The organism is Neorhizobium sp. JUb45 (genome assembly GCF_004343585.1).
Taxonomy (GTDB): Bacteria; Pseudomonadota; Alphaproteobacteria; order Rhizobiales; family Rhizobiaceae; genus Neorhizobium.
In genome coordinates this window covers 1-57,120 of record NZ_SLYW01000014.1, presented here as the reverse complement: position 1 = coordinate 57,120, position 57,120 = coordinate 1, and the positions used below count along the sequence as shown (strand labels likewise).

The following is a 57,120-nucleotide window of genomic DNA, read 5'->3' as shown; positions in this document are numbered from 1 at the left end:
GGGCCCGCCAATCTCAAAGGAACTGTCATGACCAATACCACAGACATCATCGCACGCCTCGAAGCCGAAAGCGCCATCACGCGGTTGCTCGCGACCTACACCCACCTTCTGGACGACGGAAAGTTCGATCAGGTCGGCGAACTTCTCCAGCATGCCACCATGGATATCCTCGGGGAAACGGCAAGCACCCGCGACGGCATTGAAAAGTACCTAGCAGCCGGTGTCCAGCGACATGGTGATGGTACCCCGCGGACGTGGCACCAGGTTTCCAACATCATCATCGACGTCGATGCCTCGGGAGAGAAGGCAAATTCCGTCTGCTACTTCACTGTCCATCAGGAACTCGAAGGTTTCCCGCTGCAGCCGATCTGCACGGGCCGCTATGTCGATACGTTCGAAAAGCACGATGGCGAATGGCGTTTCGTCTACCGCCTTTTGAAGCCACGCCACTTTGGTGACCTCCATCATCACGTCGGCCAGCCGATCGACAAGTCGAAGGCATGATGGATCAGTCATGACCAATCAACCGACAGCGCTGATCACCGGCGCAAACAAGGGTATCGGACTGTCGATCGCCAGGGGACTCGGTGCCCTCGGATATCAGGTCTGGGTCGGATCCCGTGATGCCGCGCGCGGACGCGCAGCCGTTGTCGGACTCGAGGGGGCGGGCGTCGACGCCCGTCACCTCCTGATCGATGTGGCGGATCCCGGCAGTGTCGAAGCAGCCGCTATCTTCCTGAACAGGCAGTTGGGATCCCTCGATGTGCTGGTCAACAATGCCGGGATCGCCTTGGGTTTCTCAAATCCGCCGAGCGAGCAGTCCATGGACGAGTTGAAAGCCGTCTATGAGGTCAACGTCTTCGGGCCGATCCGCGTGACACAGGCGTTTCTACCGCTTCTAAAGAAGGCCGCCGGCGCTCGCGTCGTAATGATGAGCAGCGGCCTTGGGTCCCTCGGTCTCGTCACCGATCCAACGTCGATCTATTCCACGGCGAACCTGCTCGCCTACAACTCTTCGAAGACGGCGTTGAATGCGGTGAGTGTTGCCTTTGCCAAGGAGCTCGCGCCGTTCGGCATCAAGGTCAACGCCGTCGAGCCGGGCAGCGTAGCCACCGACCTCAACGGCAACAACGGTGCACTGACACCGGATGAGGGTGCCGCAAGCGCGATCCGACTTGCGACGATTGGCGCCGACGGCCCGACGGGCGGCTTCTTCGGACACGACGGCACGCAGCCCTGGTAGCCGTCGCTTCCGCTATCAGACGACAAGGGCAGTCAAACGGCTCCAAAAATTGAGGTTTGAAATTGAGCACTGAGAAGAAACATGCGCTGATAACCGGCGCGAATAAGGGCATTGGCTTTGCCATTGCCAAAGGGTTGGCCGAGCAAGGCATGACGGTCTGGATCGGTGCCCGAGATCGCGAGCGGGGAGAGGCGGCGGTTGCAGAGCTCATGACGGACGGCCTGGATGCGAGGTTCCTTGCAATCGATGTCGCCGACGACGCCAGCGTTCGTGAGGCCGCTAAACGGCTCTCCGACGAAACCGACGCGCTCCAGGTTCTTGTCAACAATGCCGGGATCTTGGTCGATGTCACTACGCCACCAAGCCAGATTCCGATGGAGGACATCAAGTTGACCTTCGAGGTGAACTTGTTCGGACCCATCCGGGTGACCCAAGCCTTTGTTCCTCTGCTGAAGGCGGCACGCGACGCGCGTGTCGTCATGATGGGCAGCGGCGTCGGATCGCTCGCTCTTATCACCGATCCGACCTCACTCTACTCGAGCGTCAATCTGCTCGATTACACCGCTTCCAAGGTCGCCCTCAACGCCGTGACGGTTTCCTTCGCGAAGGAGCTCGCGCCGTTCGGCATCAAGGTGAATGTCGTCGAGCCCGGTCATGTCCGCACGGATCTCAACAAGAATACGGGCTTTATCTCGCCGGAGGAGGGGGCGCTGACAGCAATCAAGATGGCATTGATCGGTAGCGACGGCCCCACAGGAGGATTTTTCGGAAGCCATGGTCGCCAGCCCTGGTGATCGTACGTCGGCTAACTGCAAGTTGGAATTTTGAAATGCGGGCGCCAGTTTAGGAGTGGCGCTCGAATAGGCTGAACCCGTTGAGCCAAATGACTCCAGACTTGGTTGCTTCCAACTGCGGGGTCGCTGGTTCCGATCCTTTCGAGGCGGGCGAGTCTGGCCAAGATTGGTTTTAACGAGATAAGTCTCGCTCAATGACTTCACGAGAGCCTTCGGCGGGATCCTGCTCCGGACGAATGTCCGCACCGTCGGATTTATCAGCCCTCATCGCCTTTTCGATGCCCTTTTTAGCCTGCTTCTTCAGGTCTTCTCGCGCCTGATCGGCTGTTTCCGGGTCACTTCTTGATGCATCGCTTCCTTGATCTTTTCGTTCGTCAACCATGATATTCTCCGGTCTGGGGTTAGCGTTCGCTAATCGACGGTAGGTGGAGAGCGACCTCTCGACGCCCTTTTTCATCCAAGGGCTCTACGTTGGCCTGCCAGTAGGCTTTGGCCTCCGGCGGCTCGCCGTCCCATGTTCTAGTGCTAACGATATCATCATCGACCTTCGCAAGCCGCTGGCCGCCGAGGCGAAGATATTCCATCGCGGTTCTGTGGGATGACGTGTCTGTTTCGCCGGCGCGCAATTGCTGCTCAATTTCGTTCTGGGTCTGCCCAAGCACCTGGAGGAGTGCCGCGTGTTCGGGCTTGCCGGCTCGCTCCTCGAGGAATGTCGCGAGGGCGGTGAGGGTTTGATGCCCACCCGACGGCTCATTGGCCGTGTGTCTAACGACCGTTTCCCCATCGCTGGTCTCCAACGACCAGCGGTTGCCATTGGTGCTGACAGAAAACTCCTTGGTTTCGCTCATGTCGTTATCCTTACCTTGGAAGCGCTGCAATTGCTCACAACGGGTCTGACGCACGAACGTTGCTGCCGGCGGCCGACATCGTTCCAAAACCTCAGGACGGGAACATGCCGGTGGCAGCTGAGACCTCGGTTCGCATTGCATCGAGTGACCCGCGCAGGACCCTAATATCAGCGCTCAGGGCGGGAGCCGCATCCTGCTCTTCCCAGTAGAGAAGGGTATTGTGCCAACCAGTCGTAGTTTCGATCAAACCGCGGACGCGCTGCATTGTCCGCTCGTCCACCTGGATTGCCGCCCGCTCGGCGTTCTGAGCGAGCTCGACGAGATCGTTCGCCTCCACGCCCCAGATCGGCAGCGCCGTCCGAAGCTTGAGGATCTGGGCATTGATGTCGTCAATCTGAGTTTTTTCCATCACCATGATATGGACTGAAAACCGGTTCCTTCAATGAGCAGGTAAAACTAAAGGTTGACTTATAGGTGTGCTGCTTCTATTTTTGGTTTTATCGATATTTTGCTTGCTGAGCTTTGGTTACCGCGTGATTAGCACCGCGCCTTGAGCGAACCTTCCTTTCAAAAACATCGCTGTCACCATCCGCGTCGCCTCCGTTGCGCGGTCGATCAATCATGCTTTGAAAGGGATCATCATCATGACCACAGGCACAGTAAAATGGTTTAACTCCACCAAGGGCTTTGGCTTCATCGAGCCTGACAACGGCGGCGCTGACGCGTTCGTCCATATCTCGGCTGTTGAACGCGCCGGAATGCGCGAAATCGTCGAGGGCCAGAAGCTTGGTTACGAACTTGAGCGCGACGTGAAGTCGGGCAAGATGTCGGCCTGCAACCTCCAGGCAGCCTAACCCCAACCCGGTTCCGTTCTTGACCACGGATGTACTAGCACTGACGAAACCGCGTATCTGCGAGGCCGGGCGAATAGCCTGGCCTTTTTTGTGCTCGCCCTGAGCGGGCTTTTCCAATTGGAACTGTTCATGACACAGACACACTCGAAATCCAGGCAGCAGGCCGAGATTGCCTTTGGCCATACCCAGTCGCAGTTCTTCGCCAGCAATCATGCGATCGAAGAGTTGGACTCTGTCGTCCAGGCGCGCGAAGCGAAGACCCAAAGACTGCGCGAGGCACGCCTTGCGAAGGAAGCCGAGGACATCGCGAAGGCCTCTGCCGTCCTCATCGCAAAACGCACACGCAAGGGTTAACCTCCGAGAGGTAACACCGTGATCGATCTTGAAGAGAATATGGAATGGACGTCCGGTCAGCTACGACGCGCTATCAAGGCCGCAGGCGTCGCTCTGTGGACATGGAACGTCGACACGGACGCGTTCATCATGGATCTCCGGGGATACGAGCTCTGGGATCTTGGCGCCAATGGTATCCTTTCCTTCGAAGATCTTTCGGCCAAGATCCATCCGGCCGATCGAGACCGTGTAAGGGCCGCTTTCGTCGCCACGCGCGCGCTCGTCGGGCCCTATGAAATTGACTTTCGGATATTGAGCGGTCTTGACGTCCGCTGGATTTCGGCGCGGGGGCAGGGAAGTGACGACGATATCGTCGCTCGCGTGATGACAGGCATTTTTCTCGACGTGACCGGACGCAAGCAGGCCGAAGAGGGGCTATTAGTTTCACGATGTTTCTCCTCCATTTCTATGAATCCGCCAAGCGGGGTGACCGCTAGGAGGTTCCGGCGATCCCTCTATCCGCCGGTTTTATTCAGCGGCCGATAGCGCTCATGAATCGCCCGGTTTCTGGACCTGGAATGGGCCCAGGTCCAACGCATCTGCCTTAAATCTCGACCAATATCTTGCCGACGACCGATCCCGAATTTTGGGCAGCATGCGCCTCCGCAATATTGTCCAGCGGCACCTTCAGTCCGATGGCGGGTTTGTAGGCTCCTACATCCACACAAGCCGACACGTCTTTAACGGCCAGGCGGAACGCTTCTTCCGGAATCGAATAGAAGAAGACAAAGCGGAAAGCATAGCCGCCGAACATCGTTTTCAGAAACGGCATGGAAAGACGGACCTGCGGATCCTCCGTCGCGTAGGCCGTGACAACCCCGCTCGGGGCGAGGCACGCAATGTCTGTATCGATATTTGCTGCCATATCGACGTCAACGATACGATCAACGCCGCGTCCCTCCGTCCAGGTCTTGATAGCCCCTGGAATGTCGTCGGTCTTGCGGTTGATGATGAGGTCGGCGCCTGCTGCTCGCGCGACTTTCGCCTGCTCGTCGCGGCTCACTGTTGCGGCGACTTCCGCACCGGCCCATTTGGCAAGAAGGATGGCTGCCGTTCCGACTGCGCCAGCACCACCCTGCACGAGAACGCGGCGACCTCTGATATCGCCATCGGCAAAAAGGCAACGATGTGCCGTGATGGCGGCAATACCAAGCGATGCACCGACTTCGAAGGACGCATTGTCACCCAAGCGAACGGCGTGTTTAGACGGGAGGGTGATATATTCCGCAGCGGTGCCGAACGGCTGCCCTGTCTGCGCCTTATACATCCACACACGTTCGCCGATACGGTTTGGGGAGATGCCCGGACCAACCTTGTCGATGGTGCCAGCGCCATCCTGATGGGGAACAATTTTCGGGAAGGGCATCGGAGCACCGGCAAATCCGCCTCGTGTCTTCAGGTCCGTCGGATTGAGGCCCGACACCGCGACCTTGACGCGAACCTGTCCATGGCCGGGTTCCGCATCGGGAAGCTCTCCGATGGTCAAAACCTCAGGGCCGCCCTGTCTGTCATAGAATGCTGCCTTCATCGAAATTCTCCTTTGCGTGTCTCGATCACTACCTTCTCGAACTTCAATATTGCAACTAGGCAACATTTCTGAGCATAGGGGTAAAAAGTACACTATTGGGATTGTCGATGGCGAAGGAAATGTACAACTGCCCCGTGGAGGCGACGGTCGATGTGGCTGGCGGCAAGTGGAAGCCCGTCATCATTTATCACCTGTTGGACGGCCCCAAGCGCTTCGGGGAGCTGCGCCGTATGACAGGCGACCCAAGCCAGCGCTCGATCACGATGCAACTCCGGCAGCTTGAGGACGACGGGATCGTCAATCGGGAGGTTTTTGCCGAGGTTCCACCCCGTGTGGAATACTCTCTGACGGAGTTTGGCAAAACGCTGTGGCCGGTCCTGCGTGCCATGAAGGAGTGGGGCGATTCCTTCATGGCACGATCCGGATCGCACCTGCCTCGTGCGACGCGATCCGAAATCCTAGTTCCGAGCGACGCAGTCGTTCTCGGTGACGTCGTCGCCGCGGATGATACGGGCGTATAAGTCGGCGCTCAGCTTCGGCGTGCGCTTTTGGGTTTCCCAGTCGACATAAATCATGCCGAAACGGCTTGCATAGCCGCTGAGCCACTCAAGATTGTCGTGACTGGACCAGACGTGATAGCCCCTGACATCGGCGCCGTCTGTCATCGCTGACTTCATCGCGGCAATGTGGATGACAAGGTAACGGCATCGCTGGATGTCGTCGACCTTACCGTCCTTCATCACGTCTTCGCCGGCAAAGCCGGCGCCATTCTCGGTGATATAGACAGGCGGGTTACCGTATTCGCTCTTCATGCGACCCAGCAGGGCCTTGAATTGGTCCGGACGAACAGCGCCGTTGAATGCCGAGTACACCGTCTTGGGCAGATACTGCTCGGCGGCAAATCTATCAGTCGGATTAGCGCCGTTGCGGACGTACATCGGCGAATAGAAGTTGATGCCCAGATAGTCGAAATGGGCTTGCCCGATCGTCTTGGCATCATCCGGCTCGACGCCAGTATCAAGGCCCCGCGCTGATACCATGTCCAGCACATCCTGGGGATAGCTACCTTTGTACATGGCGTCGAGGAACCAGCGGTTCAGCACGCCGTCGGCCAGTACAGCCGATTTCTTGTCGGCATCGCCTGCACCATCTTCCGTGATCGTCGGGAAAAGCGGTACGGCGAGACCAAGCTGGCCCTTGTAGCCATGCGCGTCGAAGCTCTTCTTTGCTGCCGCTGCAGCAAGAAGAATGTGATTGTAGGTCTTGAGCGAAACAGCCATGTGGTCCGCATCGGGCAGGATCTTGAAATCGCCCTTGCCATGGTCGCGAATGTTCTCGGCAAGCGTCTTCGTCGCTCTTTCGACCGAAGGTTCGTTGATCAGAACGAAGAGATCGACCTGATCGTGGAAGTTGGCGAAGACCGCATCCGCGTAACGCTGAAACCACTTCACCGAGTCACGATTTTCCCAGCCACCCGCTGCGGCGAGAGAAGAGGGCATGTCCCAATGGTAGAGCGTCAGCATCGGCGTGATGCCTGCGTCCTTCAAATCCTTGATGAACTGGCGATAGTGGGCGACCGCGGCAGGATTGACGGGACCAAGGCCGTCCGGAATAATCCGCGGCCACGATATCGAAAACCGGTAACTCGTCAGCCCAAGCTCTTTGAAAATGGCGATATCCCTCAGATATTGGTCGCGATTGTAGAAGTCGATGGCGACGGCTCCGGAAACGCCTGGGCCAGCAAGATGAAGGCGATCGAGATAGTCGTCCCAGACCGAGGGGCCCTTTCCATCCGCAGTCGAGGATCCCTCGACCTGGTAGGCGGCCGAAGCCGCCCCCCATAGAAATTTGTCGGCGGCTGCCGAGGACGAGGGGGCCATCGCCGATGCGGCGGCGATGACAGCACTCATCGCCGTGATCCTTGTTGTCATGCCCATTGAGTTATCCCTCGCCGAACTGTGCGAACAGAGCGGGAAGAATACCAGCCAGGTGATTGAACTCGATCATGTCATGAACGGCGAGCTCGTAGGCGGTCATTTCAGCGAGCTGGTCGTTCCAACCGACATGCGCCATCATCGCCGCGGCCTTCTCGGCGCCGGCAAAACGGCGCATCTCCGGGTGCGAGCCGATCCAGTACCGGCTGACCAGTTCCATGCCACCTTCCACATCTCTGGCGATGTGGATCATCATCGAATTGATGACGTCGGGTGCCTGCGCCGGACCGACAATGCCGCTCGCATTTGCGGTAAACCCGGCGCGCTTGAAGGCTGCAGCGTCAAAGCCGAGCTTTGCAGGGTCGGTAAAGCGGATCAACAGCTCCATGGCCTGGGGGCCGACAAGCTCCTTGACGTAGTTCGGATTGTCGTAAAGCCGATCCTCGTAGCTCAGGCTCTTGTTGGCAAGGCGAGCCGGGTCTTTCACGGTATTTTCGATATGGGCATGCGGGAACCAGAGCATGTAACGCTCTTTCTCGATCGGATGCCAGGTGAACCACCACCGGAACATCTCGGCGGTGGCGCGCGGGAAGAACAGGCTATTCTGAACATAGACGGTCGAGCCATCGAGAACGGCATAGCCCTGCTTCGGCGTCTTGTAAGCCGGATCGATCAGCCGGTTCAGATCGGCAACGCTCGGCGTCAGGCAGTCCGGCTTGTCCAAAGGGCCAATCTGCAGAGCGCGAGCATCATTTGTTGGCACGACGAGATGCGGGTTGAAGAATGTTTCGTAGGACTTACCCTTGAGCAACTGGGTGTTGGCGATGAGCTGCTTCTGGGCTGCGACCGGCAGATAGGTAACGGCGCTGTTATCGAGAGCGGACACTGCATCCGCTGCTTCAGTCGGAGATGCTTTGATCATGGTTGCTCCTGCTGCTCCAGCTGCCAGGGCCGGAATGCCCTTGAGAAGATTACGACGTCCGAATGAAGTCATCAGGTTCACTCCTGGATGAATTGCGATGATTGAAATTTACATGTTCATTCGATATCAGTCCAACAAATGACATCTATTTACCAAATCGATGGGACTAATGAGAGACATCGACCTCAACCTTCTGAATAGCCTTCAACGGCTGCTCGCAAACGGGAGCGTCACAAAAGCGGCCGAGGACCAGGGCATCAGCCAGTCAGCAATGAGCTACAATCTTGGGCGGCTGCGCAAAACGATGGGCGACGAACTCTTCACGCGCGATGCCGGTGGCTTGGTCATGACGCCCTATGCGCGCACGTTGATCGAGCCCCTTTCAAGGATCATGACGGAGATTGATCGCCTTGTCAGCCGCTCGGCTGCCTTTGATCCTCACTCGGCAGAGCGTACATTCACCATCGCATTGCCGGATGCTGCCGAAGTTCTCATCATCCCAGAGATTCTCCAACGCATCGGAGAGAGCGCGCCCGGTATCCGACTTGAGCTCAAAAACGTCGATGAAGTGGATGTTCTTCGAGAACTCGACGCGGGCACAATCGATATGGCGGTGGGGATTTTCTCAGAGGGGCAGGTCCATCATAAGAGGAAGCTGCTGCACACTGACGACTATCTCTGCATCTACAATGGCGAGCTGCTGGAGTTCTCCAATCCAATTGGGCTCGACGAATACCTGTCTGCCCGCCATCTGGTACTGTCGAGCAAAGCAGCTGGCCATGATGCTGTTGGTGAACAGCTCGCGATGAGGGAAGCAAAGCGGCGGATCACAATGACGACCAGGCATGTCCTGTCTATACCGTTCATTGTGCTCGCCACACCGGTTGTGGCCACGATCCATGGCGGACTTGCCAGATATTTCGTTCGTCAGCTTGGTCTCCGGGCCTCCCCGCCACCATTCGAAATGCCGTCAGTGCCGATTTCACTGTTATGGCACAGTTCCAACGACGCCGATCCTGCCCATGAGTGGATGCGGCATATGATCCAAACTTCGCTCACGGCTGCAAGAGATGCTGGCAACATGCCGAGAGATCACACGCCGTCGCTCTTATGACCCGGCACGTCCCTCGTCGACGCCAACGGGAGCAGCCCTTGTCCTGACTGCGAAGAGACAAAACGCCATGAACGCGACGAGCGCTGCGACAATAAAAAAGCCGGCCCGCGTAAGAGGAAGCATCTCGATGAAGGCAGACAGAAACTGACCCATGAAAATCGCTACCGACAGGTAGCCGAGAAGCCGGCCCCGCAGGGCAACGGGACTGCGCTCGATGGTCAAGTGGTTGACGAGCGGTATCGAGAAACCAAAGCCGCAACCCACGAGCATGCCGGCCACAACGATGAGTGGAAACGAGCCCGCCGCGAAAAAGATCACGTGTCCCAAGGCATAGGCCGAGAACGCGATCATTAAAGTCCTCATCGAGCCGAGTGCGTCCATAAAACGGGGCATAACGAAAGCCGCGCCGACGGCTACCAGGGAAATAAAGGAAAGAAAGTAACCAATCTTCACTTCGCCCATACCCATATCCGCCAGCTTCTGAGGCAACAGAATGACTGCCGCAAAAAATACGATCATCGAGCATGCTGCTGCAAGATAGACGTCCCACATGGCTGGGGCAGAGTCAGTCGCGCCTGGTTCGACTTTTCCGGATGACGGGGGGCTGTGCGGCACGAAAGTGACAACCATCGCCGCAAAGATCCAGGCGACCAAATACAGCAGGAAAGGATGCTGCCACCCGATCCCCGCAAGCATGCCACCGATGGCAAGAAAGACGACGCCGCCAAGCTCGATCGCCATACCCTGCCGTGAGATCATCTTGAGCCGCGCTTCTCCATCGAAAAATTCGGAAATCAATGTGGTGCCGGCCGACATCACTATCGCTGTCGCGCCGCCCAGCAAAAATCTATCGAGAAGCACCGCTGGATAACCGCGCAACCAGACGGCTGCGTAGCCAAGCAGGCCATAGAGAAGGAGGCCGATCACGAGGGCGCGGCGGCTGCCCAGCCTCTCGATTAGGCGCCCGACCGCCAGGCCGAAGACGGCGACCCCGAGCGACGGCAAAGTAACAAGCCAGCTCGACGCAGGGCCGACACCGAGGGCAGCGGCTATGCTCGGCAGTCCCGGGACAATGACACACCCAACCATGATGGTCAGGCATGCTACAGATAAAAGCGTGAAGGCGCCGATTGGCTTGAGTTGTGCCATGGTTTTCTCCATTGAAGTGAGACGGGCGCATCGTAAGGTTTATTACGAGACGTCAGTCTCAATATATACGAGACTTCGATCTCGCAATAGGAGTTGGGCATGGAAGATACCGTCAAGACGCAGAGCCGGCCGGCGGGGCGACCGCGAGATGAAGAGGCCACACCGGCATTACTCGATGTCACGCGGCGATTGGTTGGCGAGAAAGGGTTTGAGGATGTCACGATCGCTTCGATCGCAGCCGCAGCGGGGGTAGGGCGGCAAACGATTTACCGCCGATGGTCTAGCAAGGCTGAGCTTGTGCTGGACGCTTTTCTCGATAGTGCTTCGCACCAAGAGGTGGTGGCGGATGGCCCAGTTGCACAGGTCCTCGAACGTTTCCTGGTCAATCTGTTCGACAATATTCGCCGCGATGGTCCAGCGATCCGCAACTTAATCGCCTCCGCCCAGACCGACGACAGCTTCCTGCAGATCTTCCGAGAGCGCTTTGTGCTTCCACGGGCTCAGGTAGCGGTGGCCATCATCCAGCGCGGGATTGCGCGCGGTGAATTAAGCAGCGGCATCGATCTCGAAATGATGGTCGATGCTTTACATGGTGTGTTCTGGTACCGACTGCTGCAAGGTCGGCCCCTCGACGAAACAGTGGCTGCTCGGCTCTCGCTGTTCCTGACGGGAGCAAAAAACTGAAAACCGATCAACGAGCTGGTGACAACTTGGCAAGGGTACTGAGCCAGATCGAAGGTCATCGATTATTGCCGACCGTTTGCCGCGGGTGAAGACGCCACGCAATGTGACGTCTCTGCGCCATTCGGTGATTTCAGCTCATCCACTGACCGCCATCGACATTGTAGCACTGGGCAACAACGTAGTCTGAATCCGCCGAAGCGAGGAAAACTGCCATACCGGTCAGGTCCTCAGCTGTTCCCATGCGGCCGTACGGTACAGCTTCTCCGACTTCTTTCTTCTTCTGGCCAGGCGCTTTATTCTCATACTTGGCAAAGAAGGCATCGACGCCATCCCAATGCTCGCCGTCGACAACGCCGGGCGCGATCGCGTTGACGTTGATCTTGTGCTCGATCAGATTCAAAGCCGCAGACTGGGTAAGGCTAATTACCGCAGCCTTCGTCGCGCAATATACTGCGACCAGCGGCTCGCCGCGGCGGCCTGCCTGAGATGCCATATTGATGATCTTGCCGCCTTTGCCTTGCGCAATCATCTGAGCTGCAACGGCCTGCATCGTAAACAGCGGTCCGTAGACGTTGACGTCGAATACACGCCGGTAGTCAGCTTCCGTAATTTCGACAAGCGGAGCAGCGGTGAAAAGCGCCGCGTTGTTGATCAGGATATCGATGCTTCCGAACGCGTCGACGACCTGCCGGACGGCGGCGTCGATGCTCTCCTTCTTCGTCACATCGATCTTGACCGCAATTGCATTTTCACCAAGTTCCTTGGCCGATTGCTCCGCCCGTCCGATATCGATGTCGCAGATCGCGACCCGTGCGCCTTCCCCGATATAGGCCTTGGCGAATGCCAGCCCAATGCCGCGCGCGGCACCAGTGATCATGGCATGCTTTCCCTGCAGTCTTGAAGACATGGTTTCTCTCCCTTTGAAGCTTTTGTTGTTGAGTGGCTGCTAGTCAGAACATTTTTGGAAAATGCTGGACCAGATTTTTCTGCAAGAATCCGTGGATTCTACCGGTTGGTTGATTGCCGTCAAAAACGTCGAGTTCGATCGGGACGCCCATAGCCGTGATCTCACCGACAGCCAGCATGGTTTTGACCAATGCAGGATCTGTGACAGAAACGGACACCAAAATAGGCGGCCATTCAAAAGGGATCGAGCCGGATTTTTTCTGGAGACCGGCGAGCCCCACGAGCCGGTCCAGCAGAACGCCGTCCGCGCCTACGACCGCGATCGCGCCAGGCATCGCTGCGCCATGAAATCCTTCCGACAGAAGGTCTGCTACCGCCTCGCTTTGCTGGCCCGCGCGAAAGATCATTCCAACACAGCAGGAATTGACGCTGCTTTCGAGCTCGAACCAGCGCTGTCCTAGCCTCTTCCGGCCCGCCAACACCAGACAGCTTTCCAGATCAGCATTCGCTTTTTTTACAAAAAATTCGACGCGCTCGACGTCGCCGTGATCCGGTGAAGGATCGGAACCGCGAAGCATCGACGTCATAGCGACGGGCGGTTCAAGCGCGGACGAAGCGGCAAAATCTATTTCCATGGTTCCCTCCCACGAGACGGCAAACAAATACCTCGTTCGCGGATATGGAACTAGCGTTTTAGATAGCCAAAACTAATGATATCATGTCCATTCTGTCCTAAATTACCGCCATGATGACCAAATAGGGACATAAACTCGTCAGTCAAAGGCCTCGGCTTTTGCGGAAGCCTGTCGGCGTCATGCCTCGAGACTTTTTGAAACTCAGATTGAAATTCGAAAGATTGTCGTAACCTGCTTCCGCGGCGATCGTCGTTATCGGTAAGTCTGAGCGGAGCAGGAGCTCGCTTGCTTTTCCCATCCTAAGCTCGATCAGATAGTTGCTGAAGGTGGTTCCGGTATTGCGTTTGAAGAAGCGCGAGAAGGACGTCCCAGTCATCCCGATCAGCGCTGCCGGTTGCTCAATCCTGATATCATTCTGGTAGTTTGCCGAGATCCAAGCAAGCACTTCGCGAACGGTCTGGTTCGTCGATGGGTTCGTATGAAGCGAGAAGCCTTCCGAAGATAAAAGAGCCGTTTCGGCGCTTTTCGACAGGATGGCAAGCAAGGTAAGGAATAGTGACAAGCGCTCGATGCCATCCGCTTTTCCCATTGCCTCCATGATTTCGGCCCCTTGCGTCCTGGCCTCGCCATTGAAGGCAATCCCGCGTCTCGCGCGCAGGAAAAAGGATCGAAGGTCGGTGAGCTCTGGCATGAGATTCGCGGCGGCGAGAATTCTATCCTCGTCGAACTGTACGATGACGTCGCGGTTTTCGATGCGGTCGCGCGGTTTTAGAGGTGTCACCCAATTATGGGGCAACCCGCGGCCGACGATGAACAGATCGCCCGGGTCGAACCCGCCGATGAAATCGCCGATATGGCAGGTTCCGCCGGCGCTTTTGATCAGATGGATCTCGCATTCCGGATGTGCGTTCCACACGCTCCAGGATAATGGATAATCATCCGTTCGCCAGATGAAGCACTCCGTCGCCAGTGGGACGATGGGTTCGTAAACCGGCTGGTGTCGCAACCCATTATCGGACGGCATACGATCGGCGGCCATTGAATCCTAATTCACCTGTTGTCTGATCCGTAATCGAATAAATAAACTGCATTATCTCGAAGTGAAATCTCTGCCTTTAAATATGCTTACAAGGGCACGGGATCCCTGACGGCATATCCAAACGCACAAACGTCACGATGCTGTCGGGGTGTGTAGTAGCTGTCAAGGCACCTGGAAGCGTCCAAAGACCTGATCGAGCGAACTGCGGTCTTGCCCGCTGTCTTCGGTATTGAGCGAAAGGGTGCCCCTAAGAACCGCACTGGGCGCGAAACAGCGAGGCAAGCCCGTGCACCAGTGCTGCCGATACATCTTCAACGTCTTGTCAAACCAAAGAAATTTCTGCAAACTTGATAGGCAGCCGGTTCGGTTCCTTTCAAGGCGGCATGGGGTTTGAGGGGGCGAGTGGTTCGAAATCAAATCGTATCGGGGCAGATGACGGCGGTAAATTATTCCGGCATTATCCTTTCCCATGTTCCGCCCGTCCACGCTCTCCCGCTTTGTGTATTTGTCTCCGGCTCTTCATCAGGATGAACTGGCAGCTAGCCCACTTGCCACCAATGGCATGAAGCTTCTCCGCTATGTCAAGCAAAACGGCGGCATTCCGTTGACGCAATCCTTGGGCGCTTTTCAGAGGAAATGTGTCGAATGGGCCGCACATGAATTTCAGTGGCCCGGGTATGAACCGGAAATCCTCTATTCCGTGAACAAGGTTCTCAACGAACCGGATTTTCCTCCGCTCTCCATCCTGCATTGGGCGCTGCAGGACCTTCGTATTATCCGCCACTACAAGGGTAGGGCCGTGCTCACGAAGCGCGGCAGTTCGATCCTCGGCAATCACGGGGAGCTTCAGGCAGTTCTCGCGGAATGGATGCTGGCCGCTCCGCTGCAGGAGAGTCTATCCCCCGAAGCCGCCGCCCTGTTCTGGGATCTTAGGCATATGCTGGGCGTCGTCTCGACCCGGTTGGGCGACTGGGTGACGCTTGGCGACTTTACCGAATGGGCAGTCCCGGTGGAGCTTTTCCCGGCGAGGGGACCGCTCGGCCCCCGACACGAGGCAGGCTGGTTCATCGCCCATAATCTCGTTCGCCCGCTGACCTGGCTCGGCATACTGGAGAACTCGCCGCAGAACGTGCCAGCCATGTCGGTGATGGACAGGCAATTTCGCAAGACGGTATTGTTCGATAAATTCTTCAGGATTGGCCTTCCGATCGGAGTCGAGGCCGTTATCCTCCACTGATAAGGCCAAGTGCCTGTGGATGCTGCAAATCTGTTTCATCGCGCAGGGCTTGGGACCTCTTTGCCGCCAATTCTGATCATGGAGCTAATGCGGCGCTCTGGGATGTGAGTAGCGGCCCCGCGCGCCGGGGGCTGTCGATCCCGGATCCCGGCGTTGCCGTCGCTGTGCTGACCCTCCTGCGGCAACCCTTTAGACCGGTCTTACGGGAGGCGAACGGCTTTCGCGGTTCCCGCTACAGCTGGTATGCCCTTTCCTGTTTGGGGACGTTTCTGCGCAACGACCCAAGAGCTGTCACTGCGTGAAACTGCGCGACCGTAAACCTTGCTCGACAGATTGGCTGAAATCGCACCTCCGCCAACAAGGTTGATCTGCCGATTGTGCCGTGTTTTGAAGTAAGAGAATTGGCGGTGAGGCTTTGACAACAGGAATGGCGCAACAGTTTGACATGTTTCCGGAGCAGGGTCCGCGCGACGATTTGGTCACGCGTGCCGCCTCCAGATTAGCCAAGCCCGAACAGCCTGCCGTCCCCATGAGTGAAGAGGACATGGTCCGGCATCTCGCTGAGACGGGCCGCTACCGCATCCTTACGAAAATGGTGCCGCCAGCAGTCGCGCCGAACCCGCGTCCGGAGTATCCCCTCAAAGGTATTGTGCTCGACACCGAGACCACCGGCCTCAATGCGCGCAAGGATGAGATCATCGAGATTGGCGTGGTCGCTTTCAGCTTCGATGCGACAGGACGTATCGGTGACGTGACCGGCATCTATGGTGGACTTCAGCAGCCCAGCATTTCCATTCCTTCCGAAATTACCAGGCTCACCGGCATAACCGGCGACATGGTGGTCGGGCAGTCGATCGATACGGCTGCGTTGCAGGCACTGATCGAACCTGCCGATCTGCTGATTGCCCACAATGCGGGTTTCGACCGGCCATTCTGTGAGGCATTTTCTCATCTGTTTTCTGGCAAGGCCTGGGCTTGCTCTAACTCTGAGATCGACTGGTCGTCGCGGGGATATGAGGGCACGAAGCTCGGATACCTGATCGGGCAGGCGGGCTACTTCCATGATGGTCATCGCGCTGTCGATGATTGTTTCGCACTTCTGGAGGTCCTGGCTCGTAAGGTGGACGGCTCTGCTTCCACAGCTTTCGCCGAACTCTATGAAGCAAGCCAGAGATCGCGTGTCCGAATCTTTGCGGAAAACAGTCCCTTCGACATGAAGGATCATCTGAAGGCGCGAGGCTATCGCTGGTCCGACGGAAGCGACGGCCGACCCAAGTCTTGGTGGATCGAGGTTGGTGAAGAAGCGCTCGAGGATGAGCTCCGCTATCTCAGGGCCGAAATCTACCGCTATCCAGACGCCGATCCACCGACTAAACGCCTCACCGCCTTCGACCGGTTCCGGGCCTGATAGCCTCTTTAGCTTAGATCTGATTGAACCTATGCTTTGAGCGCATGGCCGGCCTGAGACCTTGTGCCTTATCGACGGGTGGGCAAGGGTCTATATTCCAGTCATCGAAACGACGTTGGAACCGAAGCAAGGTTGCTGGCGTCAAGAGACCTCACGGAAGGGGATCATCATGAACGTAGCACGCTCTTTCAATAACTGGCGCAAGTATCGTCAGACCGTTACCGAACTCGGCCGGATGAGCTCGCGCGAACTGCAGGACCTCGGTATCAATCGTGCCGACATCCACAGTGTTGCTCGCCAGTCGGTCGCTCGCTAAGCGGCCTGCTCCCAAGCCAACCTGAATGACAATACGCCCGCTGATGATGCGGGCGTTTGCGTTTCTAGCCTGCCGCGAGGCGCTAAGCTGGACATTCTTGAGATCAGTTTGAGGTCGTGCATTTGTGCATGGCTGCGCTGCATCAAAGTCTATTTAATGTGCGGAGGAAATGAGTATCTTGGTTTCATTGAAGCGATGCACCTCCTCCCGCAGAGCTTCGATTTCAGACGACCCACTCCTCCTCCCAAGGGGCGTCTGACGGGACAGCGGCACCCTCCTCCCAGCCGTTTGTTCAACTCTTTCGAAAAGCCTGCCGCACCTCCTCCCGCGGCAGGCTTTTTCGTTTCTGGGGACGAAATCAGGCGGCTTCCACCTCGGGTGCTAGAGCAAACTGCCCTGCGCGAGGGGGTCGCCCTCCTTCGTGACGATCGAGGAACCATAGGGCTCCCGCGACGCGATGATCAGCGCATCATCCGGCAAGGGTCGGGCCAAATCCTTGGCCTCATCCCACGGCGCCTCCATCCAAACCTTTGTCTCCTCTTGGGTCAGCAGCAGGACCGGCATCGCCTTCTCGTGGATCGGGGCAACCAGACCGTTTGGATCGGTGGTCAGGAAGCCATAGAGGTCGTCCGTGGTCAGGCCGTCCTTCACCTTCCGGACGCTCTTCCATTGCGGCACGTGAATGCCGGCAAAGAATATCAGAGATTTCGCCTCGTCGCGTGCGAACCAGGCATTCGGAACCTTGCCGCCCGGCGCCTGGCTTACGGGATCCGGTTCGGCAAAACTTGTGACCGGCACGATGCAGCGATGTTCGACACCAAACCAGCGTTTCCAGTGAGGCAGGGTGAGCTTGCGGACATTGGTGACGCCGCGATCCGGTTCAATCCTGATCAGTTCATCCATATCGACTGGCTTGCCCTTCGCTTTGAGCTTTGCCGCGCGGGCCTCGGCCGCCTTCTTCTGGACGAAGATTGGCGAGGGCAGGCCCCAGCGCGCATGGACGAGCTGCTTGCGTCCGTCATTCGTGTTGCGAACGATCGGCCCCATCTGATCGGGATTCATCTGATAGGCGGGCATGAGGTTGATCAAGCTCTCGGCGTCCTGAGCCCATCTCGAGACCCAGTCCTTGTCTTCCATCCGATAAAGGTTGCACATTCCAGGCTAATCCTCCGCTCGACCATGGAGGGCAGTTTAGCGCATCGATGGCGCTCCGCTAGTCGAGCTGAAACACGTCGGCATTGTCCTGCCGTTCACGCAACCCCTTGTAGGCCGCGTGGCGAAGCTTGCCGTCGGCCGTCCAGGCACGGAACTCGATCTCGGCGATCAGCGTCGGATGCACCCAGACGACGTCGGCTTTTTCGGTATCGGGCACTGGCGGCTGCTTCTGCTTCCACCGTAGCTTTTCGAGCATCTTGCGGAGCTTGATGGCCTCGGCTTCCCTAAAGCCAGTCCCAACGCTGCCGACATCGACGATCTCACCATCGCGGTAGGCGCCCAGAACCAGCGAACCGAAGCCGGCCGGCGACGCTGCCGACGGCTCATAGCCGACGATGAAGAAGGCTTCGCTCTCGACGCACTTCACCTTTACCCAATCGCCGGTGCGGCCTGACCGGTATGGCTGGTCACGATGCTTGCCGACGATGCCTTCCAGTCCTAGGCGGCAGGCATGTTCCAGTAGGACGGCTGGATCAGCATCGAGTGTTTCGGAAAGCCGGATGGCGCCGTCCTGATCCTTCACCGTGTCTTCGAGCAAATGCCGGCGCGATCGATATTCGACTCCGCGCAAATCATGGCCATCGAGATAAAGCAGGTCAAAGGCATAGAGGATGGCATCGGAGGCCTGGTTGCCAGCCCTCTTTCCCGATGCTCCGAGCGATTGCTGCAGCAGCCCGAAATCCGATCGGCCCTCTGCGTCCAGAACTACAGCCTCTCCGTCGATGATCATGGTCGCCGGCCCGAGCGCCCGGGCCGCCTGCTCGATCGCTGGAAAGCGATCGGTCCAGTCATGGCCGCCACGGGTGAGGATCCGCACGCCTTGCGGCTCGATATGCACGGCAAGCCGGTATCCATCCCATTTCACCTCCCAGGACCATTCGGATCCTTGTGGCGGCTTTGCTTTGAGCTGCGCCAATGCCGGCTCGACGCGGTCGGGGATGGGATCGAATGGAAGCTGTGGCTCTGACGGATTGCGCTTCTTGCGCGGCCGCGAGCGGAGCGGGGCCTCGGTATCACGAAGGAGCGGCTTTGATCTCGGGGTCTTCGTCATTCCGACAGTTCAACAAAAAAACCTTAAGGAGATTGTGACGATCCAGGACTTGTCCCCGCTATTCACGCCGCTCGACCAAACGGGCAGAGCAAAAAAAAAATTTTGCAGCGCTACCTCCCTGAATCCACGGGATTTCTAATGTTCAGGATAATATTCCCAACCTTCTGGTTGCTTGACTCTTTGTTTCAGTCGGAACAGAAACAGAACATCCGCATTTTGTCCAGCATGATGCTGGCCCGAAACTCTGCCAACACGTTCCTGAAGGGAGCCGTGAACGATGACTGCTGCCCGCGCCCCAAGGACGTCAGAGGGTGTTTCAGATGTGATCTCTGATCTGCGCGAGCGGATCGCTTCGCTCGAAACCAGCACGGTGAAGAAGGCCGGCTGCCTGGCCTTCGGCGTGCCGGAGATGGATGCAGCTCTACCCGGCGGTGGGCTCAGCTATGGCGCCCTGCACGAGTTTGCCGGTGGCGGAGCAGGCACGGTCGATGGTGCCGCTGCGGCCCTCTTTGCAGCTGGCATCGCAGCCAGAACCAAGGGACCGATCGTCTGGTGCCTGACGCGGCCGGATCTGTTTTTCCCGGCACTGGCGCAGGTCGGTCTCAATTCCGATCGGGTGATTTTTGTGGAATCCGACAAGGACGAGGATGTGCTCGCCAACATGGAGGAGGGGCTGTCCTTCGGCGGTCTTGGTGCGGTCGTCGGCGAGCTTGTCCGCCTGCCGATGGTCGGTTCGCGCCGGCTTCAGCTGGCCGCCGAGCGCACCGGGACGATGGCATTGGCCGTGCGCCGCTGGAGGCGGCAAACGGAAGCCAATGACTTCGGACAGCCGACGGCCTCGACCACACGGTGGCGGGTGAGCGTCATGCCGTCGGAGGATTTGCCGGTTCCGGGGGTGGGGCGGCCAAGATGGTTTGTGGAGTTGATGCGCGTGAAAGCGGGTGGGTGTGCTGAGTTTCTCGTGAGGGCGTGTGATGACAAGGGTCGTCTCGATTTATCTGCCGGATCTGCCGACCGATCGCATTCGCCGGGACGATCCGTCCATTCCGCCTGAACAGGCTATCGCCGTGATCGCCAAAAGCGGCTCGAAACGCTGGGTGTCGGCCGCCGATGCGGCTGCGAAGAAGGCTGGCGTGCGTGTCGGCATACCGGCTGCAAAGGCGCAGGCGCTGTTTCGCGGGCTGATGCTGGTGGACGCAGACCTCAAGACGGACGCCGCGGCACTGGAGCGGATCACGCTTTGGGCGCTGACGCTCTATTCCCCGATCGTTGCCGTCGACGGCGTAGACGGCATTGTCATGGATACCGAAGGCGCCGATCACCTTCAGGGTGGCGAACTGCCGATGGTGACCAAGATCGCCAACCAGTTCCTGGCAAGAAAGCTGACGGCCCGGGTCGCCGTCGCCGACACCTGGGGTGCGGCACACGCATGCGCCCGCGCCATCAGCCGTGAAACTGTCATCGTACCGATCGGTCAGACCGTCCGCGCTGTTGAAAAACTGCCGATCTCGTTGCTGCGACTTGCGCCCAAGATCGTCAGCGACCTCCACACGCTTGGTTTTCAATCCATCGGCCAGCTGGCGAATACCGCGCGCGCACCTTTAAACCTTCGCTTTGGTCCGGAAATCGGCCGCCGTCTCGACCAGATATTTGGACGTGTGTCCGAACCGATCGATCCGATCCGAACCGCCGAATTGATCGAGGTCGCCCGGTCCTTTGCCGAGCCCATCGGTGCTGCCGAAACCATCAACAAATATGTCGGCCGGTTGATCGTCCAACTGATCGAGGAGCTCCAGAAAAAAGGCCTGGGTGTGCGTCGTGCCGATCTGATCGTCGATAAGGTCGATGGCACACGGCAGGCGATCCGTGCCGGCACGGTCAAGCCGGCCCGTGATGTCGCCTGGTTGACCAAGCTGTTTCGTGATCGGACCGAAAAGATCGAGCCGGGCTTTGGCATCGAGAAACTGACCCTGGTTGCTGTGATCGCCGAGCCGCTTGAAGAGACGCAGAAATCGTCTTCGCTGGTGGAGGAGGAAGTCACTGACGTTTCGCCGCTGATCGATATCTATGGAAACCGCGGCCACAAGGTCTATCGCCTCGCGCCCATGGCGTCTGATGTGCCCGAGCGTTCCGTCCAGCGCATCAGTGCTGTTGCCGATCCGATCGCAGTCGCATGGGTCGGACACTGGCGCCGGCCTGTGCGGTTACTGCCGCGGCCGGAACTGATCACCGCCATCGCGCTGATGCCTGACTATCCGCCTGCCTCCATCACCTGGCGTGGCAAACGCCGCAAGGTGATACGCGCCGACGGCCCTGAACGGATTTTTGGCGAGTGGTGGCAGCGTGACAGCGAAATGGAGGCGGTGCGCGATTATTTCGTCATCGAGGACGAGAGCGGCGAACGCCTCTGGGTGTTCCGCTCCGGCGATGGCGTCGATCCCGAAACCGGCGATCATCGCTGGTTCTGCCATGGGATTTTCGCATGAGATATGCTGAACTTCAGTTGACGACGCATTTCTCCTTCCTGCGCGGGGCATCGTCGGCGCAGGAGCTGTTTGAGGCCGCCGCAGCGCTCGGCATCGATGCCGTCGGCGTCGTCGATCGAAATTCGCTCGCCGGTATCATTCGGGCGCTGGAAGCGTCCCGTGGCACGGGACTGCGTCTGGTCGTCGGCTGTCGTCTCGACCTTGCCGACGGCATGTCCATCCTCGTCTATCCGATCGACCGGGCCGCCTATTCCCGGCTGACCCGGCTGATCACGCTGGGAAAATCGCGTGGTGGCAAGAACAACTGCATCCTCCACTGGGATGATGTGGTTGCCTATTCGGAAGGAATGATCGGCATCCTCGTGCCCGACCTTGGCGACGATGTCTGTGCCGTGCGCTTAAGGAAGATGGCCGAGGTGTTTGCCGACCGCGCCTATGTGTCTTTGTGCCTGCGCCGACGGCCAAACGACCAGATGCGGCTCTATGAGATTTCCAATCTGGCGACGCGGTTCAAGGTAAAGACGGTCGTTACCAATGACGTGCTGTTTCATGAGTCGGGTCGGCGACAGCTGCAGGATATCGTCACCTGTATCCGCACCGGCAAAACCATTGACGATGTCGGTTTCGAGCGCGAGCGCCATGCCGACCGCTATCTGAAACCGCCGGAGGAGATGGAACGGCTTTTCCCGCGTTATCCGGAAGCCTTGGCGCGAACCATGGAGATCGTGCATCGGTGCAAGTTCTCGCTCGAGGAGCTGACCTATCAGTACCCGGAGGAAGCGATCGTGCCGGGCATGGATGCCCAGGCATCACTGGAACACTATGTGTGGGAATGCGTGCCGTCCCGTTATCCTGAAGGCCTGCCGCCCGGCGTGCTCAAGACCGTGCGCCACGAGCTCGATCTGATCCGCACGATGAAATACGCCCCCTATTTTTTGACGGTGTTTTCGATAGTGCGATACGCCCGAAGCCAGGGGATCCTGTGCCAGGGCCGCGGTTCGGCGGCCAACAGTGCGGTGTGTTATATTCTCGGCGTCACTTCGATTGATCCGATCAGCGGCAATCTCCTCTTCGAGCGCTTTGTCAGCCAGGAACGCGATGAGCCTCCTGACATCGACGTCGACTTCGAGCATGAACGGCGCGAAGAGGTGATCCAGTGGATTTATCGGACCTACGGCCGCGAGAAGGCAGCACTGTGCGCCACCGTCACCCGGTACCGCGCCAAGGGCGCCATCCGTGACGTCGGCAAGGCGCTTGGTCTGCCGGAGGACGTCATCAAGGCATTGTCATCAGGCATGTGGTCCTGGTCGGAGGAAGTGCCCGACCGCAATATCCGCGAGCTCAATCTCAATCCCGACGACCGTCGTCTCATTCTCACCCTGAAACTTGCCCAGCAATTGATGGGTGCGCCCCGCCATCTCGGCCAGCATCCGGGCGGCTTTGTGCTGACTCATGACCGGCTCGACGATCTGGTGCCGATCGAGCCGGCAAAGATGAAAGACCGGCAGATCATCGAATGGGATAAGGATGATGTCGAAGCCCTGAAGTTCATGAAGGTCGATATTCTGGCGCTCGGCATGCTGACCTGCATGGCAAAGGCTTTCGAACTCATCCGCGAGCACAAGGACCGCGATCTCGACCTTTCGAAGATCGAGCAGGAGGATCAGGCGACCTATGCCATGATCCGCAGGGCCGACACGCTCGGCACATTTCAGATCGAAAGCCGGGCGCAAATGGCCATGCTGCCGCGCCTGAAGCCGCGGACGTTTTACGACCTCGTCGTCCAGGTCGCGATCGTCCGACCGGGCCCGATTCAAGGAGATATGGTGCATCCCTATCTGCGCCGGCGCGAGGGCAAAGAGGATGTCGTCTATCCGACACCCGAGCTGGAGGCGGTTCTCGGCAAGACGCTCGGCGTGCCTTTGTTTCAGGAAAGCGCGATGCGGGTGGCGATGGTCTGTGCCGGCTTCACCGGCGGCGAGGCCGACCAATTGCGCAAGTCGATGGCGACCTTCAAGTTCACCGGCGGCGTCAGCAAGTTCAAGGACAAGCTGGTCTCCGGGATGGTCAGGAATGGCTATACGTCCGAATTCGCGGAGAAGACGTTTTCGCAGCTGGAAGGGTTTGGTTCCTACGGTTTTCCGGAAAGCCATGCGGCATCCTTTGCACTGATCGCCTATGCGTCGAACTTCATCAAATGCCACTATCCGGAAGCCTTTTGTGCGGCCCTGATCAACTCCCAGCCCATGGGCTTTTATGCGCCAGCCCAGATCGTCGGCGATGCCCGCGCCCATGGCGTCGAGGTCCGACCCGTCTGTATCAACCGATCCCGGTGGGATTGCACGCTTGAGCGCATCGGCAACACCGAGCGGTATGCCGTTCGCCTCGGTTTTCGGCGGGTGAAGGGGCTGGCGATCGCCGATGCGGCTCGCATCGCTGCGGCGCGCATGAACAGCGACTTTGTTTCCGTCGATGACATGTGGCGGCGCTCCAGCGTGCCGACCGAAGCGCTCGTCCAACTCGCAAAAGCGGACGCATACCGGCCGTCCCTGAAGCTCGAGCGTCGTGACGCCCTCTGGGCGATCAAGGCACTGCGTGATGAACCATTACCGCTGTTTGCCGCGGCGGCTGAGCGCGAGATGGCGACGATCGCCGAGCAGAATGAGCCCGAGGTTGCCCTTCGGCAGATGACCGAGGGCCACAATGTTATCGAGGATTATGGCTACACAGGTCTGACATTGCGGCAGCATCCGATCGCGTTTTTGCGCAAGGATCTCGCTTCTCGCAACATCATTACCTGCGCCGCAGCGATGAACGCCCGCGATGGCCGTTCGGTCTACACCGCCGGCCTCGTCCTGGTACGGCAGAAGCCAGGATCTGCCAAAGGCGTGATGTTCATCACCATCGAGGACGAGACCGGCCCCGCCAATATCGTCGTCTGGCCATCGCTGTTCGAGAAACGCCGTCGCATCGTGCTCGGCTCCAGCATGATGGCAATCAATGGCCGCATCCAACGCGAAGGCGAGGTCGTGCATCTGGTCGCCCAGCAGCTGTTCGACTTGACCTCTGACCTGTCAGGTTTGGCGGATCGGGACGCCGAGTTCAAGATGCCGGCCGGCAGGGGAGACGAGTTCGCCCATGGTGGTGGGCCGGATCCACGCGACAAGCCCAAGCCCGTTGTGACCCCGCGCGACATGTTCGTGCGCGATCTTCATATTGATACGTTGAAGGTGAAGGCACGGAATTTTCATTAGCGCGGGCACCTTCCTGTCCGCTCCGCCGTTCGAACATCTCAATCATGTCTTCCTTCACGGCATGCTCCAGGGATGTCTTTGCCCGAAAAGAGTGACGGCTTTCTGATCAGCTTCCGGAGGCTCGAATCCTGACAGTGTAATGCCCAGCATCTGAAATATGAGAAAGCCGTTTCGCTCCTTTGCGGCATTGTCACGCCTTCGCAGGGCGGCGACGACATCGGGCTCCTTCGAGGTCATCAGATCGAGACCGTCGAGAACCAGGCCGCCGGAGACCTCCGGGAGAAGATTGATCTCGATCAGGGCGTCGTCAACGAAGACCAGTGCGGGAAATATCTGTCCATATTCTAGTCGCAACCTGCCAGTCCGGGTGTTCTTGACCGATCGGGGCGCGCCCATCACGGCCTCGACGTCTTCTCGGCTCATGCCGAACTTCAGCTCGGAAAGCCCAACTCTGGGCGTAATCAGCCATGGCAATACGGGTTCTCCTTCACAGTGGATTCACTTCAGGCTTCCCGGTGAACGTCGGCGAGTTCACATCTCTCGACACCCGGTGGAATTCGAGCATACGCTAGATGACCGAGAAAATGCAGTTTTTCCTTCATTTTCAATGAAGAGCCGAATGAAGCGAAGGGTCGCGGGTTCGATATGTTTCAAGGCGCTGGGAGCTGTCTAGATATCCATAATTAAGCTCGGAGGCTGCACGAGGTAGTCGACCGTCAGTGAAGCTGCGGTTTCCAGTAGGTCCGTTGCAATATTGACAGCCAACACGCAAAAATATGAATATTTTGCTCATCATTCTTGATTGCCTGCGATCCTGTTTCTATAGGTGCCGCCGGCGGGCCGCGTCATCCAATGCTGTCCTTCGCAGCCCACGCATTTTCAGTTTGCCAACAAAGGATTAGGCAATGGCGTTCTTGTTCAGTCGGCATCCTTTTAGCCGAATACTCCAACTTTCCACTGCCGTGTTAGGCTCAGTGGTTGTATGCACGCCGAGCGCGGCTCTCGCGCAAGATGCGTCGGGGGCCACAACGCTTGATCCGATCGTCATTTCAGGCTCCGGTGCTCAATCGATCAGTGAGGATAACGATACGATCGTGCCGACGCGTGCGATCTCAGCCTTGAAGACTGATACGCCGCTGGTCGAGACGCCGCGATCCATCTCCGTCGTGACCCGCGAGGAAATCGAACAACGCGGTGCAACCGATCTGATCCAGGCAACGCGTTACAGCTCCGGCGTAAACACCGGCGGATTCGGTTTCGACCCGCGGTTCGATCAGATCTACATTCGCGGCATCGAGACGACGACGAGCGGCGATTTTCGCGACGGCCTGCGCCAGCCGGTGATGACCTACGGCACGTTCACGACCGAAATCTATACGCTCGACCGTGTCGAAGTGCTCAAGGGACCGGTATCGGTCATGTACGGGGCGGCGAGCGCTGCCGGCATCGTCAACAAGATCTCCAAGATGCCTCTGAATGAAACCCATCGCGAGGTCGAACTGCAGTACGGCACCGTCGGCCGCAAACAGGCCGCATTCGATTTCGGCGGCCCGGTCGGCCAGCGCGACGAGATGTACTACCGCGTCGTCGGCCTGGTTCGCGAGGGGGAAACCAATTACGACAACCAAGACGACCGCTACCTGCTGCAGCCCTCTTTCACCTGGGAGCCGACTGACAACACAAAGCTGACGGTCTACGGCCTGGCGCAGAAGAGCGAGGGCGAATCCAGCGCCTGGACCTTCGACAACGGCAGCGAGATCACCCGAGTCAGCGACCCGGACTACGACTACCAAAAGGTGCGCCAGTACCAGCTGGGCTACCAGCTCGAGCACGAGTTCGACAACGGCTTGACCTTCCGGCAAAACGCGCGCGTGAGCGACCTCGATCTCAAGTCGCGCTACGTCGACCGGACAACCCTCTATGCACCCGTACTGGGCGGGCCGGCCGATAGCTGGTCGACCGCCGCGGTGACCGACGACGTACGCGCCTTTCAGATCGACAACCAGCTCCAGGCGAAATTCGACACGGGCGCCGTCGCCCATACCGTTCTCGCCGGTCTGGATTATACCGGCGTCAACTCGGATTTCGCTGATGGGTATGGCTATACGCTACCTTCCGACATCGGTAGCGCACCGTCACCGGCGCTTACGGGCTTCACCGGCAACGATCTGCGCCAGACCGGACTGTATGCGCAGGAACAGGCAGAGATCGGCAACTGGCGCTTCGTCGGCGGCCTGCGTTACGACTGGCTGCACCAGGAAACGACCGACAAGGTTGCCGGGACCGGCGCCGAGAAGGACGACGGCGCACTGTCGGGCCAGGTCGGTCTCCTCTATCTCTTCGATAACGGCCTTGCCCCTTACGTAAGCTATGGGACGTCCTTCGTGCCGTCGACCGAGCGCTCGGCAGGCCTCGGCGTGCTCGATCCGACCGACGGCCGGCAGGTCGAAGCCGGCATCAAGTATCAGCCGGACGGCGAGAATTTCTCCCTGAGCACTGCGGTCTATCGGCTTGTCGAAACCGGCAAGCCGCAATATGCAGGCGCTTCCGGGCCGGTCTATATCTATGAGAACTCGGGCGAGAATACCTTCACCGGCTTCGAGGCCGAAGCCCGCAAGACCTTCGACAACGGCATCAGCCTGATCGCCGCCTACACCTATACCCACGGGGAGATCACCGGTAATCTCGACGGCTCGATCATCGGCAACACGCCGACCACGACGCCCCGCCATGTGGCGTCGCTGTGGCTGAACTACACGGCACCCGAAGAGACCGCCATCGGCGGCCTCAGCATCGGTGGCGGTGTGCGGGCGATGAGCAAGTCCTATACCGACGACTACAACACCGCCAAGAATGCCGGCGTTGCCTATCTCGACGCATCGCTCTCCTACGATTTCGGCGCAAAGTCGCAGGATCTGAAGGGGCTTTCGCTCGCCGTCAGCGCGACGAACCTTGCCAACCGCGAAGAGCAGGTCTGCAACGGCGGCTATTGCTACTTCGGCCAGGGCCGCACTGTGGTCGGTTCGCTGAAGTACAAATGGTGACAGGCTGCAGCCACGATGGTTCAACCCCTCCCGAGGTCAAAGGAGCCTCGGAAGTTTCCGGACTTCCGCGAGATGCGCATGACTGAACAGGCATATTTTCTGCCCGGCACCACTTATTTCGACCTGGCGCCGGCGGCAGGCGGCGAGCCCTATCGCATCTTTCTGTTCAGGCCGGCAGGAGAGGCGCCAGCCGGCGGATGGCCGCTGCTGGTGATGACCGATGGCAACGCGACCTTTCCCTTCGCCTTCGCAAGTCTGGTGACGCAGGCGCCTTACCCGACCGGAACTGGTGTTGAGTGGGGCGTCATCGCGGCGATCGGCTATCCGACAGACGAGCCCTATGACGCCATGCGCCGGGCGTGGGACCTGGGGCCGCCGCCGGTCAAATCCTATCCGCCCTATGTCGAGGGCGAGCCGCCCGTCAAGATCGGCGGGACGGGTGAGCTGCTCGACTTCATCGACAGGGAATTGCTGCCTCGGCTGGCCGACATGGCGCCGCTCGATGCGACGCGACGATCGCTCTTCGGCCATTCATTCGGCGGCCTGTTCGCGCTCTACGGGCTGTTCGAGCGGCCGGACCTCTTTGCCAACTGGATCGCGGCAAGCCCGACCATCTTCTGGGAAGGCAGCGAGATCCTCAACAACGAGGCGCGCCGGCAAACAGTAGCCGGCAACGAGGTTTTCCTGCATCTTTCGGCCGGGGAATACGAGGGGGAGGAACTAGCTCCTTTCCAGTCCGGCAACGAGGATGCCGCATCCAGGCTGGAGAACAAGAAAACCGAAAGGACCGTCGCGCTGGCTCAGGAAATGGCCGATCGGCTGGATGGCATGCAGGACGGCATTCGCACGCAGTTCGAGCTTTTTGCCGGGCAGACCCACATGTCCGTCCTTGGACCCGCCGTCAACCGCGCCGTAAGCATTGCGTTTCGGCGGCACATTTCGTGACAAGAGGAGCAGGCGACATGGCCATGGCAGAGCGCGCGCAGGACGCACCCGATACGACAAAAGCCTTTGCCGTCGACCGGATCGGTCTGGCGATCGAGGGAAACGCCATCCTGTCAGACGTCAGCCTCGATTTCCCGGCGGGCGAGGTGGTGGCCCTCGTCGGCCACAACGGTTCGGGCAAATCCAGCCTCCTGAAGATCCTGGCGCGGCAGCTGACGCCCACCACCGGATCTGCCGCCTACGGCGGCCGCGATCTCCGGCACTATCACGGCCGCGACTTCCCGCGGTCTGTCGCCTACCTGCCGCAGGATCTGGGCACCGGATCGGACATGACGATCCGCGAACTGGTCGCATGCGGACGCTACCCTTGGCACGGCGCGCTCGGACAATTCTCCGCCGTAGACCGCGAAAAGGTCGAGGCGGCGATCGCTGCCACGCATATCGAGGCATTTGCCGATCGCACGGTGGGCACGCTGTCCGGTGGCGAGCGGCAGCGGGCCTGGATCGCCATGCTGATCGCGCAGGACGCCCGCTGCCTGCTGCTCGACGAGCCGACAGCTGCGCTCGACATCGCGCATCAGGTCGACGTGCTGTCGCTGGTGCGCAAACTCGCGCATGAGGGCGGGCGCAGCGTTGTCATCGTGCTGCACGACATCAACATGGCTGCACGCTTCTGCGACCGCATCCATGCGCTCAAAGGCGGGCGGGTGGTCGCCAGCGGAACACCCGCTGAGATTCTGGTACCGGAAACGCTTCATGCCATCTACGGGATCGAGATGGAGGTCATCTCCGTTCCGAACCTGTCAAATCCGCTTGCCTATCCCTGCTAAGGTCCGCACCTAGATGAAGATTTCAAGGCGCTCGTTTACGCTCTTGGCCGCGGCGGCGGCCGGCACCGTGTCGATGCCGGGGCCACTGCTGGCCGAGGCTGCCGGCCAGAGGATCGTCAGCCTCGATTATGGGCTAGCGTCGACGCTGCTGTCGCTCGGGGTCCAGCCTGTCGGGATATCCGAGCTTGCCGACTGGAACAAATGGGTCGTTGAGCCTCATCTGCCGAGTTCGGTCGTCGATCTCGGCAGTTCCTATGAGGTCGACCTGGAAATCCTCATCCAGCTGAAGCCGGACATCATCCTGACGACGCCCTATCTCGACGAGCTTCTGCCGAGGCTTCGACCGATCGCAAAAGTCCTGCGGCTGGAAGTCTTCACGCCAGACGGCGGGCCCGTGCTCGAGGCCGCGACCGCGGCGACGCGCACGCTGGCAACTGGGATCGGCCGTGAACAGCAGGCCGATCAATTCCTGAGACGGTCCGACGTCTTCTTCGAGGGATGCCGCGAACGGCTGGCGGGCAAGGCCATTCCGCCGGTGGCGCTGGTGACCTTCATGGATGCCCGCCACGCCCGTATCTATTCCGCTCCCGGCCTGTTTCACAACGCGCTTGAGCGCATAGGTGTGCGCAACGCCTGGACGCGGCAATCGAATTTCTGGGGCTTCGAGACGATCGGGATCGAGGAGCTGTCGAGCATCGGCGATCCGGACGCGCGCCTGATCGCCTTCGATCCGGTGCCGCCCGGCGTGTTGTCGAAACTGGCGGAAAGTGCGCTGTGGCAAATGCTGCCGTTTTCCCGGCCCGGCCAGCTCTCGGTCGTTCCGCCGGCACTGATGTTCGGCATGGTCAACGAGGCGATGCGGTTTGCGGGCTTGGTGACCAACGTTCTGGACCAAGACGCATGATCGCTCTCCGTCATGATAATCTCGGACCTGGCCTCGTCGTCTTCCTGCTGCTGTGCGGCGGCTGCGTGGCATCATGGTTTCTTATTCAGCCGACACTCTGGGGAACAGTGGAGCCAGGCTACGACATCGAGCGGATGGTACTCTACTATTCGACCTTGCCGCGGCTGGCCACGGCGCTGCTCGCCGGCGCGGCGCTGGCCCTGTCGGGTGCGCTGTTCCAGCAGGTGCTGCGAAACCCGCTGGCCGACCCGACGACGCTCGGCGTGTCAGCGGGCGCCAATCTCGCGCTGGTCGTGGTCTCGCTCTTCATGCCGGGGCTCCTAGGTGCCGGCCGCGATCTGGTTGCGCTGCTGGGGAGTGCGGCGGCTGCCGCCATCGTCGTCGGCTTCGGCGCGCGGCGCGGATTCTCGCCCTATTCCCTCGTGCTGTCAGGCTTGGTGGTGAGCCTCTGGTGCGGCGGACTATCGGCCATCCTGACCTATCTCAACCAGCGGTACCTCGCGAGCCTGTTCATCTGGGGCGCAGGCTCGCTGGCGCAGCAGAGCTGGGTCATTCCGCTCTCGCTTGCCTGGAAGATCGCCGGCGTCGCCATCGTCTGCGCCCTTGTGATCAGGCCGCTGTCCCTGCTCGACCTTGGGGAAAGCAGTTCATCCTCGCTCGGGGTTAAGCTGGCGCGGCTTCGCATCCTCGTCGTCGGCTGTGCGGTGACGCTTGCCGCGTTCGTCACCAGCGCCGTCGGCGTCATAGGCTTCATCGGGCTGGTCGCGCCGACCCTGGCGCGGCTTTCCGGCGCACGCCGGCCGGTCCAGATGATCGTCTGGTCACCACTGATCGGTGCTGCACTTCTCTTCCTCACCGACTCCGTGCTGCAACTCCTGGCGGGCGGCCTTGGCGATTTCCTGCCGACCGGCGCCGTGACCGCCATCTTCGGATCGCCCCTGCTCCTGGCGCTGCTTCCGTGGCTGAAGGTGCGTCACCGAATCCAGCAGGCGGTGGTCAGGCAACGCCAGCGGCGCTGGAGCACGCGCGTTCCAGCAACGGTTGCCCTCGCGGGTATGTTGGTCATCGTGGCGCTCAGCCTTTTCGTCGGGCGTGGGCCCGGGGGAGGCTGGACCGTCCTGTCCGGCGAATTCCTCCACGACATCCTCGCGATCCGCGCACCGAAGGTATTTGCGGCGCTCGGGTCCGGGGCGATGCTGGGCGTTGCCGGGTCGATCCTGCAGAGATTGACAGGCAACGAGATGGCAAGCCCCGAGGTGCTGGGGATCAGCGCCGGCGCGACCTTCGGCGTTGCGATCGCGCTGTTTGCCGTCGCGCCGGGTTTTGCCGGACAGTTCGCCTTTGCCGTCACCGGCGCCATCATGGTCCTCGCCGTCATTCTCCTGAGTTCCAGGCGGTCCAACTTCGCCCCGGAACGGGTCCTGCTTGCCGGCATCGCGCTCAGTGCGATGGTCGATGCGGTGGTCGGCGTGCTGAGCTCAACCGGGGATCCGCGGGCGGTGCTTCTGATGCGCTGGATGAGCGGCTCCACCTACCTGGTGGACGGCACGACAGCGTCTGTTGAGGTGGCGATCGGAGCCGTGCTGATCGCGCTTGCCCTGGCTGCACGTCGTTGGCTGGACATCCTGCCGCTCGGGGCCGCGCCGTCATCGGCGGTGGGTATCCCGCTGGCGTGTTCGAGGCTGGCGCTCTTCGGCCTTGCCGGACTGATGACCGCAGCGGCGACTCTGACGGTCGGGCCGCTCTCCTTCGTCGGCCTTATGGGGCCGCATTTGGCACGGGAGGCGGGCCTGACGCGCGCCCTGCCGCAGATGGTGGGCGCCGCGCTGATCGGTGGCGGGCTGATGGTTCTTGCTGATCTGATCGGTCGCACGGCCGTAGCACCCTACCAAATCCCGGCTGGGCTCGTCTCAGCCCTCATAGGTGCTCCGTTCTTGATGATTTTGCTGAGTAGAAGACAGTAGATTTTCTCGTGGCGTGATGCGGGTCGTAGGTTCGAACCTGCTCAAGACCTGAATGGTCAGGAAAAGTTCTCCAGCACAGCCAAGAAGGTATGACGATCACCCTGGCCCTCGGTCAAGCGCACCCGACCTTCTATATCGGCGAGGTGGTGGTCCATTAACTGCTGTGCTTTTGCCAGATCTTGGGCCTTCAGCGCAGTCACGATCTGGCGGTGGTGGTCAGCGCCGCAATCGTCCTGTTTTTCTTCCTCATAAAGGGCCATGACCAGAGACAGGCGGGCGACGATTTTGGACAGCATCTCAGTCATGACGGCATTGCCACCGAGTTCCGCCAGCACGATATGGAACTTACCGGAGAGAACCGTCTTCGACTTTTCGTCGCCGTGATGGTGGATATGCTCTTCCTCGTCGGTCAGCTTTTCGAGTGCATCTAGTTGCTCGGTGGTGGCGCGGGCCATGACGAGATCTAGGATAGCGTGTTCGATCTTGCGGCGTGACTCGAATAGGGCCTTGGCTTCTTCGATGCCTGGTTCGGCGACGAAAGTACCGCGGTTGCGCTTGCGCTCCAGAAGATGGTCACTCTCCAAGACGCCGAGGGCGCCGCGAACGACGGTGCGGCTTACGCCAAAGTGGTCGGCGATCGCATCTTCGAGGATTTTCGTCCCCGGCTTCAGAGCGCCTTCGCCTATGGCATTGGCGAGCGTTGTGCGAATCCGCTCGGAGACGTCGTCATTGGCGCTTTCAGCCGCATCAGCCGAGGCGTTGGCCTTCGGCGCTGCCTTCGTCGTTTGACGGCGCGTCCTTTTCATGTGGTACTCCAGATGCATGGCGGCCCATGCCGCTCGATCTAATTATGTTCATAGAAATATTGTTGCGTATATCGCCGTCTGCCAGAAATCCGCCCGGTCAAGACGTTATCAGATGTCTATGGCGGCTAGTACCGCCACAGACTGGGTGAGTGCCGGTTTATGCAGCGTGGCGCTTGGCAGTCGACGGGGAAAGCGCGATGCCCTTCTCCGCGCATAGCCTCTCGATGTAACGAGCTGAGTTCTTGATGAAGGTCACTGTCTCACCATAGCCGTAGGATTGGCGCTCGTAGGTCGGATAGCCGTACTGGCTCGCCTCATACGCTTCCCAATCCGGGATCTCGCCGGATTTCACGCGCGCTTCGAAGGTGTCCACCGTAGCCATGTAGACCTCCAGTTCTTCGGCGTTCAGGTCCGGATGCGCGGCGCGCCAGATCGGGTCATCGATCTGGATGCATTGGCGCGGATTCGCCTTGCGCGGCTTGTCTTCGACAGAGGCTGCGACTTCCAGCGAAAGGTTTAGATCCGGATTTGCCTTGGCAAGGATGGGAAGGATCGTGGGAAAATCCACGATACCCTTGCCGACCGGGCGGGTCTGGAAATCGAGACCTCCGAATGCTCGGCCGACATAGGCGTCTTTGATATGCGTCTGGCGGACGTAAGGCGCGACGCGCTTTGCCGCAAACACCGGATGTTCCCCACGCTGCAGGCCGTTGGCCGTGTCGAACACGACGCCGATACAGTCATCGCCAACTTTCTCGATCAGCCGGAGGATTTCAAAAGAGGTGATTTCATCATGGGTTTCCATGTTGAGGTGGACGCCATTGGCGCGCGCGACGGGAGCAAGCTTCAACAAGATCTTCTCGATGGCCAGCAACTGCTCGTCCCAGGTGACATCCGTGCGAAAGCGGTCATTTGCCAACCTGCCACGGTATTCCGATTTGAAATTGCCCGGTGAGATCCACAGTTCGAGGCATCCGATCGCGGCGCTCGCCTCGATCATCCGGGTGAAGCCCAGAATGATGTCGCCGTCGCCGATCGCCCGGAATTCCGGAGCCTCGGCGCTGCAATAGGGATTGATCTTGCCGACACCGCTTTCGAGGTAAAGCCCAAGCTCGTCGGCTTTCGCCCGGATTTCGCGAAGCGCACCCTTGTCGAGCGTCGGGCTCATGTCGAGAACGGTCGGGAAGAACAGGCCACCAAGACCAAGCTCCTTGACATGGTCGAGGCTTGCCAGCGGCCCGCGCTTCAGGAACTCGGGAAGTTTTTGGCTATCGATACCCAGTCTCATGATGATCTCCTTAGTGTTTCCTGACGGGATGCGCTGCAATGGCGATCCCTGCTTGTTAGATTTTCTTGAAGCTGCGGCCGGCGCTTAGGCCTGCGGATGGTCACTTCTCATTGCTGTTCGAGCGGCCTTTCGGTGCCAGTTTCCGTTCCAGATAATGCTGGCCCACCGAGGCGACTGTGGTGATGCCGAGGTACCAGAGTGATGCGACGCAGAGGAGTTCAATGACCAGGAAGTTGCGGGCATAGATGGCCTGTGCCTGTGTCAGCAGATCCTGCATGCCGATAACCGACACGATGGCACTCGCCTTCAGCATGCCGATCGCCTGGTTGCCGGTCGGCGGGACGATGAGACGGATTGCCTGCGGGAGGACGACAGTCCGCAGGGTCTGGAGTGGTCTGAGGCCCAAAGAGGATGCGGCTTCGCGCTGTCCCCGATCCACGGCTGTCAGACCGCTACGGATGATCTCGCTCATATTAGCCGCCTCGTGCAGGCCGAGCGCCAGAAAGCCTGCAAGGGCGGGTGTCACAATGTCGTTTACCGAGACGGACCAAGAACCGAAGCCGATCTCAGGAATGAAGAGCGCGATGTTGAACCAGAAGAAGATCTGGACGATCAGCGGTACGCCGCGAAACCACCAGACGAAGGCGACGGCGATCGCCTTCAGGACAACGTTCTGGCTGGTCGCCATGATGGCGACGAGGCAACCGATAACGATGCCGGCGACCATGGCGCCGGCCGTTAGTTCGAGCGTGAGGACGACGCCGTCGAGAATGACGGGGTCGATCATGTAGCGCGGGATTTCACTCCATTGAACGCTTTGATTCCGCCCAATGACCAGAAGCATGAGAGCCAGCGCGATGATCGCGACGGCACCAGTCACGAGCTGCCCGAACCGAACTGTCTTGCCGATCGGAGGAGCCATTGGCATGCTGAGAGACTGTTGGGCGAAAGACATGGCTCAGTCCACCGGCATCGAGGCAGCGTCGTTGAACTTGACGGTCTTCACGGCGAGCGGGCCGAGGCTCCATTTTTCCATGATCGCCTGATAGGCGCCGCTATCGACCATATGTTGGAGTGAGGCGACCACCGTATCGCGCAGTTCCGGATTGTCTTTGGAGACCAACATGCCGAGATAACCGACGGCAAGTCGTACATCCGGTAGCGCCTGCAGGCCGACACCCTTGCCGGTTTGCTTTTCGGTCGTGTAGACGCTGGTTGCGTAGCCGTTGACGGTTGCATCGGCGCGACCCGTGCGCACCGCCTGCAGGACGTCCGGCATTTTCGGGATGGACATGATCTCGATCGGCGCCGTCGTGCATTTTGCCGATGCGGCGACGACCAGCCTGTTCTGAAAAGTGCCGACCGGCACGGCAACCTTCTTGCCGCAGAGGTCTTCCATGCTCTTGATTCCGAGGGGATTGCCCTTGGTCGTCATGATGGTCGTCGCATCATACATGTAGTCAATCACATCGACCTGCTTTTCCAGCTCCACGTCGTCATTGATGCCGGAGAGCGTCATGTCGAAACGCTTGGACAACACGGCCGGAACGATTGCCGCGCCCGCGCCGACATTGGTCATCTGCATATCGACGCCGAGAATGACGCCCAGCGCCGCGGCAAGGTCCGCATCGATGCCGACGAGCTTGCCGGCTTCATCCTGAAAACTGATCGGCGGCGTCAGGTCCGTCGCAACCTTGATGACCTTCTTGTCCTTGATGGCGGCAGGCAGGCTGTCGGCCAGTTTCTGATTGAAGGCGATGCCCGGAAGCTGGGCCACGTCCGCATCCGGCACCATCTTCACGGGCGCGCCTTCCGCGGCCTGTGCAGTCGATGCGAAGAGCGCGAACGCAATGCCGGCAAGACCGGCTGTGAGAGTTTTCTTGAAGCTATGCATGCGGACCCCTTTTCACATTTCTACGTCGTGAATTTTCAGGATAGTTCGATGCAATCACCATGCCACCTTGGATATAGCATCTGTATGCTGTTGTTTTTCATGTGATATTTTTTCATCTAAAATATTCAAGGGAATTCGAACCAATTTTCGCATATCCGTGCGAACATACTTTGATGAAAAAATGACCTTTAAGCTACCGCAGGGCCGACCGGACTCGGTTGGCGCTAGCTAATTTACTGATTTTACTCCTCATCCTTTGCATACCCGAGATCGATGGCACATCCGCGCAAGTGGCGCAAAGCGGTGAAACGGCACGATTTCTACGCTGACAAGCCGAAATCGGTGCACATCAAATCATCGTTCAGCCGCTAATGATGCACAATTTATAGATTGTTACGTTATGCCGCCGATTCGTAATTATGGATATACGAAACTAGATAAACCAAAAATTTAATATGTTAATCAATTGGTTGATCCATGTTCGACCGCGCTCATTGTAGAGTTGGCACGTTGCTTGCAAATCCTTTGCCATGACCCAGAGCGAACTCAAATTTGCCGATCGATCACATCTCCGCCTGATGCCGGCGAGCGCGATGCTCTCGTTAGGTCAGGCGCAACCCGAGGGGATATTCATGCCGCAGGCTTCGAATGCAGCAGAAGGCAGAGAGCTAAGCGTTCGTGGCCTGACCCATAGTTATGGCGGGCAGAATGCGATCAGCGACATTTCTTTCGAGATAAAGGCGGGCGAGATCGTTGCGCTTCTGGGGCCGAGCGGGTGCGGCAAGTCGACGGTGCTGCGCGCCATTGCCGGCCTAATCCAGCCGAAAAGCGGGTTGATCCAGCTTGGCGGCCAGGATCTTGCCAATGTCTCGGCCCGTGCGCGTGGTATCGGCATGGTGTTCCAGAACTACGCGCTGTTCCCACACCTGACGGTGGCCGAGAACATCGCCTATCCGCTCGCCTGCCAAAAGGTGGCGCGCACCGAGCGTCGTGAGCGGGTGGAAGAAATGCTCTCGCTTGTGCAGTTGAAGGGTTTTGGCAACCGGCTGCCGCGCGAGCTTTCCGGCGGCCAGCAGCAGCGCGTGGCGGTGGCCCGCGCGATCGCAGGCCGCCCTTCGCTTCTGCTTCTCGACGAGCCCTTCGGTGCCTTGGACCGGGCGCTGCGTTTCGACCTGCAGGTCGAACTGCTTCATCTGCAGAAGACGCTCGGCATTACCACGCTGATCGTTACCCATGACCAGGAAGAGGCGCAGAGCCTCGCCGGCCGTCTCGTGCTGATGAACAAAGGCAATGTCGAACAGATCGACACGCCGATGGCCGTATATGACCGGCCGAAAACGTTGTTCGTCAATACGTTCATCGGACAGGCCAATGTGCTGCATGGGAAAGTGGACCGCCTGGAGGCTGAGGCAACCACGATCGCGCTTACCAATGGCAAGGCTCTCGTTCTGCCGCGCCGCCTGAATTTTACCACGGGCTCCACGGTCACGATTACCTTCCGTCCGGAGGACGTTCGCCTGTCTGCGACGCCGAGCGCATCGGCGCTGCCGGCGAGGCTGACCGTGTCAGTGCCGCTTGGACCCACCCTTGTCCATGATCTCCTTCTCGAAGACGGGACCAACCTTCGTGCCTCGGAGGTCCGCGGACCTTCGACCTTCATTCCCGAGCCGGGAGCACAGCTCTTTGCCGAGATAGACACCATGAGGTGTCACGCCTTTCCGAGCGAACCGGAAGCATTCCGTGAATAACAACAACAGAGGTGAACAGATGCAAGACTTCAACATCACACGACGTCATTTCGGACTGCTTGCCGCCGGTGCGGCTGCAGCCGCGACCGTTCCTTTTGCTGCCCGCGCGGCCGGTGGCACTGCTGTTGCCGCGACCTTTCCGGGTAATTGGGAAGACGGTTATCGCAGCGTGCTGACGCCGCTCGTCAAGGCGGCCGGTTTCGATCTGACAGTTGCCCCGGCCATGGCGCAGGATCAGCTTGCCAAGGTCATGGCAAGCCCCGGCAACCCGCCTTACGACACGCTGCTGATGTCGCCCGGCCAGATGGCCGTCGCCGTCGAGAACGACCTTATCCAGAAGATCGACCCGTCGAAGCTGAAGAACTGGGGCATGCTCGATCCGGCATTCCAGGGCGAGTACGGCCCGACCGTGACGGTCGAAGTCAACGGCATTGCCTATAACCCCGATCTCGTTCCGGCACCCAAAGGTTATCGCGATCTCTTCGAAAACCCGGCCTACAAAGGCCTCGTTTCGTGGACCGGCTTTGCCTCCAATACCGGCGTGATGGCCTATACCGAGATCGCCAAGATTTTTGGCTCCGGCCCGACCGACATGGATGCCGTCTTCAAGCTGTTCAAAGACCATCCGGAACACATCAAGGGTGTCGTTGCCAGCACCAACCACCAGATGACACTGTTCCAGCAGGGCGAGATCGCCGTCTTCATGTGCTCGACGGGCAATGTCGCCAAGCTCAAGGCTCTTGGGCTCAAGGCGGAGTTCGTTCAGCCTGAAACCGGCTCGCCGGCAGCGCCCGTCAATATCCATCTGACCAAGGGCGCCAAGAATGTCGATGCAGCCTATGCCTATATGGATGCCGCGATCTCCAAGGCCGCGCAGGACCAGTTGAAGATGCCGCCACGCGAAATGTTCCCGACCAACAAGGACGTAGAACTGACGCCAGGCATCGAAGCCTATGTAAAGCGCGAACAGCTGGCCTCGCTCGTCTATCCGGACTGGGCCGCGATCAACAAGAACCGTGCGGAATGGATCCGCCAGTTCGACGCCCTCGTCGCCGGTTGAGGTAGCGCCATGAAAGCGAGCGGCTTCCCATACGTTATCCCGATGCTTCTGCTGTCGGTGGCGTTCTTTGCGACGCCGCTCGCCGTTCTCGTCGGGTTCAGCTTTATCGGCCCCGAGGGCCTGTCACTGCACAACTATGCGCGCTTTCTCGGCGATGCGTTCAACTACCGTGTCCTGATTAACACCGCCAAGCTTGGCCTGCAGACCATCGTCAGCACGACCCTGCTCGGCGTGCCGATCGCGCTTCTCTACTGGCATAGCGGCAAGACCGCCCGCCAGATCATCATTTTCCTGACGCTGATCCCGATGCTGACCAGCAATGTGGTGCGCACCTTTGCCTGGATCGTCATCCTCGGGCGGCAGGGACCGATCAGCGAGACATTCGTGGCGCTTGGACTTGCCGAGCGTCCGTTCTCGCTGATGTCCACCGAACTTGGCCTCGTCATGGCCATGTGTCAGATCGACCTGCCGCTGATCATCCTGCCGCTGGTCGCCATCTTGTCGCGCATCCCGGTCACCTATACCGAGGCCGCGCAGGTTTCGGGTGCCGGCCCCTGGCGCATTCTCGTCACGGTTCTGTTGCCGATGATGCTGCCCGGCCTTTTGGCGGGATGGATCCTTGTCTTCGCCAGCACCAGCGCGTCCTTCGTCACCCAGGCCGTCATCGGCGGTGCTCGCAATGTCTATGTACCGCAACTGATCTACCGCGAGGTAGGTACGCTGTTCGACTGGCCGATGGCCTCGGCGATCGCCGTGGTGCTCCTGTTGTCGACCGGCATCCTGCTTGTCGCCATGACCATGATTTCTCGTCACCGGAGGCTCGTCGGCCATGCGTAACCAATCCGAAAACCCGCTCCCCGCTTTTCTCTACAAGGCATTCGTCTTCGGCTTCGGCGGCCTGAGCCTGATCTATCTGGTGGCCCCGATCGTGATCGCCATCACCATGTCCTTCACAGCTGGACAGACGCTCAAATATCCACCGGAAGGGTTCTCGCTACGCTGGTACGAGGCGCTGCTCGACCCGCTCCGCTCCAGCACGGAACAAATCGCGGCCGGCAATTCGCTGAAGATCGCGGGCCTCGCAGTCCTCGGCTCGCTGCTCTTTGCCGTGCCCGCCACGATCGGCATGGCACGGATGCGTCGCCGTTCAGTCAACACGATCGAACCGCTGCTTCTCGCCCCGCTGGTGCTGCCGAGCCTCGTTTATGGTCTCGCAGCTCTGATCGTCGCCAATTTCGTCGGCTTTCAGCCGTCGCTCTGGCTCACCGTCGTTGGCCATGTCGTGGTGTTCGGGCCGCTGATGTATCGTGCCGCCTCTGTCGTTGCGCAGGGCATCAATCCCTCGCTGGCGGAAGCCTCGACGGTGATGGGGGCGACCTGGGTAACGACGCTCAGGCGCGTGATCCTGCCCTTGCTGACCCCCGGCATTCTCGCCGGCGCATTCCTCGTCTTCATTCAGTCGCTCGACAACGTCTCCGTCTCGCTCTTCCTCGCCGATGCGCAGACGACAGTCCTGCCACTCCGGATGTTCGCGCTGATCGAGGAATCTCTCGATGTGCGCGTCGCCGCCATGTCCGGCCTGCTGATCGGCCTGACCCTGGTGGTGATGCTGGTGGCAAGGCGGGTGCTGGCGCCCTCACGACAAGCCTGATGCAAAAATAATCCTGGAAGGAATACCCCCAATGAACATGAATGCCACCAAGGCAGGAGCCTACCGCGTCGGATCGCTGCTTGCCGATTTCCAGCCGGATTTCGATTTTGCCGCCCCGCTCCCCCTGCCGGTCGAGGAATTTGAGGATCGGCTGCGCCGTATCCGCCGTCAGGCGGTCGAGGCCGGACATGATGCGCTGATCGTCCATACCGGCGGTGTGGGCTGGTTCCACACGTCCAACCATTATCTGCGTTATATCTGCGACTGGATGCGCGAGGGCGTGTTGATCATCCCGACGGATGTCGACAAACCGATGGTCCTTCTGTCCTTCTTCACCCAGTCCGTGCTGTTGCCGCCGGGCGGCGAACCGGTTTTGGTGGAGGACATCTGGCAGATCGGACCAATCGGCCGGGAATATGCGGATCGTCCGGGCGACAGCGTCATCAAGACGGCGGAAAAATGCGCCGAACTGCTGGCGGGCATGGGGCTGTCGAAGGCGCAGATCGGCCGTATCGGCGACCGTACCTCGCTAACCTTCTGGGCAGGCCTCGATGAACTGATGCCGAAGGTGAAGTTCGTCGCAGACAACGCCATTCTCGACCGGATGCAGAAGGTGCGCTCGCCCCGCGAGATCGAGATGTTTCGTGCGGCAGCTCAATTGGTCAGCATTGCCACGCAGGCGGCCTATCACGTGGCAAAACCCGGCGTGACCGACCACGAGATCTTTGCCGCCTTCACCCAGGCGCAACTCTCCTTCGGCGGCGAGACCGGTGACGGTTACCAGATCGGCATCAACGAATTTGGAACCCATTGCGGCAAGCCATACGGCCATGTCGTGCGGCCGGGAGACCTGATCAATCTCTATGTCTCCAACATCACCTATCGCGGCTATACCGCACAAACCGCCCGCATGATTGCCGTTGGCGAGATCACGAAGCGGCAGGAAGAGGTGCTTGCCGCCTGCACCGAAGGCGTTAAGCGCGCAGAAAAGTTGATCCGGCCAGGCGCCCTGATGCGTGACGTCAACAACGCCGCCTTTGAGCCGATGATCGAGCGAGGCATGCTGACCTCGCCGGAAGCGCGCACCATGCCCTATAACTGGGCGCCGATGGACGATGGCAGCGCCCGCCTGATCCCGCGCCAGTATGTGAAGAACATCGACTGGGAAGCCCAGGGCCGCACCTTGATGCATGTCTATCCGGCGACCCATGGGCCGCATAACCCCAATCTCGGTCATTCCGTCGGCATGGCCGGCGGGCAAAACAGCTTCAACATCTCTTCCCACAACTATGACCGTATGGAGGAGGGCATGGTGTTCGTGCTGCACACGCAGTGGCTGGAACCGCTGTCGGCCGGCTGTAATGTCGGGGACATGTATGTCGTCACCAGAGACGGGTTCGAGAACCTGTCGCGCCACACCCCGCTTGAAACCCACCGTATCGCTGTTGAGGCCTGAAATGATCGACCATACCCATTTCGATTTCGCCAAGCTCACCGAGCGCGAACGCTATAAGATCCTGATCGGCACGGTCATTCCGCGCCCGATCGCATTGGTGACGACGGTCAGCAAGGACGGTCAACCGAATGCCGGGCCGTTCAGCTTCTTCAATGTCTTGACCCATGATCCAGCCATCGTTGCAATCGGCGTCGAGAACTATTCCGACATGCGCTTCAAGGACACGGCCCGCAATATCCGCGAGACGGGCGAGTTCACCGTCCATATCTGCGACAATGCCCTTGTCGATCAGATGGAGGTCTGCGCCATCAAGTTCGGCCCGGAGGTCGATGAGATGGAAGAGGCAGGACTTGCAACCGTGCCTGGCCGGATGGTGCGCAGCCCGCGCATCCTCGCAGCGCCCGCCGCTCTCGAATGCCGCCGCCATACGACGCTGCAGGTTGGCCCCGCCCGTGAGATCATCCTCGGCGAGGTCGTCGGCGTGTTCGTTCGCAGCGATGCGGTCAATGCGTCCAATCTGCATATCGACCAGCAGATGATGGACGCCGTCGGCCGCATGGGCGGCCACACCTACACCCGTACCCGCGACCAGTTCGACATCAAGACGCTGACGCCGCAGGAATGGGAAGCCCGCAAGTCTGGCGAACAGGCGGCCGCGGAGTAATCACCGTATGCGGCTGCATGTTGCATGGTGGTGCCAATGGCATTGCCACGCGCTGAAATGAATTTCTGCAAGGATCTATCATGACAATCCTGTCGCCCGACACACCGCGCGGTCTCGTTGGCTACGGCCGCAATGTTCCCGATCCGAAATGGCCGGGCGGCGCGAATATCGCCGTGCAGTTCGTCATCAATTACGAGGAGGGCGGCGAAAGCTCGATCATGGATGGCGATTCCGCGTCGGAAAACCTGCTCTCCGAGATCGTCGGCGCATCCGCGTGGCCCGGTCAGCGCAATCTCAACATGGAATCGATCTACGAATATGGTTCCCGCGCCGGCTTCTGGCGGCTGTTCCGGCTGTTTACCGAACTCAAGATGCAGTGCACCGTCTATGGCGTGACGCTCGCTATGGCGCGCAACCCGGAAGCAGTTGCCGCCATGAAGGAAGCCGGCTGGGAGATTGCCAGCCACGGCTATCGCTGGCTGGAATACAAGGATTTTCCGATCGAGAAGGAGCGTGAGCATATTCTCCAAGCCGTGCGCCTGCATACCGAACTTGTCGGCGAGCGTCCCTACGGCATTTACCAAGGCAAGCCTTCGGACAACACGCTGAAGCTGGTGATGGAGGAGGGCGGGTTCCTCTATTCGTCCGACAGCTATGCCGATGATTTGCCCTATTGGGTGCCGGGCATCGATGGAAAGCCGTTCCTGATCATTCCCTATACGCTGGAGACCAACGATATGCGGTTCGCTACGCCGCAGGGGTTCAACGCGGGCGACCAGTTCTTCACCTATCTCAAGGACGCGTTCGACACGCTGTACCGCGAGGGCGAGGAGGGGAGCCCGAAGATGATGTCGGTCGGCCTGCATTGCCGGCTTGTCGGACGTCCGGGCCGTATCGCGGCCCTTCGCCGCTTCATGGAATATGTCGCCTCGCACGACAAGGTCTGGGTGCCGCAGCGCATCGACATTGCACGGCACTGGCATGAACATCACAAGCCCGCTGATCCGTCTTCGATCCTCTGACTGAGCATTAAATCATGACAAAGAACCACTATTTCTCAAATGTCGGTGGCCTGCCTCCGCAGACACAGACGCTTTCCAGCAAGGCCGTGTTCACCACCGCCTATGCGGTAATCCCGAAGACCGTGATGAGCGACATCGTCACCAGCGTCCTGCCGCATTGGGAGAAGACGCGCGCTTGGATCATTTCGCGGCCCTTAAGCGGTTTTGCCGAAACCTTTGCGCAATACATCATGGAAGTGGCTCCGGGCGGCGGCAGCGTGAAGCCGGAGCCTGATGCCCGCGCTCAGGCCGCGATCTTCGTCGTCGAAGGCGAGGGCGCTATTAGCTATGAGGGCAAGGAGCGCCCGCTCAGGACCGGCTCGTTTGCCTACATCCCGGCCGGCCATGCTTGGGCGTTGAAGAATGACAGCACGGCACCGCTGCGCTTCCATTGGGTCCGCAAGGTGTTCAAGGTCGTCGAAGGCCTAGAAGCGCCGCCGGCCGCCTTCACCCATGAGGACGAATGCACGCTCGACTGGATGCCGGATACCGACGACACCTGGGGCACGACGCGCTTCCTCGATCCGAACGATGTGCGCTACGATTTCCACCTGAACATCGTCACCTTTGAGCCGGGCGCCAGCATTCCCTTCATGGAGACCCATGTCATGGAACACGGGCTTTACGTGCTCGAGGGTAAGGCGGTCTATCGGCTGAATAGCGACTGGGTCGAGGTAGAGGCGGGCGATTACATGTGGCTGCGCGCCTACTGTCCGCAGGCATGCTACGCGGGAGGTCCCGGCCGCTTCCGCTACCTGCTCTACAAGGACGTCAATCGGCATCCCGATCTGTTCTGATTAGAAGCCCTACCATCCAAACAAATTTAGAAAGACATGGCGGCGACCATGTCGTTTTCAGCCTTCTGGCTGTTCGAATATAGCAGCTAGAAATGGCTGTGAACCTGGAGATTGAGTATGACCTACGTTGATGGTTTCGGCCTTCAAATTGATGAGACACTTCACCGTTTTCTGGTGGATGAGGCTCTGCCGGGAACCGGGGTCGATGCGGACCATTTCTTCACCGGGTTGTCCGCGATCGCCCATGATCTGGCGCCGAAGAACCGCGCGCTTCTTGCCAAGCGCGACGCTTTTCAGCTGAAGCTCGACGACTGGTACCGTCAAAACGGCGCACCGTCGGATCTGTCGGCCTACGAAGCCTTCCTGCGCGAGATCGGCTATCTATTGCCCGAGGGGCCTGATTTCTCCGTCTCGACCGAGAACCTCGATCCGGAGATCGCGCAGATCGCCGGGCCGCAGCTCGTCGTGCCGGTGATGAATGCGCGCTATGCGCTGAATGCCGCCAATGCGCGCTGGGGCTCGCTCTATGATGCACTCTACGGCACGGATGCGATCTCCGAAGCCGATGGTGGGGAGAAGGGCAAGGATTACAATCCCGTCCGCGGCGCCAAGGTCATTGCATGGGTGCGTGATTTCCTCGATCAGTCTGCCCCGCTCTCCGGCGCCGGCTGGAAGGATGCGGCATCCTTCAAGGTCGAGCATGCAGCCCTATTCGTGACGCTGATAGGCGGACAGGTGACCGGCCTCAGCGATCCGTCGCAATTTGCCGGCTATCTCGGCGATGCGGGCGCGCCGACGCAGATCCTCCTGAAAAAGAACAATCTCCATGTCGAGATCCTGATCGACGCGACGACCGATATCGGCAAAACAGACCCGGCTCATATTTCCGACGTCTGGGCCGAATCGGCGATCACCACGATCATGGACTGCGAGGATTCAGTCGCGGCCGTCGATGCCGAAGACAAGGTCGTCGTCTATCGCAACTGGCTCGGCCTGATGAAGGGCGACCTGACGGAAGAGGTCTCCAAGGGCGGCAAGACCTTTACCCGCAAGCTCAATCCGGATCTCGACTATACGGCGCCGGACGGCTCGATCTTCGAACTGAAATGCCGCTCGTTGATGCTGGTCCGCAATGTCGGCCACCTGATGACCAATCCGGCCATTCTGGATCGCGACGGTAACGAAGTGCCCGAGGGCATCATGGATGCGATGGTGACCGCGCTGATCGCCATTCACGATATCGGACGCAAGGGCGGCCCGGACGGTCGGAAGAAGAATTCCCGTCTCGGCTCCATGTATGTGGTGAAGCCGAAGATGCACGGGCCGGAAGAAGTGGCCTTTGCCGCCGAGATCTTCAGCCGCGTCGAACAGGCGCTCGGCCTGCCGGCGAATGCCATCAAGATGGGCATCATGGACGAGGAGCGCCGCACGACGGTGAACCTCAAGGAGGCCATCCGCGCCGCCAAGGACCGCGTCGTCTTCATCAATACCGGTTTCCTCGACCGCACCGGCGACGAGATCCATACCTCGATGGAAGCCGGCCCGATGATCCGCAAGGGTGATATGAAACAGGCTGCATGGATCGCGGCCTATGAGAACTGGAATGTCGATATCGGGCTCGAATGCGGTCTTTCCGGCCATGCCCAGATCGGCAAGGGCATGTGGGCGATGCCCGACCTCATGGCGGCGATGCTTGAGCAGAAAATCGGCCACCCGAAGGCGGGCGCCAATACCGCCTGGGTTCCGTCACCGACGGCGGCAACGCTACATGCTACCCACTATCACACGGTGGATGTGGCAGCAGTTCAGAAGAGCCTGAAGAGCCGTACCCGGGCCAAGCTTTCCGACATTCTTTCCGTGCCGGTGGCGCCGCGCCCCAACTGGACGCCGGAGGAAATCAGCCGCGAACTCGACAACAATGCACAAGGCATTCTCGGTTATGTCGTGCGCTGGATCGACCAGGGCGTCGGCTGCTCCAAGGTGCCGGACATCAATAATATCGGCCTGATGGAGGACCGCGCGACCCTGCGCATCTCGGCCCAGCACATGGCCAACTGGCTGCACCACAAGGTCGTGACCGAAGACCAGATCGTCGAGACGATGAAGCGCATGGCGAAAGTCGTGGATGGCCAGAGTGCCGCCGATCCCCTTTACACCCCGATGGCTGTGGATTTCGACGGCTCTATCGCGTTTAAGGCGGCACTCGATCTGGTTCTGAAGGGGCGCGAGCAGCCGAATGGTTACACCGAGCCGGTCCTGCATCGTCGCAGGCTGGAGCTGAAAGCGAGGGGCTAGCAGGTAAAGTTGCGTTTTCGAACAGATGTTTGCGCCCGGCACTCTGCGCATGAGAGTTTTAAAAAAGCATGCGTGTCAGCGCGTTAGTGTTGAGCGGAACTTAGGGACGTCGGTTCGATTCCGCTCAAGGCGGAGACGAGGACGCTCGGCCCAGATGCAACATGTTCTGAGTGTCCGAGCCGAGCATCTCATTCGATCTTACGCAGCTTCCCAAACCTGATTGAGGATCTTGGCGGCCAGTGCGGCCTTGTCTTGCGGAAGGAAGCGGCCGTAGTGCTGCTGCACGACATCGGGCGTATCTTGAATGGCATAGCTCGCCTGCTCGTAGGATCCGGTCTGCTTCAAAATATGCGTCGCAAGAATGTCCCGCAGGTTATGCGGTCCATGCGGAAGGAGGCCCTTGATCGCACCCCGTCCGGTATAGGGATTATAGATGCCGTAACGTTGGATGACAGTCCGCCAAGCCTCGTAGAATGTGGTCGAATTGTAAGCAGCATCAATACTGGTCGTCTTCACCGTCTTGACGAATAGCGTTTGGGGATCTTTCGCACCGCCAAGCAGAACTCCACGATGCCTGTCGATGTAAGCGTCAAGGTATTTGTAGAGATCGAGAAGGTCGGGCAAAATCAACCGGAACGGCTTCTGTCCGAAGAAAGAAGAGCCAGAGTTTTTGAACGCGACCGATGGGATAAGTACCTCCCACCCATGATCGCGGTCGTTCCAGCGCAGCTCACCGCACTTCATATCCTCCAGCCGGCGTTCTGACGTCGGATAGTGTCCACGGGGGCAGACACGAAGTTGGCGAAGGTTCTTCTGTCTGAGCCCAAGGTGCAGGCCCAGCCGAAGCAATAGGAATGATCTAACGGCTTCGGCGGCCGGTCGTGGATATCTCTTCTCATCCGGCATGTGTCTCACGATCTCGTCCGTGATCTTACGATATTCCGCCAGCGGGCTGTCCGCTTCAAGTACACACATGATCGGTTCAAATGGATCGCGATGCACGCGCATCACTCGCTGGATCTCCTTGGAACGGTTAGCGGCATGTCGGTGAAACGCATCACAGGCGCCATGCCAATCGCGAGCCGCGAAATCGATTTCTTCCTGCTCAATCAAGCCCGCAATGGGCCTGACATTCCGAAGCAGCTCCGGATGCTGCCGGATCCAACCGACTTCCGCGCGAGATAGGGCTTGGGCGACCATCAGCATGTCTTCTTCCCACTTGGTGTAGAAGCCACGTCGCTGTTCCCGCCACTGCAGATACCAGTCCCAAACGCCAGGGAAGACGAGAAGGCCGAAGCTTAACTGGCTGACTGGCACACCGAAACCCCTCACGACACCGTTTGGCGAGGCAGCAAGCGCACCAAACATCAAGCCGAGGTGCTCAATCTTCTGGGAGGCCGTTTCTTCACCCCAGACGCCGTTCCGTTGGAACCCAATCGCCGTCAGCGTCGAAGTCTTGAAGCGGATGAGATCAGCCATTTCCATGGCAAGTCTCGGCGGTGCGTCGACAATGCCGGAGAGCAGATTAGGGTCATCAAGTTCTACGGCAACGTTTTGATTGGTGCCGGCCGCCGATGCCAATGACCGAGAGGAAAGAAAACTGCTGCCATAGGTGACGCCGGGAAATCGGATGGCATATCGCTGCTTGCTGGCCGCCGCCTGATAGCGGCGATATTCCGTAGAGCCGGAAATGATCACCCGGCGCACCCAATCGAGGATCTCCTCGCGCTTGGTAAAGGGCAGGCTGTTGAAGTCTTCGGGCAGGTGCAGTGAAATCCGTCGACGCTCAGCTGGGCTGATGTCACCGAGATCGTGACCATACAGCGAGCGTGCCTGATGCGGCAGTTTCTCTTTGAAATATCCCTCTGAAAGTCGATAGCGTCGCTCAATGCGGCGGAGGATGTTGAAACTGGCAACAGATCGGGGCACGCGCTCTCCGTGGATCCAGGATAGCAGCGTCTTGTTGTCGAAGGTCTCATTCAGATGAACAACGGCGCGGTAAAGCTGCCAATAGGTGTCGCCGAACCGACGCATATGGTAGACCAATGCGTCCTGAAAGCTCGCCGGATCTTCTGTCGCTTCAAATAGTGCTTCTGGGAAAGGGCTTATCGGTTTTGGTGCTGGGCCGGGCGATGTTGACGCAGACCGGACAAAGGTGCCAGCGATCGCCGCGCGTTGTGGCTGTCGGGCGGAGCGTGCGGAAGCTGCCTTCTTGGCGGGCGTCATTTTACCCGTGCTAACTGTCGGCTTTGGTGGTCGTCGTTCTTCGGTAGCTGGTGGTGCGCCGAGCCAGCGGATGATTGCATCCAAGCCTGGCCGGACCTGCTTTTTGAGTTCTGCCGTTAACTCGGCTTCGATCCCACAGGCCTGACCGATCATCTTCCAGTCGATATGGCCATTCAGAAGCGGGGGCGATTTGCGGTAATGATCAAACTGGCCAGATAGGGCCGTATATTTTCGAACACCCGCCTGGATGCGACTGGAGCGATACGAAGCTCGCAGAATTCCGAAATTTTTCGCTGAAAATGTCGTGATGAAAGGTCGTGTTTGGTCATGCTTATCCCTTTTCGCTCGGCACCAGTGCCGAGGGCGATCGGAAATAGGGGGCGCCCATTAACAAAATATGTTTAGGGCAAGAGGTCAGCTGTCGATCGCTGCTTCTTGAATGGAGAGATGCAGATTGTGGTGCTGAGCGATAGACGGGCTTGCAATAGCTCATTTCCAGCAATAATTATGAGCTATAGAGAGGGATTCTATAACTCATGAAATGGAACTGGCAAAACACTGACTGGCCAAACTTCAGATACGATACCGCAAGCCTGATATCGTTGGAGCAGAAATTCTTGCAGTCCGCCGGCGAGGTTATCGGTGCTGTTCGACATTTCAACGATGACGACAGCAACCAACTTCGCATTGAGTTGCTGAGCGACGAAGCGGTCAAGACCTCAGAGATTGAGGGGGAATTTCTGGACCGCGTGAGTGTCCAGTCATCACTCCGCCGGCAGTTCGGGCTAAACACTGATGATAGACAGATCCGCCCCCAAGAGCGGGGGATCGCCGAGATGATGGCGGATGTCTATCGAAGTTGGCATAGGCCGCTGTGTCATGAGGGACTGTGCCACTGGCATTCAATGCTGATGGCCGGAAACCGATATATTGAAACGGTTGGTGCTTACCGCACGCACGAAGACGCCATGCAGATTGTATCGGGTCGATTGGACAAACCCACTATCCACTTCGAGGCTCCCCCATCTCGCCAGGTTGCCGCTGAGATGGAGACCTTCAGCACATGGTTCAATCAATCCGGGCCAGATGGTCAAACGTCGCTTCAAGCTTTGACGCGCGCCGCAGTAGGACACCTTTACTTTGAAAGCATACATCCATTTGAGGATGGCAACGGCCGAATTGGACGCGCGCTCGCCGAGAAATCCCTAGCGCAAAACATAGGGCAGCCAAGCCTCATTTCACTCGCCTTCACAATCGAGAAGCGCCGGAAGGCCTATTACTCAGAGCTTGAGCGGCACCAGCGCACGCTTGATATCACCGACTGGGTCATTTTCTTTTCAGAAACTATCCTGGATGCTCAACAGGCGACGCTTGAGCGCGTAGATTTCTTCATCCAGAAAGCAAAGTTCTATGATCGTTTTCGGGACAAGCTGAACGAGCGGCAAGAAAAGGTAGTCGCGCGCATCTTCAAGGAAGGCACGGCTGGCTTCAAGGGAGGTCTAAGTGCCGAAAACTATATCTCGATCACAGATACATCTCGCGCTACAGCAACACGCGACCTTCAGCAACTCGTGGAGATCGGTGCACTGACGCGTACGGGTGAACGTCGGCATACTCGGTACTCACTGTCATTGCAGAAATAATTCGCTACCACTCCAATGAACACCACCAAAGTCATTATCTAGGCGAACGGCTGTTCGAATCCTATCAAGGCGGTCGTTCATCGAAGGGGCCGCCTTCTGACTGGGCGCCGGTCGCCGTCCTGCTGACACCGGCGCCATGTTCTCAAAGCTTTATGCCAGCCGCTTCTAGCGCACTATCGATACGTTCATCGACCTCTCGCTTGGTGGCAGTCCAACCGGGTACCGTATCCAGCAGGCGCTGCTGCCACGCGACCAGATTGGGAAACTCGTTAAGCGGGATCTTCGTCCGCTCGTTCTGCGAGAACGGGCCGGCAATGTCGAAGTCGGCCAGCGTTAGCCGGTCGCCGACGATGTAGCTATGCTTGGCGAGGTGCGCGTCCAGCACGGCAGCGGCTGCCCGAAGCTTGTCGGCTGCCATCGTCACGATGGTCTCGTCGGCAGGCTGACCCATGAAGCGCTTGGCAAGCACCTCGTCGAAGGTGAGGGTGGCGAAGACGCGCCACTGCTCGCCGGACCAGAACATCCACTGGAGGATCTCGTACTTCTCGCGTGTCGTCCTACCAGCCAGATCGCTTCCCGCCTTTTCGGCGAGATAGAGGTTTATCGCGGCGGACTCGTAGAGGATGAAGTCGCCGTCGACCATGACGGGCGACAGGCCGTGCGGGTTCAGCTCCAGAAACTCGGGCGTGTGGCTCTCGCCCTTGAAGAGATCGACGTTGACGATCTCGATGTCGATGCCCATCGCGCCTGCTGCTGCTGTGACGCGGCGCCGACTGCCCGACCCGGGATCACCATAGATCTTGATAGCCATTGTAAGTACTCCTTCTCTTGGTCGATGATATGGGTAATTAGGCGGGCGTGCCCGCACGTAGCCGATCGAGAACCAGCAGCAGGTCGAAGGGATCGGGGCGCCGGGTATAGTCGGGGTTGACCTCGGAATAGGCGATCACGCCATCCGTCCCGATCACGTAGCGCGCCGGCATCGGCAGCACCCAGGACGGATCGTCGTTGATCTTCGGCAGGTCGTTGCCAAATTGCTTGTAGACCTCGATCAGGTCTTCCGGCAGCGCGAAGCGCAGGCCGAACTTGTCGGCAATGGTGGCGCCGGTGTCGCTGAGGATCGCGAAGCCAAGCTTGTTGTCGTGCTGCGATTTGCGGCTGTTTGCCGGAGTCTGGGGCGAAACCGCAACCAGTCTTGCGCCGCGTGCCTCAATCTCGGGCCGAACATGTTCCAGAGCCTGGAGATCAAAGTTGCAGTAGGGGCACCAGGCGCCGCGATAGAAGGTCACGACCAGCGGACCTTGGGAGAGCAGCGATCGCGAACTTACGGTATTACCGTCGGCGTCCTGAAGCGTGAACTCGGGCGCCGTGTCTCCCGCCTCCAGGGCATTGTCGGCCTGATGGCTGTCGATCAGTGACTGGGTCGCACGCTGCATTATATCCAGCTGTGCCTGGGTGGGAACTAGCGGAAATCGTCCGTTCTCGAAGTCGTTACGCAAAGCATCGAGTTGGTCCTGGAGTTTCATGTCAATTTTCCGTTTCGCGGCGAAGGTGCCGTGAGCCGGAAATTAGGCGATCAGCGAGAACGCGTGTATCCATTCAATTCAAAGAACATTTATCTGGATTTCGAATGAATGATCGCTGGCAGGAGATGACCGTATTCGTTCGCGTGGCGGATACCGGCAACCTATCGCGCGCTGCGCGGGAATTGAAACTCTCACAGCCTTCGGTGTCGCGCATCGTTGGCATGCTGGAGGCGCGCCTGGGAACAACCCTGTTGCTGCGCACCACCCGCAGCATCTCTTTGACGGACGCCGGCGCACTTTACCTGGAGCAGGCAAAACGATTGCTCGCGGAGATGGAGGAGGCCGAACAGGCTACGCGGGGCCTGGATTCACTCCACGGAGTTATCCGTCTTGCAATGCCGCTGATGTATGGCACACGTGCGATCATACCGGCCCTGGCGCCATTCCTGAGCTGGCATCCCGATCTGAAGGTGGAGCTGGTTATGAGCGACGCGCGGCAGAACCTGATCACGGACGGGGTCGATCTGGCCATCCGATTAAATGTCGGCCGCTTGGACGATTCGACTTTCGGCGCTCGCAAGCTGGCGTTGGTTGAGCGACTGGTTATCGCAGCCCCGGGCTACCTATCTGCTCATGGCCTCCCGGCGACACCGGCCGACCTTGCTCAACACGACTGCATCCTTCAGCATGGCTCGTTCGGCGGAGAAAGCTGGCGGTTCACGCACAACAAGACGGTCACATCCGTCGATGTCCAGGCAAGGCTGTGGATCAACTCAGCCGCAGGAGTCCTGGCGGCTACGGTAGCGGGCATGGGCATCGCGCTGGGGACGCGCGTGATGGCGGGAGAGGAGCTGCGCACCGGAAAGCTCACGCGGCTGCTCGAGCCCTATCGGCTCGATCCGGCCGAAGTATACGCTGTGTTCCCAGCCGGTCCGAGGCCGTCAGCAAAAGTGCGGGCGATCGTAGATCATCTAGAAGTGTCGCTCGGGGCTATTGGGTAAGGCCGTCGCCGCTCTCGGCGCCTTCCGGTTTTGTCAGATCGATTGAATGGCTTCGCGCACGAGCGGACATTTGCCTGAGTAAAGCAAGCGTTGATGTTTTTGAGCCGGGTTCAGAACCACAATTAAATCATACGGGTCAACTAGGGGCCGAACTGGCGTCACGGAACACCGATTGGTACACATCGTCAATTAACTGCGATACACGCCCACTCGTGGGGACTGGCTGTGGTTACAAATCATCGCACGGAAATTGATCGCGTTCCGGGAATCGGGTGCAGCCTGGGTTGATTAGGTTTTCAACGCATGCCCGCCATAGCTGGTCACTAGGAGGGCCTCTTTCCGCAGGCTCTTACCGCTGGGTCGATGGTTCGATTCCGCTCAAGAGCTGTTAAATTATTCTGTTCACTTTGGCATCGCAGTATCATGCCGCCCAATACGGAATATACCTTGCATTGCGCTTGCCTTGATCCGGGTCCGCGGGAGCAATACGGCCCAGTTTGATTGACTCTGCAATCACAGCGGAAACGGCCTGATACTCTTCCGGAGTCAATGAAAAACGCTCGCGTAGAGTCGCATTGCTCATGTAATCGTGGGTGAGCCAGCGAAGGACGCAATGAAAAAAGCAGGCACGCAATTTTTCCGCCTTTGACATCTGGCCGAAGCCCTTCGGCGCAAACAGTACGACACGCATTGAATGCTCAGATGAGATGAAGTCTGGGGGAGGCAGCCGCTGCGCTTCGATTTCTATAAGGGTTTTGTCAAGACCGCCGCCGCGCTCCTCACACAGTCCGAAAGAACGCATGGTTGCAGCAAGCTTTTCGTTTCTTGATCGACGTTCGTCCAGAATGCGATCGGTGTTGATTAGGGAGTTGCCGGGATTGGTAACCTCGATGCGGTTGTCGTAGATTTCAACGACCGGTCCAACGCCGCTTGCCATAAAGTCCTGATGAATAAGAGCGTTCGCAATAACCTCGCGTACAGCGGTTTCCGGGAAATGCGGCACCATCCGTCGAACGCCATCGATATACCGCTCATCCTTCGGCAGCCTCTCCATCAGAAACCGCATCATTGCCGTGAAAGCGACAGCATACCCCTTTCTTCCCTCCTGTTCGAAGTCGGAACGGGACTTGTCACGGCCAGAATATTTGACAATGCGAACCGTCTTCCCCGCGATTGATGGGAAAACCGTTACATCACGCGCTAGCATAATTGCGCCTAAGTTGGTGATGTCGAACCTTCCCTCGAGATTGTCGAGAAGGAAACCTGCATCAACCATTTTTCGAATGATTTCTTGATTATTTTTTGGCCTTGGCTCATCGGTCAGATCATAAATCGGATCTGGATCCAGTATCGCGAATATATCGTCTGCCGTTACATTCGATAACGCGACCGCAGTTTCGAAACGTCTTCGACCAGTCGCTATCCAGAGAGCACGTTCGTGTTCAGGAAACTCAGCAAGCTTTTTCTTGTTTTCGCCAATCCTGACAAATTCCGTACCGGAAAATTTCACCGGCCGCTCATAGGAAGGTTCAATGGCGACGATTGAGTAAGCCAAGCCGTCGCACACACAGTCCAGCACCTCGATCAGCACCCTTGGCTCGACCATTCGGGCGAGCCAGTTGGTGAAATCCTCGTTGCCCTGCTTTAGTTGCTGCAGGCGGAGTTCGGTACCGACGCGTCTCTTGGTCCTGTCTTCTATCCCAAAGACGAGAAAGGCACGATCTCGACCAAGCAGCATTGCCGAGTTCGCCAGCGCCGACACGTACTCTCCGATTTCACGCGGATCCTTGTTGTTGACCTTGAACTCGAGCCATGCATTCTCGGCCGGCTCTTGTAGCAATCGATTGAGAAGTGCGCAGGGATCGTGAATTGGCATGCCGGGCCTCTTTTATCCCCCTTATATCAGATTCGGTGGTTTCGGCATCATTTTTTCGATTAAGGCCTGCAACAATTCGGAATAAAAACAAAGCGATGCAGCAAGGCGGTCGAAGAGGTTTTTTATCCTCGTTTTGAACTGCCTCTGCTGCAGCTGCTTTGCTAAGCGCAAATTTGGCTGTTCGCTTTTATCCTCGTTATATCTGAATCTAAGCATGCGTAAGGGGCTGACCCTATTAAAAACAATAACTTAGATACAAAAGCGGTAGGCGGTTTATATCGCCTTGAAATTGCCCATCGGCCGTATGCGCTTTTAATATGTCATCTTCAGCATCTTCATGCAGCTTCTCATAGGGAAGCAGACATGACGCGCACAACGCTGCTCTACAGCCTCGCTCTTCTCGCTTAGCTGTTTGTTTGACATTTGTGCTATCGCTGGCCGTCTAGCCTGCGATCATGTGAATGCCACAGCAGCGGGTGAGAGTGCTGTATCCGACTATCGCGTAATGATCGCGGTCTCCAAAAAGGCGTAGTCTCAGCGGCTTAGCGACTTTCTATGGATCTAACCCATTGAACATTACTGCAACATTTCAGCTGCAACGACGGTTCAAGTCTCATCAAGGCGATACTTTCGCGAGAACGAGCGAAACTCGGAATTGGCTTATTGCGATACCAGGTCTTTCGCAAGTTCGCTGACGACACCCCTGAGCCAACGATGAGCGGGATCGTGACGATACCGCACATGCCATGCCATCTCGACCGGGAATGTTCCAAGATCGACAGGTGCTTCCACGACCTTAAGCCGCGGGTCTCGCTCCAGGCTGCGGCAGATCAGGCGCGGCAATGTTGCGCAATAATCGGTCACCGCGACCATCTCGGGAACTGACAGGAAATGGGTGACGGAGACAGCGACCTCGCGCTTGAGGTTCTGCTGTCCCAACGCCTGGAATACGCCCGCGCGAATGCGACCGGGTGGCAGGACATTGACGTGTTTTAGGCTCTCGTAAAGATCCCGCGTCAGGCTAGCGCCGACATCCGGATGGTCGCGACGTACGATGCAGGCCAGTCCGTCGTCCATGAGATGCTGGAGGACGAGGTTGTCCGGTGGGTCGATAACCCTTCCCAGCACCATCGCCGTCGTCCCCGAAATCACCCCAGTATCGGCGAGATCGTTGCCGAAAGGCGTCATGCGAAGTTTGATCCCCGGAGCTTGCTCTCGCAGCCTTGCCACCAGCGCTGGCATCAACACCAGTTCGACATAGCTGTTTGGCGCGATCAGGAAAAGGCGCTCGCCGCTTGCCGGATCGAAATCCTGCTGGTGGACGACGAGATCATCGAGCTGCGCCAATGCGGCTTCGATCGTCGGCGCGATCTCCTCGGCAAGCTGTGTTGGTCTGATGCCGTAGCGCTCCCGGATAAACAGCGGATCTTT

General features: G+C 58.9%; 51 protein-coding genes and 2 pseudogenes. 31 read left to right on the top strand and 22 right to left on the bottom strand.

Features of this window, described 5'->3' with window-relative positions; translation table 11 throughout:
* Positions 1-27 precede the first annotated feature (27 nt).
* The 3 genes from EDF70_RS27800 to EDF70_RS27790 all read left to right on the top strand — a co-directional run bounded on the left by EDF70_RS27800 (position 28) and on the right by EDF70_RS27790 (position 2,037).
* A complete protein-coding gene (locus tag EDF70_RS27800) occupies positions 28-504 on the top strand; it encodes a nuclear transport factor 2 family protein (RefSeq protein ID WP_132280911.1) in 477 nt (158 codons plus the stop codon).
* Between the two features lie 10 nt (positions 505-514).
* Positions 515-1,243 (top strand): SDR family oxidoreductase, encoded by a 729-nt coding sequence (locus EDF70_RS27795; RefSeq protein ID WP_132280908.1) that lies wholly within the window; start codon positions 515-517, stop codon positions 1,241-1,243.
* 62 nt (positions 1,244-1,305) lie between these two features.
* Positions 1,306-2,037, top strand: coding sequence for an SDR family oxidoreductase (locus EDF70_RS27790; RefSeq protein ID WP_132280904.1), 732 nt, complete (start codon positions 1,306-1,308; stop codon positions 2,035-2,037).
* Positions 2,038-2,209: 172 nt separating this feature from the next.
* On the opposite strand, the gene EDF70_RS27785 is transcribed toward EDF70_RS27790, so the two are convergent.
* The 3 genes from EDF70_RS27785 to EDF70_RS27775 all read right to left on the bottom strand — a co-directional run bounded on the left by EDF70_RS27785 (position 2,210) and on the right by EDF70_RS27775 (position 3,300).
* Positions 2,210-2,419, bottom strand: a complete 210-nt coding sequence (locus EDF70_RS27785) for a hypothetical protein (RefSeq protein WP_132280901.1) — start codon at positions 2,417-2,419, stop codon at positions 2,210-2,212.
* 19 nt (positions 2,420-2,438) lie between these two features.
* A complete protein-coding gene (locus tag EDF70_RS30510; protein WP_245519404.1) occupies positions 2,439-2,885 on the bottom strand; it encodes a hypothetical protein in 447 nt (148 codons plus the stop codon).
* Positions 2,886-2,976: 91 nt separating this feature from the next.
* Positions 2,977-3,300, bottom strand: coding sequence for a hypothetical protein (locus EDF70_RS27775; RefSeq protein WP_112506290.1), 324 nt, complete (start codon positions 3,298-3,300; stop codon positions 2,977-2,979).
* Between the two features lie 229 nt (positions 3,301-3,529).
* Here EDF70_RS27775 and EDF70_RS27770 point away from each other — a divergent pair, with 229 nt between their 5' ends.
* The 3 genes and pseudogenes from EDF70_RS27770 to EDF70_RS27760 form a co-directional block, all read left to right on the top strand.
* Positions 3,530-3,739 (top strand): cold-shock protein, encoded by a 210-nt coding sequence (locus tag EDF70_RS27770; RefSeq protein WP_112506291.1) that lies wholly within the window; start codon positions 3,530-3,532, stop codon positions 3,737-3,739.
* Positions 3,740-3,868: 129 nt separating this feature from the next.
* A complete protein-coding gene (locus EDF70_RS27765; RefSeq protein ID WP_132280898.1) occupies positions 3,869-4,093 on the top strand; it encodes a hypothetical protein in 225 nt (74 codons plus the stop codon).
* 39 nt (positions 4,094-4,132) lie between these two features.
* Positions 4,133-4,507 (top strand): annotated as a pseudogene (locus EDF70_RS27760) (histidine kinase); the annotation flags it as partial.
* A gap of 169 nt (positions 4,508-4,676) precedes the next feature.
* Here the strand turns inward: EDF70_RS27760 and EDF70_RS27755 are convergent.
* Positions 4,677-5,660, bottom strand: coding sequence for an NADPH:quinone reductase (locus EDF70_RS27755; RefSeq protein ID WP_132280895.1), 984 nt, complete (start codon positions 5,658-5,660; stop codon positions 4,677-4,679).
* A 107-nt stretch (positions 5,661-5,767) separates the two neighbouring features.
* On the opposite strand from EDF70_RS27755, the gene EDF70_RS27750 reads away from it, so the two are divergent.
* The gene (locus EDF70_RS27750) at positions 5,768-6,181 is read left to right on the top strand and encodes a helix-turn-helix domain-containing protein (RefSeq protein WP_132280892.1); all 414 of its coding nucleotides are present in this window, start codon (positions 5,768-5,770) and stop codon (positions 6,179-6,181) included.
* On the opposite strand, the gene EDF70_RS27745 is transcribed toward EDF70_RS27750, so the two are convergent.
* Positions 6,119-7,570: a family 1 glycosylhydrolase gene (locus EDF70_RS27745; RefSeq protein ID WP_207908346.1), complete on the bottom strand. Its 1,452-nt coding sequence runs from the start codon at positions 7,568-7,570 to the stop codon at positions 6,119-6,121. The two genes, EDF70_RS27750 and EDF70_RS27745, sit on opposite strands and share 63 nt — an antisense overlap.
* A 31-nt stretch (positions 7,571-7,601) precedes the next feature.
* On the bottom strand, positions 7,602-8,516 hold the full coding sequence (locus EDF70_RS27740) for a 2,4-diacetylphloroglucinol hydrolase (protein WP_245519403.1): 915 nt from the start codon (positions 8,514-8,516) through the stop codon (positions 7,602-7,604).
* A 169-nt stretch (positions 8,517-8,685) separates the two neighbouring features.
* Between EDF70_RS27740 and EDF70_RS27735 the strand changes: the two genes are divergently transcribed.
* Positions 8,686-9,630, top strand: coding sequence for a LysR family transcriptional regulator (locus tag EDF70_RS27735; protein WP_165932165.1), 945 nt, complete (start codon positions 8,686-8,688; stop codon positions 9,628-9,630).
* Here EDF70_RS27735 and EDF70_RS27730 read toward each other — a convergent pair.
* The gene (locus EDF70_RS27730; RefSeq protein WP_207908345.1) at positions 9,625-10,779 is read right to left on the bottom strand and encodes an MFS transporter; all 1,155 of its coding nucleotides are present in this window, start codon (positions 10,777-10,779) and stop codon (positions 9,625-9,627) included. The two genes, EDF70_RS27735 and EDF70_RS27730, sit on opposite strands and share 6 nt — an antisense overlap.
* A 99-nt stretch (positions 10,780-10,878) precedes the next feature.
* Between EDF70_RS27730 and EDF70_RS27725 the strand changes: the two genes are divergently transcribed.
* Positions 10,879-11,463 carry a TetR/AcrR family transcriptional regulator gene (locus tag EDF70_RS27725; RefSeq protein ID WP_132280886.1) on the top strand — a complete coding sequence of 195 codons (585 nt, stop codon included), beginning with the start codon at positions 10,879-10,881 and terminating at the stop codon, positions 11,461-11,463.
* 130 nt (positions 11,464-11,593) lie between these two features.
* Here EDF70_RS27725 and EDF70_RS27720 read toward each other — a convergent pair whose 3' ends face one another.
* The 3 genes from EDF70_RS27720 to EDF70_RS27710 all read right to left on the bottom strand — a co-directional run bounded on the left by EDF70_RS27720 (position 11,594) and on the right by EDF70_RS27710 (position 14,043).
* Positions 11,594-12,370 carry an L-iditol 2-dehydrogenase gene (locus EDF70_RS27720; RefSeq protein WP_132280883.1) on the bottom strand — a complete coding sequence of 259 codons (777 nt, stop codon included), beginning with the start codon at positions 12,368-12,370 and terminating at the stop codon, positions 11,594-11,596.
* A 43-nt stretch (positions 12,371-12,413) separates the two neighbouring features.
* Positions 12,414-13,004, bottom strand: a complete 591-nt coding sequence (locus EDF70_RS27715; protein ID WP_132280880.1) for a hypothetical protein — start codon at positions 13,002-13,004, stop codon at positions 12,414-12,416.
* A 142-nt stretch (positions 13,005-13,146) separates the two neighbouring features.
* Positions 13,147-14,043: an AraC family transcriptional regulator gene (locus EDF70_RS27710; protein WP_132280877.1), complete on the bottom strand. Its 897-nt coding sequence runs from the start codon at positions 14,041-14,043 to the stop codon at positions 13,147-13,149.
* 469 nt (positions 14,044-14,512) lie between these two features.
* Between EDF70_RS27710 and EDF70_RS27705 the strand changes: the two genes are divergently transcribed.
* The 3 genes from EDF70_RS27705 (at position 14,513) to EDF70_RS27695 (ending at position 17,004) form a co-directional block, all read left to right on the top strand.
* Positions 14,513-15,280 carry a hypothetical protein gene (locus EDF70_RS27705; protein WP_132280874.1) on the top strand — a complete coding sequence of 256 codons (768 nt, stop codon included), beginning with the start codon at positions 14,513-14,515 and terminating at the stop codon, positions 15,278-15,280.
* 529 nt (positions 15,281-15,809) lie between these two features.
* Positions 15,810-16,688, top strand: coding sequence for a 3'-5' exonuclease (locus EDF70_RS27700; protein ID WP_245519406.1), 879 nt, complete (start codon positions 15,810-15,812; stop codon positions 16,686-16,688).
* Positions 16,689-16,857: 169 nt separating this feature from the next.
* Entirely contained in the window at positions 16,858-17,004 is a 147-nt protein-coding gene (locus EDF70_RS27695; RefSeq protein ID WP_003551724.1) for a DUF1127 domain-containing protein, read from the top strand.
* Positions 17,005-17,385: 381 nt separating this feature from the next.
* Here the strand turns inward: EDF70_RS27695 and EDF70_RS27690 are convergent, their stop codons facing one another.
* Positions 17,386-18,159, bottom strand: a complete 774-nt coding sequence (locus tag EDF70_RS27690) for an SOS response-associated peptidase (protein WP_132280868.1) — start codon at positions 18,157-18,159, stop codon at positions 17,386-17,388.
* 58 nt (positions 18,160-18,217) lie between these two features.
* Positions 18,218-19,270 (bottom strand): non-homologous end-joining DNA ligase, encoded by a 1,053-nt coding sequence (ligD, locus tag EDF70_RS27685; RefSeq protein ID WP_132280865.1) that lies wholly within the window; start codon positions 19,268-19,270, stop codon positions 18,218-18,220.
* A 277-nt stretch (positions 19,271-19,547) separates the two neighbouring features.
* On the opposite strand from ligD, the gene EDF70_RS27680 reads away from it, so the two are divergent.
* Genes EDF70_RS27680 through EDF70_RS27670 form a run of 3 tightly spaced genes read left to right on the top strand, consistent with a single transcriptional unit; the run spans position 19,548 to position 25,010 of the window.
* On the top strand, positions 19,548-20,324 hold the full coding sequence (locus tag EDF70_RS27680; RefSeq protein ID WP_132280862.1) for an ImuA family protein: 777 nt from the start codon (positions 19,548-19,550) through the stop codon (positions 20,322-20,324).
* The gene (locus EDF70_RS27675) at positions 20,245-21,756 is read left to right on the top strand and encodes a DNA polymerase Y family protein (protein WP_132280859.1); all 1,512 of its coding nucleotides are present in this window, start codon (positions 20,245-20,247) and stop codon (positions 21,754-21,756) included. Before EDF70_RS27680 ends, EDF70_RS27675 begins: the two co-directional genes overlap by 80 nt.
* Positions 21,753-25,010: an error-prone DNA polymerase gene (locus EDF70_RS27670; protein ID WP_132280856.1), complete on the top strand. Its 3,258-nt coding sequence runs from the start codon at positions 21,753-21,755 to the stop codon at positions 25,008-25,010. Before EDF70_RS27675 ends, EDF70_RS27670 begins: the two co-directional genes overlap by 4 nt.
* A gap of 54 nt (positions 25,011-25,064) precedes the next feature.
* Here the strand turns inward: EDF70_RS27670 and EDF70_RS27665 are convergent, their stop codons facing one another.
* Positions 25,065-25,433, bottom strand: coding sequence for a hypothetical protein (locus EDF70_RS27665; protein WP_132280853.1), 369 nt, complete (start codon positions 25,431-25,433; stop codon positions 25,065-25,067).
* Positions 25,434-26,104: 671 nt separating this feature from the next.
* Between EDF70_RS27665 and EDF70_RS27660 the strand changes: the two genes are divergently transcribed.
* The 5 genes from EDF70_RS27660 (at position 26,105) to fhuB (ending at position 32,697) form a co-directional block, all read left to right on the top strand.
* Positions 26,105-28,054: a TonB-dependent siderophore receptor gene (locus EDF70_RS27660; protein ID WP_245519402.1), complete on the top strand. Its 1,950-nt coding sequence runs from the start codon at positions 26,105-26,107 to the stop codon at positions 28,052-28,054.
* 78 nt (positions 28,055-28,132) lie between these two features.
* Positions 28,133-28,999, top strand: a complete 867-nt coding sequence (locus EDF70_RS27655) for an alpha/beta hydrolase-fold protein (protein ID WP_132280847.1) — start codon at positions 28,133-28,135, stop codon at positions 28,997-28,999.
* 17 nt (positions 29,000-29,016) lie between these two features.
* Positions 29,017-29,829: an ATP-binding cassette domain-containing protein gene (locus EDF70_RS27650; RefSeq protein WP_132280844.1), complete on the top strand. Its 813-nt coding sequence runs from the start codon at positions 29,017-29,019 to the stop codon at positions 29,827-29,829.
* 13 nt (positions 29,830-29,842) lie between these two features.
* Complete coding sequence (locus tag EDF70_RS27645; RefSeq protein ID WP_132280841.1) at positions 29,843-30,733, top strand: iron-siderophore ABC transporter substrate-binding protein; 891 nt, start codon at positions 29,843-29,845, stop codon at positions 30,731-30,733.
* Positions 30,733-32,697: a Fe(3+)-hydroxamate ABC transporter permease FhuB gene (fhuB, locus tag EDF70_RS27640; protein WP_207908348.1), complete on the top strand. Its 1,965-nt coding sequence runs from the start codon at positions 30,733-30,735 to the stop codon at positions 32,695-32,697. The genes EDF70_RS27645 and fhuB overlap by 1 nt, the downstream gene beginning before the upstream one ends.
* Before the next feature lie 56 nt (positions 32,698-32,753).
* Here the strand turns inward: fhuB and EDF70_RS27635 are convergent, their stop codons facing one another.
* The 4 genes from EDF70_RS27635 to EDF70_RS27620 form a co-directional block, all read right to left on the bottom strand.
* Positions 32,754-33,503 (bottom strand): GntR family transcriptional regulator, encoded by a 750-nt coding sequence (locus tag EDF70_RS27635; protein WP_132280835.1) that lies wholly within the window; start codon positions 33,501-33,503, stop codon positions 32,754-32,756.
* Positions 33,504-33,660: 157 nt separating this feature from the next.
* Positions 33,661-34,791, bottom strand: coding sequence for a sugar phosphate isomerase/epimerase family protein (locus EDF70_RS27630; RefSeq protein WP_132280832.1), 1,131 nt, complete (start codon positions 34,789-34,791; stop codon positions 33,661-33,663).
* Positions 34,792-34,891: 100 nt separating this feature from the next.
* Positions 34,892-35,746, bottom strand: coding sequence for an amino acid ABC transporter permease (locus EDF70_RS27625; RefSeq protein ID WP_132280829.1), 855 nt, complete (start codon positions 35,744-35,746; stop codon positions 34,892-34,894).
* A 3-nt stretch (positions 35,747-35,749) separates the two neighbouring features.
* Entirely contained in the window at positions 35,750-36,685 is a 936-nt protein-coding gene (locus EDF70_RS27620) for an ABC transporter substrate-binding protein (RefSeq protein ID WP_132280826.1), read from the bottom strand.
* A 530-nt stretch (positions 36,686-37,215) separates the two neighbouring features.
* Here EDF70_RS27620 and EDF70_RS27615 point away from each other — a divergent pair.
* From EDF70_RS27615 to EDF70_RS27575, 9 genes are all read left to right on the top strand, one after another.
* Positions 37,216-38,433: an ABC transporter ATP-binding protein gene (locus EDF70_RS27615; protein ID WP_165932164.1), complete on the top strand. Its 1,218-nt coding sequence runs from the start codon at positions 37,216-37,218 to the stop codon at positions 38,431-38,433.
* 19 nt (positions 38,434-38,452) lie between these two features.
* A complete protein-coding gene (locus EDF70_RS27610) occupies positions 38,453-39,493 on the top strand; it encodes an extracellular solute-binding protein (RefSeq protein WP_132280820.1) in 1,041 nt (346 codons plus the stop codon).
* A 9-nt stretch (positions 39,494-39,502) separates the two neighbouring features.
* Positions 39,503-40,330, top strand: coding sequence for an ABC transporter permease (locus EDF70_RS27605; protein WP_132280817.1), 828 nt, complete (start codon positions 39,503-39,505; stop codon positions 40,328-40,330).
* The gene (locus EDF70_RS27600; protein WP_132280814.1) at positions 40,323-41,144 is read left to right on the top strand and encodes an ABC transporter permease; all 822 of its coding nucleotides are present in this window, start codon (positions 40,323-40,325) and stop codon (positions 41,142-41,144) included. Before EDF70_RS27605 ends, EDF70_RS27600 begins: the two co-directional genes overlap by 8 nt.
* A gap of 31 nt (positions 41,145-41,175) precedes the next feature.
* Entirely contained in the window at positions 41,176-42,600 is a 1,425-nt protein-coding gene (locus EDF70_RS27595) for a Xaa-Pro peptidase family protein (protein WP_132280811.1), read from the top strand.
* 1 nt (position 42,601) lies between these two features.
* Positions 42,602-43,264 (top strand): flavin reductase family protein, encoded by a 663-nt coding sequence (locus EDF70_RS27590; RefSeq protein WP_165932163.1) that lies wholly within the window; start codon positions 42,602-42,604, stop codon positions 43,262-43,264.
* An 86-nt stretch (positions 43,265-43,350) separates the two neighbouring features.
* Positions 43,351-44,286 (top strand): allantoinase PuuE, encoded by a 936-nt coding sequence (gene puuE, locus EDF70_RS27585; protein WP_132280983.1) that lies wholly within the window; start codon positions 43,351-43,353, stop codon positions 44,284-44,286.
* 14 nt (positions 44,287-44,300) lie between these two features.
* The gene (locus EDF70_RS27580) at positions 44,301-45,122 is read left to right on the top strand and encodes a bifunctional allantoicase/(S)-ureidoglycine aminohydrolase (protein ID WP_132280805.1); all 822 of its coding nucleotides are present in this window, start codon (positions 44,301-44,303) and stop codon (positions 45,120-45,122) included.
* Between the two features lie 117 nt (positions 45,123-45,239).
* A complete protein-coding gene (locus tag EDF70_RS27575; RefSeq protein WP_132280802.1) occupies positions 45,240-47,417 on the top strand; it encodes a malate synthase G in 2,178 nt (725 codons plus the stop codon).
* 198 nt (positions 47,418-47,615) lie between these two features.
* Here EDF70_RS27575 and EDF70_RS27570 read toward each other — a convergent pair.
* Positions 47,616-49,972 (bottom strand): annotated as a pseudogene (locus EDF70_RS27570) (hypothetical protein).
* Positions 49,973-50,179: 207 nt separating this feature from the next.
* Here EDF70_RS27570 and EDF70_RS27565 point away from each other — a divergent pair.
* On the top strand, positions 50,180-51,286 hold the full coding sequence (locus tag EDF70_RS27565) for a Fic family protein (protein WP_132280799.1): 1,107 nt from the start codon (positions 50,180-50,182) through the stop codon (positions 51,284-51,286).
* A gap of 142 nt (positions 51,287-51,428) precedes the next feature.
* Here EDF70_RS27565 and EDF70_RS27560 read toward each other — a convergent pair whose 3' ends face one another.
* Both EDF70_RS27560 and EDF70_RS27555 read right to left on the bottom strand, forming a co-directional pair.
* Positions 51,429-52,097: a glutathione S-transferase family protein gene (locus EDF70_RS27560; RefSeq protein WP_132280796.1), complete on the bottom strand. Its 669-nt coding sequence runs from the start codon at positions 52,095-52,097 to the stop codon at positions 51,429-51,431.
* A 37-nt stretch (positions 52,098-52,134) separates the two neighbouring features.
* On the bottom strand, positions 52,135-52,812 hold the full coding sequence (locus tag EDF70_RS27555; protein WP_132280793.1) for a peroxiredoxin-like family protein: 678 nt from the start codon (positions 52,810-52,812) through the stop codon (positions 52,135-52,137).
* Positions 52,813-52,916: 104 nt separating this feature from the next.
* On the opposite strand from EDF70_RS27555, the gene EDF70_RS27550 reads away from it, so the two are divergent.
* Positions 52,917-53,813: a LysR family transcriptional regulator gene (locus EDF70_RS27550; RefSeq protein WP_165932162.1), complete on the top strand. Its 897-nt coding sequence runs from the start codon at positions 52,917-52,919 to the stop codon at positions 53,811-53,813.
* 421 nt (positions 53,814-54,234) lie between these two features.
* On the opposite strand, the gene EDF70_RS27545 is transcribed toward EDF70_RS27550, so the two are convergent.
* Both EDF70_RS27545 and EDF70_RS27540 read right to left on the bottom strand, forming a co-directional pair.
* Complete coding sequence (locus EDF70_RS27545; RefSeq protein WP_132280790.1) at positions 54,235-55,689, bottom strand: ATP-binding protein; 1,455 nt, start codon at positions 55,687-55,689, stop codon at positions 54,235-54,237.
* Between the two features lie 660 nt (positions 55,690-56,349).
* A partial coding sequence (locus tag EDF70_RS27540) for a LysR substrate-binding domain-containing protein (protein ID WP_132280787.1) occupies positions 56,350-57,120 on the bottom strand: 771 nt, incomplete at its 5' end.

Coding starts and splice junctions, on each gene's coding strand:
- EDF70_RS30510 (WP_245519404.1), bottom strand. CDS start 2,885: ATGAGCGAAACCAAGGAGTTTTCTGTCAGCACCAATGGCAACCGCTGG.
- EDF70_RS27800 (WP_132280911.1), top strand. CDS start 28: ATGACCAATACCACAGACATCATCGCACGCCTCGAAGCCGAAAGCGCC.
- EDF70_RS27670 (WP_132280856.1), top strand. CDS start 21,753: ATGAGATATGCTGAACTTCAGTTGACGACGCATTTCTCCTTCCTGCGC.
- EDF70_RS27715 (WP_132280880.1), bottom strand. CDS start 13,004: ATGGAAATAGATTTTGCCGCTTCGTCCGCGCTTGAACCGCCCGTCGCT.
- EDF70_RS27620 (WP_132280826.1), bottom strand. CDS start 36,685: ATGCATAGCTTCAAGAAAACTCTCACAGCCGGTCTTGCCGGCATTGCG.
- EDF70_RS27710 (WP_132280877.1), bottom strand. CDS start 14,043: ATGGCCGCCGATCGTATGCCGTCCGATAATGGGTTGCGACACCAGCCG.
- EDF70_RS27700 (WP_245519406.1), top strand. CDS start 15,810: ATGAGTGAAGAGGACATGGTCCGGCATCTCGCTGAGACGGGCCGCTAC.
- EDF70_RS27775 (WP_112506290.1), bottom strand. CDS start 3,300: ATGGTGATGGAAAAAACTCAGATTGACGACATCAATGCCCAGATCCTC.
- EDF70_RS27720 (WP_132280883.1), bottom strand. CDS start 12,370: ATGTCTTCAAGACTGCAGGGAAAGCATGCCATGATCACTGGTGCCGCG.
- EDF70_RS27550 (WP_165932162.1), top strand. CDS start 52,917: ATGAATGATCGCTGGCAGGAGATGACCGTATTCGTTCGCGTGGCGGAT.
- EDF70_RS27745 (WP_207908346.1), bottom strand. CDS start 7,570: ATGAGTGCTGTCATCGCCGCCGCATCGGCGATGGCCCCCTCGTCCTCG.
- EDF70_RS27750 (WP_132280892.1), top strand. CDS start 5,768: ATGGCGAAGGAAATGTACAACTGCCCCGTGGAGGCGACGGTCGATGTG.
- EDF70_RS27630 (WP_132280832.1), bottom strand. CDS start 34,791: ATGAGACTGGGTATCGATAGCCAAAAACTTCCCGAGTTCCTGAAGCGC.
- EDF70_RS27665 (WP_132280853.1), bottom strand. CDS start 25,433: ATGAGCCGAGAAGACGTCGAGGCCGTGATGGGCGCGCCCCGATCGGTC.
- EDF70_RS27740 (WP_245519403.1), bottom strand. CDS start 8,516: ATGATCAAAGCATCTCCGACTGAAGCAGCGGATGCAGTGTCCGCTCTC.
- EDF70_RS27785 (WP_132280901.1), bottom strand. CDS start 2,419: ATGGTTGACGAACGAAAAGATCAAGGAAGCGATGCATCAAGAAGTGAC.
- EDF70_RS27675 (WP_132280859.1), top strand. CDS start 20,245: ATGACAAGGGTCGTCTCGATTTATCTGCCGGATCTGCCGACCGATCGC.
- EDF70_RS27555 (WP_132280793.1), bottom strand. CDS start 52,812: ATGAAACTCCAGGACCAACTCGATGCTTTGCGTAACGACTTCGAGAAC.
- EDF70_RS27690 (WP_132280868.1), bottom strand. CDS start 18,159: ATGTGCAACCTTTATCGGATGGAAGACAAGGACTGGGTCTCGAGATGG.
- EDF70_RS27725 (WP_132280886.1), top strand. CDS start 10,879: ATGGAAGATACCGTCAAGACGCAGAGCCGGCCGGCGGGGCGACCGCGA.
- EDF70_RS27795 (WP_132280908.1), top strand. CDS start 515: ATGACCAATCAACCGACAGCGCTGATCACCGGCGCAAACAAGGGTATC.
- EDF70_RS27650 (WP_132280844.1), top strand. CDS start 29,017: ATGGCCATGGCAGAGCGCGCGCAGGACGCACCCGATACGACAAAAGCC.
- EDF70_RS27605 (WP_132280817.1), top strand. CDS start 39,503: ATGAAAGCGAGCGGCTTCCCATACGTTATCCCGATGCTTCTGCTGTCG.
- EDF70_RS27565 (WP_132280799.1), top strand. CDS start 50,180: ATGAAATGGAACTGGCAAAACACTGACTGGCCAAACTTCAGATACGAT.
- EDF70_RS27645 (WP_132280841.1), top strand. CDS start 29,843: ATGAAGATTTCAAGGCGCTCGTTTACGCTCTTGGCCGCGGCGGCGGCC.
- EDF70_RS27560 (WP_132280796.1), bottom strand. CDS start 52,097: ATGGCTATCAAGATCTATGGTGATCCCGGGTCGGGCAGTCGGCGCCGC.
- EDF70_RS27600 (WP_132280814.1), top strand. CDS start 40,323: ATGCGTAACCAATCCGAAAACCCGCTCCCCGCTTTTCTCTACAAGGCA.
- EDF70_RS27590 (WP_165932163.1), top strand. CDS start 42,602: ATGATCGACCATACCCATTTCGATTTCGCCAAGCTCACCGAGCGCGAA.
- ligD (WP_132280865.1), bottom strand. CDS start 19,270: ATGACGAAGACCCCGAGATCAAAGCCGCTCCTTCGTGATACCGAGGCC.
- EDF70_RS27695 (WP_003551724.1), top strand. CDS start 16,858: ATGAACGTAGCACGCTCTTTCAATAACTGGCGCAAGTATCGTCAGACC.
- EDF70_RS27595 (WP_132280811.1), top strand. CDS start 41,176: ATGAACATGAATGCCACCAAGGCAGGAGCCTACCGCGTCGGATCGCTG.
- EDF70_RS27625 (WP_132280829.1), bottom strand. CDS start 35,746: ATGTCTTTCGCCCAACAGTCTCTCAGCATGCCAATGGCTCCTCCGATC.
- EDF70_RS27575 (WP_132280802.1), top strand. CDS start 45,240: ATGACCTACGTTGATGGTTTCGGCCTTCAAATTGATGAGACACTTCAC.
- EDF70_RS27615 (WP_165932164.1), top strand. CDS start 37,216: ATGACCCAGAGCGAACTCAAATTTGCCGATCGATCACATCTCCGCCTG.
- EDF70_RS27730 (WP_207908345.1), bottom strand. CDS start 10,779: ATGGCACAACTCAAGCCAATCGGCGCCTTCACGCTTTTATCTGTAGCA.
- EDF70_RS27680 (WP_132280862.1), top strand. CDS start 19,548: ATGACTGCTGCCCGCGCCCCAAGGACGTCAGAGGGTGTTTCAGATGTG.
- EDF70_RS27610 (WP_132280820.1), top strand. CDS start 38,453: ATGCAAGACTTCAACATCACACGACGTCATTTCGGACTGCTTGCCGCC.
- EDF70_RS27655 (WP_132280847.1), top strand. CDS start 28,133: ATGACTGAACAGGCATATTTTCTGCCCGGCACCACTTATTTCGACCTG.
- EDF70_RS27755 (WP_132280895.1), bottom strand. CDS start 5,660: ATGAAGGCAGCATTCTATGACAGACAGGGCGGCCCTGAGGTTTTGACC.
- EDF70_RS27735 (WP_165932165.1), top strand. CDS start 8,686: ATGAGAGACATCGACCTCAACCTTCTGAATAGCCTTCAACGGCTGCTC.
- EDF70_RS27545 (WP_132280790.1), bottom strand. CDS start 55,689: ATGCCAATTCACGATCCCTGCGCACTTCTCAATCGATTGCTACAAGAG.
- EDF70_RS27770 (WP_112506291.1), top strand. CDS start 3,530: ATGACCACAGGCACAGTAAAATGGTTTAACTCCACCAAGGGCTTTGGC.
- EDF70_RS27705 (WP_132280874.1), top strand. CDS start 14,513: ATGTTCCGCCCGTCCACGCTCTCCCGCTTTGTGTATTTGTCTCCGGCT.
- EDF70_RS27635 (WP_132280835.1), bottom strand. CDS start 33,503: ATGAAAAGGACGCGCCGTCAAACGACGAAGGCAGCGCCGAAGGCCAAC.
- EDF70_RS27765 (WP_132280898.1), top strand. CDS start 3,869: ATGACACAGACACACTCGAAATCCAGGCAGCAGGCCGAGATTGCCTTT.
- EDF70_RS27580 (WP_132280805.1), top strand. CDS start 44,301: ATGACAAAGAACCACTATTTCTCAAATGTCGGTGGCCTGCCTCCGCAG.